The following is a 57671-nucleotide window of genomic DNA, read 5'->3' as shown; positions in this document are numbered from 1 at the left end:
GAGCGCCTCAATAGGATCAAACACTCAAACAAGCTCCCGAGCGGTGCGATTCAATACTGTCTTGCAGCTGCGGGTGTGGAGCTTCGCGACGTCGATCGTATTGCGTTCTACGCCACCGAACCCTATTGCAACGCGATGCTCGAACGGCTGTTCATCTCACAACCGGAGATCTCAATTCCGCTAAATGCCAATTTGCTATTACGGCACCTTCTGGCGGCGGAGTTCGGAACCGAAATTGATCCGTCGCGGGTGTCATTCGTAGGCCACCATCAGGCCCATGCCGTGAGCGCTCTGGCGATGTCGGGTTTTGAAGAAAGCCTGGTTCTCGCGATCGACGGTTGCGGCGACTTCCTCTCGGGTCTCTTGGCGGTCGGGTCGGGTACCGAAATGACCGAGCTTATGACGTTTCCAGAGAATAACTCTCTCGGACTGTTCTATCTGGAGACGATCCGATATCTCGGTTACGGCTTGTTCGACGAGTATAAGGTGATGGGACTGGCTCCTTACGGAGATCCCGCACGCTATCGCGAGCTCTTTGCCCAATTCTATGAGCTCTCCGCAAACGGTGGCTACCGCATTCACCTCGACCGGATCGGTCCGTCATTGCTGCGCAATATCGAAGTCCGGCGAAAGGGAATGCCGTTCACGCAACAGCATCAAGATGTGAGCGCATCGTTGCAGGAGGCGCTGGAACGGATCGTGTTTCACATTCTTCGGCACTACCGTGAGTCGACGGGAATGAAACGGTTGTGCCTGGCCGGCGGGGTCGCCCACAACTGCACTCTGAACGGAAAACTCCTGTATTCAGGCCTCTTCGATGACATCTTCGTGCAGCCGGCTGCGCATGATGCCGGATGCGCATTGGGCGCGGCACTGATGGTGTCGAATGAGGCCGGACAGCCTGCGCCCCGCGAGCGACTCCAGGCGGTTTATTGGGGGCCAGATGTCGGCACCGACGACAGCATCGAACAGGAACTGAAGCGATGGGCCGGACACCTGGAGATGGAACGGACCGCTGACGTCGCAACCAGAGCAGCCGAGTGGATCGCTGATGGCGCCGTGATCGGGTGGGTACAGGGCCGATCCGAGTTCGGCCCTCGTGCGCTCGGCAATCGCAGTATTCTTGCGGACCCGAGGCCCGCCGCAAACAAGGAGCGGATTAACGCGATGGTCAAGAAGCGCGAGAGTTATCGACCATTTGCGCCGTCGGTTCTGGAGGAGGATGCGGGCGCGTTCTTTGAGTTGCCGGATGGTCGCGCAGAATATCCCTTCATGAATTTCGTCGTTCGCGTACGCGAATCCAAGCGTGCTTTGCTGGGGGCGATCACGCATATCGATGGTACCGCTCGGCTGCAAACGGTTTCCCGCACGAACAATGCCGCCTATTGGGATCTCATCAATGCGTTCAAGTGCCGGACAGGCGTCCCGATTCTGCTTAATACGTCATTCAACAACAATGCCGAACCTATCGTCGATTCCGTTGCCGATGCGATTACGGCGTTTTTGTCGACCGAGCTGGATGGTCTTGTGGTCGGGTCATTCCTCGTCAAGAAACGGGCAACAACGCTCGAAAGCTGGACTGAACTCGCTGTATCACTGCCGCCCCATGCATCTCTTTACCGGGTTCGCGCTCATGCGGGCCGAGAACGCCAGGAGACAGTCTGCGAGATCCGCATGGGGCACTCCAGCCATGACAGCGTGCGCGTCTCGCATGACCTGTTCGACATGCTGATGCAAATTGAGAAGGAAGCTGTTCTTGCCGATCTTCTCGCAAGAGTCACCTCTGATAGGACCAGGCGCGAAGGTCTCCTGAACGAACTGCGCGGGCTCTGGGATCAGCGCCGTATTCGGCTGCATCCTGCGCGGTCGTAAAAGGTGAGCAATGCGGAAGAGGGCCCGTGGACGCCTCTTGCATGACCTGCCAATCGCGGTGCCGTGGAGGATAGGCTTGCGGGTTGATCGCCTTGCGTCCAGGTGACCAGCCGTCCATTGGCGGGGATCGGAATCGCAGAAGAGTAGCCACACAAAACTGATCTTGCGCAACGAGAAGGGTTTGATAATTTGACGAAGGAACGCTTTGTTATTTCTCGGAGGCGTACCGGCTTTGGTGATTGCCTCTGGTCGCTGGCGTCAGCCTGGTCGTACGCGCAGCGGACCGGGCGGACGCTCGTCATCGACTGGCGCGGTTCCTGTTACGTCGACCAACCGTTCAGCAACGCCTTTTCGGTGTTCTTCGAGCCGGTTGAGGACTTCGCTGGAGTGCCGGTGATTTGCGATGATCGGGTCAACCAGCTCTCGTTTCCCGGACCGTTCTTCCCGCGGTGGTGGAATAGGCCATCGATCGATTGCATCAATCGCCCGGATGAGCAGATCTTCCGAGAACGTGACGAACTGACCGAGCTGTTCCAGTCAAGAGAAGATAACGAAGCCAACACCATTGTCTGTGACGCTTGCCTGATGTGGCGTTGTGGCGAGGAAGCCGAACGACTGATCTTTCGGAACATCAAACTCAGGCCTGAGATTCGAGCGCGCATCGACGCGTTCTGTGAGGAACACTTTAGCGGCCATAGCATCATCGGCGTTCATGTTCGGCACGGCAATGGCGAAGATATCATGGAGCATGGGCCATACTGGGCCGATTCGGAGCTCGCCCTTCGTCAGGTCTGCATGGCAATCCGTAAAGCCAAGGCTTTGCCATATCCAAAGCCTGTAAAGGTCTTCCTGTGCACGGACAGTGCACAGGTGCTCGATCACGTATCGGGTATGTTTCCCGATGTCTTCGCCGTACCAAAACGTTTCCAGGCCGATCGGGCAGGGCCGTTGCATAGTGCGGAAATGGGAATTGAAGGTGGAGCTTCCGCTCTCGTCGACATGTATCTTCTTGCGCGATGCGCTACCGTGATCCGCTTTCCCCCAACCAGCGCCTTCACGCGCTACGCTCGTCTGCTCGTGCCCCGCATTATTGAATTCGATCTGAGCAATCCGGAACATTTGACCATGATCGATAATCCATACGAGCATTTTGCGGCTTCATGAACCGCCGCGTTGATCGGCTTGCAGTGGTCTCAGTCGGCATTCAAAAGGTGACGCCGTTTCGGCGTTAGCAGCTTCCCCTTTTTGGTGCCCATTGAGACCAACCGCGACGCCGATTGACATTGGTGCCATCTGGTGGGTGCCTCTCAACAAGAGGCCTGCCCCTTTGCGGCACGTGATCGAGTGCGGCGTTCGGTCAGAGCTTATATTTGACATTTCCAGAAGCCGCTGTTTGGAGCGTAGATCAGGTCCAAATCTCGACAGCGGGCGCATGGGCTTTTGCTCTCGGCGCTCGCTATTCTGGTCTCGCTGGTCACACTGCCTTTACCCAAGTCGGGCTGTTTACAGCAGGTCGGCCGCGCAGTCCCACCCGATCTTGCGGGTTCGTGGCGACGTTTAGGTTTGGTACGCAGGGGCATGAAGCAATGATTGGCCGAGCCTAGTGAAGCCCGTCGACCGGGAGCCGACGCTGCAGTAGCAGGCCCCGTCGCCTCGAGCCAGCAACAGCCCTTCCGTTTTTTGATCCGGCGGACGTAGCAGAACCGATGCGCGAGCTTCGTCAAGCCGAGTTGCAACCTAATTTCGTCGACTTGAGCCAATTCTGATTGGTTTGTGCGTCGGGGAGAACAGCTAGTCGTCAGCTAAGCAATTTATGGGTATCTCCCGCGCCTTGCTGGCCTGAACCGAATGCAAAAAATAGGAGAGCGAACAGTTATGTATGGTCGAATTGGTGGATCGTCCGATAGCGCCTACACGCATGACGCCAGCTGGCAAACCGATGCGGGAACCGAAAGCTTCGCTGACACGTTTGCACAGATGCGCTTAGACGAATCGACTTCTGGCGGAAGCTCATCTTCTGCGGGAGCACCAGCGTACTTCCTGAATGACAGACCTCCAAGCTGATGGAGGCATGGTACTCGATCCTGCGCAGCATCCCGACAAGTGGACGAAGAACAGTGCCGGTGAATGGCAGCGTGCGGACAAACCTCGACTCTATCTCTCCAAAGCTGAGGAGAACAGGAGCAGTGATACCGAGAGCGCACCAGGTTCCCCCAGATACGCGTACGAGGATGATTTCATGTGACCAGCACTGTTGTTGGATGTAGCCGCAATGATGGCGGCCGCATCCGACTGCAGGAGTCCCATGCTCACGGCCGCGTGAAGCGGAGAGCGTGGTTTAGTTGACCACGAAAGCCAGGGCACGAAGCTTGCGGCGCGGCATTGAGTGCTGGCCGCCAGCTACGTGTTGGCGGGCCAAGGCGATCGCGCAGGCCGGCCTGGCTGAGCCTGACGTCGACCGGGGAATGGCCGACCGTGCTCGCCGATTCCAAAATCCGGCGCCCATCACCGCGACATCGTCGAGACCCAAAACGACCGCGAGTGAGGCCGCGACGATGCTCAAACAACCCGCGCTTCTCTGCCTCCGCAATCCCGACCAGTTCCGAGGACGCGAGCGCTACCAGTTCAGCGCGCGGACCAAAGGGGTGCCTTATTCCACGCCGAACCACTTACCACGAGGCTGCTCGGGCTAATTAATGGCCTGCCGAGATCATCGGCCTGATAGTGCTGGCGTCGACCCATCTGCTGGGCGAGGTATATCGCAGAAACGAAACGGTGGTGATTTTCGCCCCGGGTGCGACGCCTGGTCGGCCGACCGCTAATACGGCTGCTTGTGCGACGGATGCTATGCCGGCACGATCAGGCGTACGGGTGCGAAGCCTCGGCCAATACCACGAGCGCTAGCGGCTTGGCTTCGTAGTGCTTCGTGCCACCATGCGTAAGCTGTGTCGTCCGGAAGGGCTTTGGCCGTATCATCATCGCAGCCAAAAACTGCCATCCCCGGGCAGACGGCGAAGAGCACAGTGATTGTTGTCCGGCCTTCAACGCAGCAGGCCAATCACGTGTGAATGTTCCAGCAGCAAGAAGGGCGCGCCCGGTGGATAGATCGCCTTTGCTGGGCCATCTGTTTGCCACTAGCTAGTCTTCTTATTCATTCATGCGCCCATCGCGTCCCTTTTGTAGGACCTTGCGAACAGCAAGACCCCAGGCCCATCGTATCGGATTGATCAACAGCCGCATGTGCGCGCGCGCACAGCGGTCGAGAAGGAATTGCACGAACTAGCATCGGTCCTGATCTCCGCCAAAGGGAGCTGATCTATCTTCCCTGGCGAATGAGCCTCAGGCCACCTGGGGAGAGCGATGTAGTCAGCTCGCGGTGTAAACGCCGGCTTCTCGACTCGAAGATCGAGCCCGCACGCATTTGTAACGCGCCCGGAAACACGGCGATGGTCCTGCCATTGCCGGGGCGTTGCCATTGTCGAAAAGCGAACAGGCGAGATGTTCGGAACCTGCCATTTGGGTCGCAAAGGTTTGCCCCATGTGCCCTGCATCGCTTTGGCCCGGATCCTGCACCAAGTCCTCAGCCGAGGGAAGCGGACGGGAGCGGCATGTGAATCTGGGTCTACTAAATGACAAAGCGGTCCCAGCTCAATCGTCGGAAACGGACTTTGGCGGTCCAATTCACGCCGATCGAGCGCGCCGCCTGCTGCGTGAGCGGAAGACGCTGGTATTGACCGGAGCATCGCGCGGCATCGGTCGTGCCACCGGAAAATTGTTTTCGCAAGCCGGTTGGCGTGTCATTTCTTGCGCGCGCCAACCCTTCGACGCGGTGCGCTGCCCATGGAATTCAGAGGGCGACAGCTATATCAAAGTCGACCTGAGCGACCATCGGACGCTGCCGCGCGTGATTGCCGAGATCAAGGAGTGCCTTGCCGGCGCACCATTGCATGGACTGGTAAACAATGCCGGAACGTCACCAAAAATGCCGAACGGTGCCCGGCTGACGTCGCTGGCGACCTCAGTCGATACCTGGATGAGCGTGTTCCACCTCAATCTGGTGGCGCCGATCCTGCTCGCCCAAGGTCTGTTCGATGAGCTAAAAGCGGCTTCAGGCTCGATCGTCAATGTGACTTCGATCGCCGGCTCGCGCGTGCATCCATTTGCAGGCACGGCATATGCGACTTCGAAAGCTGCGCTCGCTTGTCTCACGCGCGAAATGGCGCACGATTACGCCTCACATGGCATTCGCGTCAATGCGGTCGCGCCCGGAGAAATCAAGACGGACATTTTGTCGCCTGCCACGGAAGCGCATCTTGTGCCAAAGATCCCACTTCGCCGAGTGGGTACACCCGAGGAAGTCGCCAAGGTCATTTTCTTCCTATGTTCAGATGCGGCAAGTTATGTCACTGGCGCCGAAGTCCCGATCAATGGCGGACAACACTTGTGATGAACTCGCCCCTGGCGAAGCCCGGTTCATCTGGGCCATCCCGGATGGAAGTCATTTTGGCCAGGGCGAATCCGCCAGGGAGTTGAAAGATTAACGCAGCAAACCTAGTCACTGTAGGTGCTGCCGACGTGCCATGAAGAGGCGTCATCTCTCGCCCCGCCCTGAGAACCGGATGTCAGATCGAGGGGCATGCAACACGCGTCCAACAAGTCCGATCAAGATCACGGGAGGATCAAGAAAGGAACGGAGAAGTCGTTATGCTGGACAACGTTTCCCTGCGCGAAAAACTAAACTCAACCTCCGACGCGGACCCCTCCGGTTATATTGTGCCGTCGCAAGAGAAATCGCTAAGCACGATCTTTGAAATGGCGCACACGCTGACCGGCCGAGCCGAGCTCGAAGCCAAGCTGGAGAGCGTCATCGAGCGTCTGCAATCGCTCGTGCAGATGCGCCGCGGAATCGTGTGTCTCTTCGGTCATGACGACGTGCCCCAGATGATCGTAGGCGACGGTCGGGACGAAGACCGCGATTCGCGCCGCGGGGTGCGCTTGCCGCAAGGAGCAATTGATCAAATCGTGGCGTCGGGGCAGCCGCTCATCGTTGAGAACGTAGCGCTGCATTCGGCCTTCAGTTCTTCGGACGTCGAGATGCTAGATGCCGCCGGTAATACGCGTGTTGCATTCATCGGCGTTCCCATAGACATTGACGAGAAAGTTGCGGGTACGCTGAGCATTGACCGTATCGCGGACAACGGGATGCGCGCGCAGCTCGATGACGACCTCCACCTGCTGACCATGGTCGCTAGCCTTGTGGGCCAGACCGCGAAGCTGCATTCCATTGTTGAGCGCGATCGCAGGCGCCTTATGGACGAGGAGTTCCGGCTGCAGAAGCAGCTGGCCGAACCAAAGCCTCATGGGCCGGAGCGTAAGAAGGTTCAAGTCGACGGAATTATTGGCGACAGCCCGGCGCTCCGCGCGTTACTTGAGAAGGTCCAGGTGATCGCAAAATCCAACAGCACGGTTCTGCTGCGTGGCGAATCGGGTACCGGAAAAGAGCTGGTCGCGAAGGCTATTCACGAGCATTCAGCGCGGGCCAAACGCCCCTTTATCAAGCTGAATTGCGCAGCCCTGACTGAGACGGTGCTAGAATCCGAATTGTTCGGTCACGAGAAGGGGGCGTTTACGGGTGCTTTCAATGCGCGCAAGGGTCGCTTCGAGCTCGCCGACAAGGGAACGTTGTTTCTAGATGAGATCGGTGAGATCTCGGCGTCGTTCCAGGCGAAGCTCCTGCGCGTGCTTCAGGAGCAGGAATTCGAGCGGGTCGGCGGCAATCAGACGATCAAAGTCGACGTCCGCGTGATTGCAGCTACGAACAGAAATCTTGAAGAGGCGGTGGCAAGGAGGGAGTTTCGTGCCGATCTCTACTACCGCATCAGCGTGGTTCCTCTGCTACTGCCCCCGCTGCGCGAAAGACGCACTGATATTCCGCTTCTCGCCGCTCGCTTCTTGAAGAACTTCAACAATGAAAACGGACGTGCTCTGGTGTTCGATTCAAGTGCGATTGAGGTCCTCACGATTTGCGAATTTCCCGGTAATGTCCGCGAGCTCGAGAACTGCGTGCAGCGGACCGCAACCCTCGCGCAAGGATCGTCGATCGTAAGACATGATTTTGCATGCTGCCACGGGCAGTGCCTGTCGGCCATGCTATGGAAGTGTGGAGCGGAGGAAATGGCACGACAGCCGAGCCCCCATTTCTCACTGCCCGCGAGGTTGAGCATGCCGCCTCCAGAAGCTATAACAGCCGTTCAGCCGGTCAGCAGCGAGCTGACACCGCTAGGGCCACCGGGGCGACCCGCGGTGGGTGCTGCGAAACTCACCGATCGCGAGCGCGTCATCGCAGCCATGGAAAGATCCGGGTGGGTACAGGCAAAAGCGGCGCGCCTGCTTGGACTAACCCCGCGCCAGATTGGCTATGCCTTGCGAAGACACGGTATCGAGATCAAGCGCTTCTAAAGCGTCGGGCCGCTCCTCTCTCGCGCTCGTCCGACTGGGATAGGAGAGCGTGGGAAGAGGCGGTTGCCAGTTAAAATGCATGATACGAATACTAGCCTCATGCCTTGGTTGGGATACGCTCGCCGGTGAAGTGTAGGGCGTCTTCGCGTCGGCGGGCTTTGTCATCGTCTGTTTGCAACGTATTCCCCCTGAAAACTGGCTTGGCGTGAAACCGGCGCGTGATTGCTGCGGCTCCGTTGCTGCCCGTAACTCAGATCAGCTCAAGACGCGCCCATGCTCAAGCCGTCGTAGTTGCGACAACCGAGTCGCCGTCAGTCTTTGCATGCCTTCCTCATCGGCGAAATGCCTGGGGTGGTATGACATTTGCTGCTCGTCGGGAGCCGGCTCAGCATCCTAGGAGAAGTAATGCACAGCATCGTCTGCATCAAACAGGTCCCCGACTCCGCGCAAATCCGCGTGCACCCTGTTACCAATACGATCATGCGCCAGGGCGTGCCGACAATCATCAACCCATATGATCTCTTCGCACTGGAAGCTGCGCTCGACCTACGAGCTAGGTTCGGCGGCGAAATTACCGTCCTCACAATGGGGCCACCGTCGGCCGAAGAATCTCTCCGAAAGGCACTGACATTTGGTGCCGATCGCGCTGTCCTGCTCACCGATCGTAGTTTCGCGGGCTCCGATACGCTGGCGACGAGTTACGCGCTGGCGTGCGCCGTTCGCAATATCGGGAGGGAATATGGCCCGCCGGACGTCATATTCACAGGCAAGCAGACGATCGACGGCGATACGGCGCAGGTGGGGCCTGGCATCGCAAAGAGGCTCGGGGTCCAGCAGCTTACGTACGTCTCCACAATCAAAGCGTTGGACTTCAAAGCACGCACAATCGAGGCGGAACGGCGCTGCGAAGGCGGCGTCCAGGTGTTGCGTTCCAAGCTGCCGTGTCTGGTCAGCATGTTGGAGGCAACCAATCAAATTCGCCGCGGTGCAATGATAGATGCGCTGCGCGCCGCCCGTGCCACAATCGTAAAGTGGAGCGCCCAAAATGCTGGCGTGGATGACATGGCCAAATGCGGTCTGAGGGGGTCTCCGACGGTGGTCAAACGTGTTTTCGCGCCCGCCGCGCGCGCGGAGAAGGCGACGTGGGTGGAGGCGGCCGAGCAGCCGGCGCAAGCATTGATCGAGGCCATGTTCAAGCGCAACCCTATGCTTGAGGAGGAGCTCGCACAGCTCGCGCGCGGTACCTCGTCCGCACAAGCGACCGGCGCGTGAAGTCGCGGCCGATCGAGCAGAGCCAGCGATGGCCTGGGTCGTGGTCATGCATTGGCCCGTCGCTCGATTTCGCGAGGCAGCATCGACCTTTCGGCCGCTCCTCTCGAAATACATAAAAAGGGTGAACATCCGACTTGTGGATCTGAGCGCCGAGCGGCCGGTATCTGATCCACATACCAGACCTCTCGTGGTGCGAGACACCGGTTCGCTCGGGAAATTCATGCAGCCTGACGAGGTGGCCGTTCAGTTTGTGTGGCAGCCGTACAGAGTACCCCGCCGAATTCGCTGCGCGGAGCTCGCGCGAGGGATATGTCCCCTCGCGCGAGATCTGAGTGTTTCGCGTGACTGCAACGTGCGGGCATTATCATCGTGCCCTTCGACGACAGACGGAACCGGGGTTAGCTGATAATGCTCAGCCACTCCCGGTCAACATCAGCGCCAGCTCGTCCCGATACTGCCCGCGATCGCACAGGAAGAACCGTGACCGGCAGAGTCGGTCGCGCACCACCGTGAGATCACCGCAAGGGCAGTCACGCACCAAGTTCGGTGCGGTCTCGGGCCGTTAACGTCCCCGTGGGGGCGCGTGCTAATGCGTGGCAAATTGCGCGGTTACGGCCCTGTTAGACCGCTCGGGTCTCGACGGTTTCGCAACTCTTTTTGTGCTTCCTGGATAAATCGTCAGCGCGGCGATGATGCCGAGCAAAGCTGCAAACATCAGCCAAAAACCTGGCGAAGCCTTGTCGTCGGTCCGATGGATCAGCCAAGTCGATGCGAACGGCGTCAACGTGCCAAAGAGAGCTGCGGCGAGTGCGAAGGCCAAAGAAAAGCAGGTTGTGCGAACGTGCTTCGGCACGATTTCGACTAGAGCGCCCAACATGGCGCCGCTATAGGTCCCAAAGTAGAACGAGAATATCATCTCCACCACCAGCATCTTGCCAAAGCTTGGGTCGGTCACGAGCCAAGACAACGCCGGATATACGGTCACCAAGGCGAGGCCGGCAATCGTCAGCAAGATCGGCTTCCGGCCGATTTTGTCTGAAATCGCCCCGCCAATTGGGTTCCAGATGAAGTTCGTCACGGCGACCAAAAGCGTTACCAAGAGCGTGTTCCGCGACGACAGCTGCAATACGTGCTTGCCGAATGTAGGCGTGTACACCGTGACGAAATAGAAGGTCGTAGTCGTCAGCATCGCGATCATCATGCCGAGAATGACAATGCGCCAGTTCGCAACTGTGGAGGCGAAGACCTGGCGGGCCGTTGGGTGGTTCTTCATGACCAGAAACTCCGGAGTTTCCTCCAGTGTCCGGCGCAGGAAGAAAATAAGCGGAACGATCAAGCAGCCAAGGAAGAACGGGATCCGCCAGCCCCAGGAGGCAACCATTTCGGCCGGAAGTGCTTCGCTCAAAAAATATCCGATAAGAGCCGCGACAAAGATCGCAACCTGCTGGCTCGAGGACTGAAACGATGTGTAAAAACCGCGGTTGCCCGGAGTGGCAATCTCGGAGAGGTAGACGGAAACGCCGCCAACCTCAACCCCGGCAGAAAATCCCTGCAACAGCCGTCCGAACAGCACGATCACGGGTGCGGCAATGCCGATCGTCGCATAGCCGGGACAAAAGGCGATGATGATGGTGCCAATGGCCATGATCGAAAGCGTGATCATCAGGCCTTGCCGACGGCCAATCTGGTCAATATAGGCTCCAAGCACGATCGCGCCAACAGGTCGCATCAAGGCACCCAGCCAGAACACACCGAAAGTGTTAAGCAGTGAGGCCGTTTCGCTTCCTGATGGAAAGAATGCGTTTCCGATGGCACTGGCGTAGAACCCAAACAAGAAGAAGTCGAACTGCTCGAGGAAGTTGCCGCTCGTCGCACGTAAGATGGCGCCAATGCGCGATTTGGCATTTGACGCGTGCCCAATGGACGGTGGTGACATGGCGAGGTTCCTCTCGTTTGAAATGGCCGGTTCCGGAGAAAATCTCACGCCAGCCGAGTGCGTTTGATGGCCGCGAATCTGCCATCAGGGCACGATCGACCAACCTGTAAGCGCCTGACGTTTCCGGCATAATTTCGGCAATTGGCCTTGGCTCATTCGACGGTAACCGATTTCGCAAGATTTCGCGGTTGGTCGACGTCCGTGCCCATGAAGTTGGCCGTGTGATAGGCCAGGAGCTGCACCGGAATGGCATAGACAATGGGCGTAAATGTCGTCCCCATTTCCGGCAGCACGATCGTCGCGAGTGTATCCATGGACACCTCCGCGGCGCCGCAAGCGTCCGTTATCAAGATAATCTTGCCGCCGCGTGCGGCGACCTCCTGCATGTTCGAGGTGGTCTTTTCGAAGAGCCGGTCGCAAGGAGCGATGACGATGACGGGAACGCTCTCGTCGACCAAGGCGATGGGGCCGTGCTTGAGCTCTCCGGCCGCATAGCCAGCGGCGTGAATATAGGAGATTTCCTTCAGCTTCAGGGCCCCTTCCAGCGCCAGTGGAAACGAGGTGCCGCGACCAAGATATAGCACGTCACGTGATTTGGCGATGTCGCGTGCGAGCTTCTCAATCTGCGGCTCGCTGCCAAGCGCCGCTATCACTAGCCGGGGAATTTCGATCAGCGCTCGCACGAGATCGACCTCGTCGCTCTCCGACAATTCACCCCGCGCCTTGCCGGCAGCGACCGCAAGCGCCGCCAGGACGACAAGCTGGCATGTGAACGCCTTGGTCGAGGCAACGCCGATTTCAGGTCCGGCGAGTGTCTGCAACACGGTCCCGCTTTCGCGCGCAATGGTCGAACTCAGAACGTTCACGATCGAGAGCGTATGCAGGCCTTGCGATTTGGCATAGCGGAGCGCGGCCAGCGTATCGGCCGTCTCGCCGGACTGCGAGATGAAGATAGCAAGATCTCCCTTGCGCATCGGTGCCTCACGATAGCGAAATTCGGAGGCGACATCGAGCTCGACCGGAATACGAGCCAGCCGCTCGAACCAGTATTTGGCGATATGGCCGGCATAGCCTGCCGTACCGCAAGCCGTGATCGAGATATGTCCGATCTCGTTGAAATCAAACGGAAGCTCCTGCGGCAGCGCCACGCTCTCGGTGGCGATATCGACGTAATGCGCCAGCGTCTGCCCGATCACCTCTGGCTGTTCGTGGATTTCCTTGGCCATGAAGTGGCGGTAGTTTGCTTTGTCGACGAGAACCGACGACGCGCCAGATTTCACCACCTCGCGGCGGGCGACCGCGCCTTGTGCGTCGTAAACCACGCTGAAGTTGCGGTTGAGCACGGCCCAATCGCCGTCCTCAAGATAGGTGATCAAGTCGGTAAGGGGCGCAAGCGCGATAGCATCCGATCCGAGATACATTTCGCCTTCGCCATGGCCGATCGCAAGCGGTGAGCCCTTCCGGGCGCCGATCATGAGGTCGTGTTGACCCTTGAACAGGATTGCAAGCGCAAACGCGCCCACTAGCCTCGGCAGCGACGCTTTTACCGCGTCCTGCGGTGAGCAGCCTTTTTTCAGATGAGAGTCGATAAGATGCGCCACCACCTCGGTGTCTGTTTCAGAAGCGAAACAGGCGCCATACTGTTTCAGCTCCGCGCGCAGCTCGCGAAAATTCTCGATAATGCCGTTATGGACCACTGCAACATTGTCCGTTGCATGCGGATGAGCATTGTGCTCGGTCGGCTTGCCATGAGTAGCCCAGCGCGTATGCCCGATCCCGACATGGCCTGAGAGCGGATGGCAGCGAACGCGTGCCTCAAGGTTCCTCAGCTTGCCCTCGGCGCGCCGAAGCTCGATATGATCTCCCTTGAGCGTTCCAATGCCTGCTGAGTCGTAGCCGCGATATTCCAGTCGCTTAAGTGAATCGATGAGTCGATCCGCGACCGGACCGCGCCCCAAGATGCCGACAATTCCGCACATGCTAATCAGTTTACCTCGAGTTCAAAACAAAGCGTCCCGCAAGGCTCGCCTAACCAATTCGCTCGCCATAGCTATCGGCCAGTCTAGCCCGTGCCTGCCCTCCATCGGGCACGCGTCACCCGGCGGTACGCGAGTTCCAAGCAACACCGGAGCCCGGTCGAATTCGCCGGAAGATCCTAAAGCAACTTTCTGAAACCGAAAAATGAGCGCCATCAGCGGCTAGCAGCTGCATGTTTCTCTCCTTTTGTCCGATGTAGCCGGTGCCGCCAAGAAGGCCTGGTAGGCCTGCCGCATTCCATGTGTAAGCCATGTCCTCGCGCGCCAGCCGAGGCTCGCGAGACGGCTGACGTCGAGCAGCTTGCGCGGCGTGCCGTCGGGCCGGGAGGTATCGAAACTGATTTCCCCGATGTAGCCGACGACTTCGGCGACGATGCGGGCAAACTCCTCAATGGTGATGTCCTCGCCGGTGCCGATGTTGATCAGCTCCGCGCTCGAATAGGTCTTCATCAAATGCACGCATGCATCGGCCATGTCGTCGACATAGAGGAACTCGCGCCGCGGCGTGCCGGTGCCCCAAACTACGACGCTTTTTGCGCCCGAAACCTTGGCCTCATGGAAGCGCCGGATCAGGGCCGCGACCACGTGGCTCATTTCGGGGTGATAATTGTCGCCGGGCCCGTAAAGATTGGTCGGCATGACGCTGATGAAGTCGCACCCGTACTGTCTACGATAGGCCTCCGCCATCTTGATTCCGGCGATTTTTGCAATTGCATAAGGCTCGTTGGTCGGCTCCAGCGGGCCGGTCAGCACGAAGTCCTCGCTTAGCGGTTGGGCGGCCAGCTTCGGATAGATGCAGGACGAGCCGAGGAACATCAGCTTCTCGGCACCGTTTTGATGCGCGGCATGGATCACATTGGCCGCGATCGCGATGTTCTCGTAAATGAACTCGGCGCGCAGCGTCGCGTTGGCGACGATGCCGCCGACTTTTGCAGCGGCAAGGAACACGACTTGCGGCCGCGTCCTCGCAAACCAGTTGACCACGGCGGCCTGGTTGCAGAGATCGACCTCGCTCCGGTCAACCGTCAAGAGCTTCACATCCTCTCGCGCGAGCCGGCGTACTAGCGCGCTGCCGACCATGCCGCGATGGCCGGCGATGTAGACGCTCTTGCCGTTGAGCTCAAACGGTACGTTTGCCATTGGCCCCATTCCGTTTTGCCTCCGCCAGATCGCTCGCCACCATCTCGGCGACGAGTTCCGCAAAACTCCGCTTCGGTGTCCAGTCGAGCACCTCGCGCGCCTTGGTGGCATCGCCGACGAGGAGATCGACCTCGCTTGGGCGAAAGTAAGTGGGATCGATCTTCACCACCGTCTTGCCGCTCTTGGCATCGATTCCGGTCTCGTCGACGCCTTGGCCCCGCCATTCGATGCGGCGGCCGACTTGCGCGAACGACAGCTCGACCATCTCTCGCACCGAGTGCATCTCGCCGGTGGCGAGCACGAAATCATCGGGTTTGTCGGCCTGCAGGATCTTGTGCATGCCCTCGACATAGTCGCGCGCGTGGCCCCAGTCCCGCTTGGCGGAGAGATTGCCGAGATAGAGCGTCTGTTCGAGGCCGACCTCGATGCGGGCGACAGCGCGCGTGATCTTGCGGGTGACGAAGGTCTCGCCGCGGATCGGGCTCTCGTGGTTGAACAGGATGCCGTTGGAGGCAAACATGCCGTAGGCCTCGCGGTAGTTCACCGTAATCCAGTAGCCATAGAGCTTTGCCACGCCGTAAGGCGAGCGCGGATAGAACGGCGTGGTCTCCTTCTGCGGGATCTCCTGCACGAGGCCGTAAAGCTCGGAGGTCGAGGCCTGGTAGAACCGCGTCTCCTTCTCCATGCCGAGGACGCGAATCGCCTCCAGCAGGCGCAGCACGCCGATGCCGTCGGCGTTGGCGGTGTATTCGGGGCTTTCGAAGCTGACGGCGACGTGGCTTTGGGCCGCGAGATTGTAGATCTCGGTCGGCCGGATTTGCTGCACGAGGCGGATCAGATTGGTCGAATCCGTCATGTCGCCGTAGTGCATCAGGAACGGCACCTTGCCGACATGCGGGTCTTGGTAGAGATGATCGACCCGCGCGGTGTTGAACGAGGACGAGCGCCGCTTGATGCCGTGCACGACATAGCCGAGCGACAGCAGGTATTCAGCGAGATAGGCCCCGTCCTGGCCGGTCACGCCGGTGATAAGAGCGACCGGCCGTTTGCTCGCTTGGTTTGACAAATCGTTTCTCTGCGCATGTTAATGTCGTCCCGCGATCGACGACCTTTAATCGCGTCGGCCTCCGATGCGGAAGGGTCACGCTCAAGAAGCACCGAATTCTGGACGTGTATAGACATTGCATCGATCGCTCAACTGTACGGAGGTAAACGTTCCACATCGAAACGGTTTTGAAGGACTATACGAAAGTTTGTAATCCGGCGGATTTCGGTCGACTTCGTCGGGCGTCGCTCCACTGCTTGGGTGCGACCAGTGGAATAGCGACGCGGCCAGGTGGCAAGCGACCCGTCGGGACCGAGAAGCCGTTCCACTGTCTCTGCTTGCTCAACTCGCGCGGCGAGCCGGGCCATAGGATGGCCGCCTCGGACATGCGACCTGTTCGAAAGGGCCGATCGCTGGGCGCCGAATGAGGCAGGCATGCAGTCGGGCTGCTTGAGCGCTCGATGCGTATAATGAGGAGGGGTTGGTAATCCTAAGGCCTGAACCCTCCTGAGATTGCTCAGCAAGCTCTGAGCCAGCTCATAATCCGACCAGCATTCGTACGATGGCCCAATCATTGCAGCCAGGCATGACGAAGTTGTCGCGATAGGAGATGCGTACCAAACACTGTGCCAACGTGTATGCCTACAGCTGCTCCGTTTCGGGGCGAGCAAGCCATTTACAGGTTCGCGGGAGGCGGATCACAACCAGCTGCATGGCCTCCAACTTCCATTCCACTCTGAGCAGCGAAGCGCTGATCTCCGGAAGGCGACCTCCACCATGAGCAATATCTCAAATCGGCAATCACCACGAGGCGATGCTGCTCCGATCTTAGCATCCGGTTCTCCTGCACTCCCCGTTTCATCGCGAGATCTTGCAATGATTCGCCGAGACGACTTCACTGAGGCGTTTCAAGGCATCGCGGGCGTTTTGCAATCTGAGCTCAAAATGACACATTCTCAATTGGTCGCCCGGACGCTGTTGTACGGCCAGGCGCGGTCGCCAGCTGCATTGAAGACCTTACAATCTGACGCTACGTCCGATTCAACCCTTATGTCGAGACTCGCGCATTTGGCACGCGATCTGACGCGGACCACTAACGAGTCCAATCTGCACTGTCATTTTGTGTTGGCGTGGTGTTTCCAGGCGGGCGTTCTCGACCAAGAAGACCGCAGTCAAGCTTACTCGACGCGCTTGCGTCTACTACGAGTCGTTTGTCGCATCTCAGACATTGACAGAGCGGGCGGCAGATGACGGCAAATGAGGTGCTTTTGCGCAAGCCAACCTACGGGATCCTACGTAGGGCATGTGTCGCATTCTCTTGATCTAAAAATTGCATCGTCTTTTGCATGAAGCAGAAGAAGCCATTCTCCGACGCCAAACATTGGCGAGGCCGTGCGGAAGCGACGCGAGTAAAAGCGGAGTCGCTCAAGGACGACACATCCAGACGCAGGCTCCTCAGGATCGCCAAGGAATATGATAAGCTGGCTCGCCGCGCGGAGAAGCGGCAAAGAAGTGCGGTTGACGGGCAGTTCTGATCCCCGCCGGAGCGAACGGTTGCATCGAAGGTCAAGGCGTTGTGATCGCAGCGCAAGCCTCGGCCGTCGCACGACTCTAGGGCAAACGCCCTGATCTGTAACGCCAATGAGCGAGGCTGCTCAAAAGTGCGGTCAGCGCGTCCGAGCCTCTGGCCGCGAATCGCTTGTGAGTCAGGGTGGCCGGCCACTTAGATGACGCGTTGACGGTGGCTCAGGCGTCAAGCTGGCTAACCGCTGGACATGGGAAGGCATGAGATGAAAGCCCACCGTCTGATCGTCGCAAGAGCGAAATTACAAGCCTCTCGCTCGACGAACTGGCGAAGCATTTGGCGTCGCTTTGCATCATTTGCTGAAACTGGCGACGTGTCTTTGGGTGACAAAGTAACCGGTTCACCGGATCAGGCCACGCGAATTGGCTTCCGCCACCATTTTGGGCGTGAGGCGTTTCAGTCGAGCTCTGGGGTCTTGGACCAAACACACGGATAGCTCAACGCCATAACGTTGCGGCTTATTAAGGCGAAGCGGCGAGCAGAAACTCCTGCTGGCTGGCTTGCGTAGCCAAACCATCGGAGATGTCTGCGCGGATCGTCTGCATGAGGCAAGTTCGCAACGAAGTCACGCATGACGAGAAGATCCAAGCGAAAATCATATCGAAAGACCTACCACAAAGAGCTGTCCGGTGGACGATTCCTGAGGGAACCGATGTTCGTCATCCAGATAAGTTCGGTGCAGATGATCAGGAGTAATTGGGACTGCCCACGCCGGGGTAGCAACCGCTCGATATATCAATCAGAGGACACGAGCGGTGCCGGCGTCAACTCTATCGGCGGAAGCAAGGAGGAACGCGTGAGGAAGCAAATTGTAGAAAGACTCGAGGCAGGGCGCGTCGGCGGTGGCCGATTCGCTACCGAACCAGGATCTGGTCCTTCCGCTCACTTCTTCCTGCAGGGGCCTTGTGGCTGCCGCCTCAAGATCATCGGCTTCGTTCGTCCGGGATGGGAGCATGTCTCGGTGTCGGCGCGACGCCATCTCCAAGCTGGGACGAAATGTCCCTCGTCAAAGACCTGTTTGGGACGGCGCGGCGAAATCCGTTATGAGATCGCACTCATCTGCGCAAACAGATTTGCCGCTTGAGACGGCCGGAGCCCGACGGTGTTTAAGTCGAGCGGCGGCAAAGTACTTTGCTGCTCCTACAGGCGGGGAGCACACCGTCGATGGAGCCTAGGTGACCTAATGGTGCACAGGCCCGCCAACGGCGTGCGGGTCACCACTCTGCGCCCAGAGCCCAACCCGCTGCTCCAGGCGGCGGGAGGCAACGCTCACACAAGTGGCTCGTCCGAACACCGTTTATTGTGCGGAATGCGACGTGCGTAACCACACCAGCGAGGAATCGTCCGGGGACGAATAGAGCAGGTCCGTGAATCCGTTATATATGGCGCGCGGCCAAACACATTAATATTAGGAAAGGATCCTATGGAGCGCAACCACGGTACGCATCGGCTAGTTGCCTGAGTGAGAGGCGCTGAGCAGTGTTGTTGCGCGTTCCTCGATGGTGCGAGGGAATCCTGCGTGAGAGGCGGCTATGAGCCTGATATGAGCGCCATCCCGGCGAAACTCGGCGACAATTCTCGTTTGATACCGGGCAAGAGTGTTGCTTTGCAGAGCTACGCACGATGGTGTCGACTATATGATTGAGCGAAAGTCTTGGGGGGCTGAGGAAGTCGAAGGCAATCGCGGCCGCAACGGCGCGCCGGTCGGCCGCGACTGGGAACGTGCCGAGGCGGGGGAGCTCTACGCGCTGCCACTTGCCGACCTCCTATTTCACGGCCAGCACGTTCATCGCGACAATTTTGGTCCAAACCACGTCGAAACCGCAAGCTCGCTCAGGGTCAAGACCGACGGTTGTTCTGAAGACTGCGCCTACTGCGCACAGGGCGTGCATTACGACACTGGCCTGAAGGCGACTCGCTTGATGGATCGCGCGGATGTGGTCGCCGCCGCGCAGCACGCCAAGGCCGCCGGGCGACTCGCTTCTGCATGGCCGCGGCCTGGCGCAGTCCAAAGGACCGCGATCTCGATCAGGTCTGCGGCGCGATTGACGCCATTAAACGTGTTGTCATGAAGACGTGCGTAACGCTCGGCATGCTCACGCCAAACCAAGCCGCACGGCTCGCCGACGCCGGCCTCGACTTTTACAATCACAACGTGGACTTCGCTTGGCTTTGTCAAACCGATAGAGGTGCTGCGCGCAAGCGATCAGCGTAGGTGAAAAATGCAAATTGTCTTGATGAAGGGAACGATTCATTGCGCCTCGGTAACTGAAGCCGACCTGCACTATGAAGGCTCGATCTCGATTGATCGCGGGCTCCTGGACGCGGCCGGTATCCTGATCAACGAACGCGTCGAACTCTACAATCTTGAGACGGGGGCACGCTTTGCAACGTTTGTGACAGAAGCGCCACAAGGATCCGGCACCGTAGACGTGAACGGTGCGGCGGCCCGACTGGCGATGCCCGGAGATAAGATAAGTATCGTCGCATACGCGTCATTTGACGAGGAGGATGCAAAAATCTTCAGGCCGCGCATCGTGCTGGTTGATCGAGAAAATCGCATCCTGCCGGTTTGAATTCAAACGGTCCGATTTTTCGCCGCCAGTTGAAGTTTTGCGGCGTCCATCGTTGCTCAGCGAGTGAAGAATGAGTTCCGTCATTGCCGCTAAATCGGCCAGCTATGTGGCAGGCTTGGATGCGCTTAAAGAAGACGATCGCCTGCGCGGTGTCATGCCGCGCATCGGGACCGACTTTTCATCAAGCGATTATCTGGCCCTGGCAAGCGTGCCGCGCATGGAAAAGGCCATTCTGACCGCCCAGGAAGCCGGTGCTCCGATCGGAGCCAGCGGACCACGGCTTCTGCGCGGTAACTGCGAGGAGCAGGAATGCCTCCAGACAGAAGCCGCGCGGCTCTTCGGGGCGCAGACCGCGCTCTTCATCGGCGGTGGCTATTTCGCAAGTTTTCCAGTGCTGACAATGCTGCCGCAACGGCACGGTCTGCTTGTCCTTGAGTCTCTGGTTCACGCCAGTACTCATGAAGGGGCGCGAGCTGGCCGAGCCGCTTTCAGAATCTGCGCACATAACTATCCGCAGGCTATTGAGAGCGAAACGCGCGACTGGCGTGCCGCGGGCGGAGCGGGGCAGGTCTGGATCGTAGTCGCGAGCCTTTACAGCGTGGATAGCGATTTACCACCGCTTGAAGAGTTGCTCACGATCGCGGACCGACACGATGCGTTCTTGGTTGTGGGCGAGGTGCATGCCACCGGTGTTTGCGGCGAGAAGGGACGAGGGCTCACAGCGCCCAATGAAGGACGCGAGAATCTCCTCGTTGTTCATGCCTGCGGTAAGGCGCTGCGAGCTGCCGGCGCACTTGTCACCGCCTCCGGCGTGCTGCGCGACTTCATAATCAATTTCTGTTGCCCGTTTGTTTTCGCGACCGCCCCTTCGTTAATAGCGTTGGCCGTACGCGAGGCTCTGTTGATCCTGCAGGAGGAGGCGGAGCGCCAACAGCACCTGGCGAAGCTTGTCGCGTTCACGCATCTGGAGATGGTGGCGCGAGGCGAGAAGAGACCTGCGAACTCGCAGATCCCGCCCTATATGGTAATTTTGCTGACGCTCAACGTCGAAGAGCATGAGGTTACGTGCGATGCTCGATGCGCTCACTGAGGAGACGAGGGGCGGGTCCCGATGAGTCAGCGGATCGTGGTGACCGGCACAGATACTGGGATCGGAAAAACTGTCTTTTCGGCAGGCCTTGCCCATCTGCTCGGCGCGAATTATTGGAAACCAATTCAGGCCGGTCTTAAAGAAGAGACCGACAGCCAGCTGGTCGCCCGACTGGGCGGTCTGTCGACCGATCGGATCATTCCGGAGCGTTACCGTCTTAGAACGCCCGCTTCCCCGCATCATTCCGCCGAAATAGACGCAATTCGCATCGATCCCGATTCGCTCGTGGTGCCGGATGCCGGGGAGCGACCTCTCATCATCGAAGGCGTCGGCGGGCTGATGGTGCCGCTGCATTCCAGCGCACTTTACATCGACGTCTTCGAGCGGTGGCGGCTTCCCGTCGTGCTTTGCGCCCGCACGCAACTCAGGACCATCAATCACTCTCTGCTGTCGATAGAGGCCTTGCGAAAGCGCCAGATCGAACTTCTTGGGATCGCATTCATCGGGGAAAGAAATTCTGAAACTGAGAGCGCAATTTGTGAAATCACGCGGGTGCGTTGGTTAGGACGGCTTCCCTGGATTTCTCCTCTGACAGCAGACAACCTGCAGGCTGTCTTCAAGGGCTCGTTTATCCCCGGCGATTTCGGGCCTTGATGCCAAACAAGAGGTGACCAACTTGGCATCCATTCACGCAGCATGCTCTTGACAACGAAATGACCAAAGTTGTGCGTGCCTACGGTGCTTATCTCTACACTGCGCCGGTCGGATCAAAAATGACACCGCATCCTGGTGGGTCGCCACTCACGGCCATTACTATCCGCAAATCGTGAGCGCGATTTAGAAGAACAGGCCGGCAAGCTGAACCAACTGATTTTCGCCGGCTACACGCACGATCCGGCTGAAGAGGTCGCTCGGCTCCTTCTGAACATCGCACCCCGAGGCGTCGAACCTGTTTTCTACTCGGATAGTAGCTCAGGAGGCGACGCACGCGGAGATGGTGGACAGGTCATCCGCATTCTGGAGTGTGCGGCAGCCGTGCGAGCGCCGGCGCATCTTTCCTGTTTCGCTCGCCTGGATCACGGTCGCTTCGGAATTGCCTGCAGTCCGCCGAAGCCGCGGCTTTGAGCGCCAATCAACGGCCATACGAAATCGACATGCCGCCTTAGCGTGGGCTTTGACACGTAAATCGGAGCCTCATAAGGACATTCACCGACCCGCGCGCGTGCATCGTCTACAGGCCGCCGTTTTGAGTCGCAGAATGTTTGGATGCTGGAGTCCCAGAATCACATCGCAGAGGAACATCTTGAAAGAGTTTGTTTGCTGATCGCGCAATCATTGGAAACTTTGTGCTCTCCAACTTCTCAGTGACGCGCCTTTTCAGGCTCCCTATTGACAGAGACCATTTGCTCTTCCAAGGGAAAGGCCATTTCCAGAAACATGCGGGCCGGGTCCGATCGAACATGAGTCACATTTCGCAGCTGTCAGGTGAGCGCGTCACGATTCCAGTTCTGCAACGATTCAAAGAGGAGAGGCGCGCCATCGTCATGACCACGGCTTATGATGCGGTAACGGCACGTATCGCCGATCCTGTGGTCGACGTCATTCTTGTTGGCGATAGCGTCGGCAACGTATGCCTTGGGTTTGATGACACGTTACCGGTCAGCATGGCGATGATGAACCACCACCTGGAGGCGGTCGCGCGGACAAGGCCTCGGGCCATGCTTGTAGCTGACATGCCGTTTCTTAGCTTTCATCTCAGTCCCGACGACACGATACGCAACGCTGGAGGATTCCTTCAGCGTGGCGCCGACGCCGTCAAGCTTGAGGGAGGGGGTAAGCGTGTCGAGATGATCCGAGCCTTGGTGAATTGCGAAATTCCCGTGATGGGCCATCTAGGTCTCACGCCACAAAGCGTCAACGCAATGGGTGGCTTCAAGGTGCAAGGTCGGAACGCGGACGATGCCCTACGTCTGCTTGACGATGCGCACCAGCTACAGCAGGCGGGATGCTTTGCTCTTGTCCTTGAAGGCATCCCGGCTGAGCTCGCTGCCCGAGCGACTGAATCTCTGACCATACCAACGATTGGGATCGGAGCGGGTCCAAGTTGCTCAGGCCAAGTTCTAGTGTTCCACGACGTGTTGGGGCTCGCGGGAAGCCATTATCCAAAATTCGTGCGTGTCTATGTAGAGGGCCATCAGCTGCTGCAGGAGGGCCTCTCGCGCTGGGCAGCTGATGTCCGTAGCGGAGCATTCCCTGAGGCGCAGGAGTCATATCGGCTTCCGGACGGCTTGCGCGGAGCGATCGTAAACTGGACGCCTTCCAAGTCAAGCTAGTGCAAGGTCCAACATGCAAACGAGCAAGTACGGTCGGGGAACTGCGCGGCGCCATTGCAGAGGAGCGCCAGTCCGATAACGAGGCGGGGCTTGCTGCGACGATACGTTGGCCGCACGATCGTCATCTAGCCCTGGCCGAAAGCTCGACGACCTGCGTTATCACCGTTAGTGAGTGCCTTCCTCGCACCCGCCCGAGTTGAGACCAAAAGAGGATCTCGGCAGATCGTCTCGTGACTTCCCAAACGGTGGCCGTGCCGCGAAGCGGGTCGGGTTCGTCTCTGCGCCAGATCCCGGGAGACTTGTCCGGCTTTATTTGAGACCTCGTCGAACCGGCGAACCCGCCAAGCCTCGGCACGCTTGCATTTTCGCGGGCATGCAAAGTACGTGTGCAAGCTGTTTCATCGTGCAGCCATTGTCGCATGCATTGGACGCGGGAGTTCAACAACGCGCGGTCGTGCGCCGCATGATCGTTAATCTCAATTAAATCTTCCGATCGAGATCGTCACCGTCTCGAGACGGTGAGAAGCAGACAGGCTCGCGATGAGCAATCGAATCGCCTCAACGAACAAGAACGGCTTGTTGGTTTCCAAGGGCCTTTTACTTCGGGCAGCTGCGGGTCTAGACGGAGATTCGAACGACTGGGAGATCTCGGGTTCAGGTAGTCGAAGAACCATCTTGTTGAGTGTGAATGGATTGGCTTCGATCTGGGAAAACTGACGGCTAGACGATTGGTACAGCCGAAGCTAATCTCACGGCACTCGACCGTATTTGGATGGACGGCAATGGGCTGAGTTCGCCGGTGCCATACAACTGAGAGCAATACACGCTCGATGGGGTTGCTCTTATGCCGATCATCGCCTCGACGGCGGCTCGCCGTCGCCGCCGGATCTGGGTTCGAAAGCTATTCCAGCGGCTTCACAAGTCGTTGCTATCGGCACCTGCCGTACTCAAACGATCAAATGGATACAGCTAATTCATTGCAGGTTTGGCTTGCGGGAGACCTGAGCGTGGCGGCATTCCAAGGACGAGCTGAGACAGATATGGAACGCCTCGAACGATCGAGCGGATCGTTAGGGCGATCGCAATGATCGCGGCCCCGAGCACACCCGCGATGATCAACCGGGTCGTGAGATCCCAAAGCTCTCCGAATTGTATGAAATCCATGAGACGGAACACGGTACCCTGGACCAGGTAGAGCAGCAGCGTGGTCTGGCCCAACTCCACCGCGATAAAGCGGGCCATTCGATTTGAATGGCCAAAGCGCCAGCATTTCAACAGGAGTACGATAGCGATTGCTGACGCAGCTGCAGAGCCAACAAACATCACAAGCACGTCTTGAGTTGACCGAAAGTCGTGAATTACCCCAAGATTGTTATAGACATAGGTGCTCTTACCCCAAGCTAGAAAGCATACGCAGGTCACAATTGAGAGAAATAAAATCAGGAGCGGCTTGTGATGTCGCAATGCACTGGTCGATCGTTCTCCCGATTGAGCAAGCAAGAAGCCGAAGCAGAAGAACGGGTAAGTAAATCTGATCAGCGGTGATATGGAGAATGTCAGAGGCGCGAGCGCGACCAGTATGGCTGAGCCAGCTATGACCCACGATCGGCGGGTAAGCATGGTAGAAATCTTGATGAGAAGGTAGGAAATAAACGTGGCCCAGATGAACCAATATGTGCCAGCGAGATCGTCTAAAAATTCCGAAAGTCCGCTCGTTAGGCTGGTCGCGCGCCACAACGCCGCTAACTTAGCTGTCTCCATTATTGCCCACCAAAACAGCATCGGCAGCAACAGCTGCTTCGCACGGTCGGTGGCGGCTCGAGTGAACGGCTTTTGCAGCAGCGATCGAGCAGAAAGATATCCGCTTATCGCCATAAAAAGTGGCATGTGGAACATATAGATCGATTTGTAGTACGGCGAAAGCCAAAACCCGTCGTCTCGGTAGATGACATACTGGATCAGGTGCCCAACAATCACCAAAACAATGAGTGCACCTTTCGCGAAATCTAAACTGAGATCTCGATCGTATGCCTCTGCCGTGCGCGACCTGGGGACGTTCGTTCGAGTCACGGGTAGCAATGTATCAAACATCTAGATATCTGTTGTTGAGGAGCCGGCGGCCCGTTGTCCGCTTCTTCTGCCTCATTTTTGATCCAAACGAAAGGCGATGGCGGGAGTTTTTGGAAGGGGAATAGGCTCAGCTTGTTAGGCCTCCCACGAACTAGCTGTGGGCCGCGCATCTCTGAATGCCTCGCGGAACTTTGTGGCAAAGACAAGATACCCTAATTTCGCACACGGCCGTAGCGGCATAGGCGCGGCATACGACTTGCAGACGCGTTTGCGGGAGGGAGACTGTCACGCTCAGTCTCCCACTCGGCCCGACGCATCTCAGACCCGGCAGATGCGTCGGGCTTCCTTGGTTGGCCCAGCATAGTTGGCATGCGGTCCATCACTTTCGCTTGACGCCGAGGTGCTCACGCCAAGAGGGGCTTCTGATAGCGGAACGGCAAGCACGCCAACATTGGGATTACGGCACGTGCTACGGGCGTGCGCCGATAGCGGTGCTCTGCAGTTCTGGAGCAAAAGCCGAGGACCAACCGTTTTGATTGGCTTGTTCGGCTTCGTGTGACTGATGCCGTCAACCCGCGTGCCATGACGACTTTCGTCGCGCTATCTCTTGGTGCAGCTCGTGGCTTGGTGTGCATCCGCGACGGCCTTTAGTTGGATCGTACTCGCAGGATGATTGATAGAGAGCCAGCTCCACTAGTGTCGTTCGCGATTGCGAGGTTCTATGCTCAAAGGTGCTGCTCGCACTCACTGTTGTGGATCGAGGGCAGCAGGCGTTCTTCGCGCATCAGCCGACTCAGCGGATCACAGACAGAATCGGCGTTCAGGCGGCACCTCCATAATCGCGGCTTCAAAACTCCTGAACGTTTCGGCAAGGAGGAGCTCGCGCCAGTGACTTGTGCGGCGATGCTGTTGCGCAACGAGTTTGTCTCGTGTGCCTACAAATTAGCTTCCTTGGGCTGAATTCAACGTTTCGGTCAACGACTCCTCGAATATGTCTAGGCCTTGTCCCAACGTGTCTTGGTCGATCGTAAGTGCGGGCAAGAACTTCACAACCTGATCCGTCGCTCCGCATCGCTCGATGATTAAGCCCTTCTTAAACGCTTTATGTGACGTCGCCTCTGCGATCTGTGTCGTTTTGCAATCGAAGCCGCATACCATGCCTCGTCCACGAACAGCAAACTTGTTTCCGTACTGATGCGCGATAGCATCGAGCCGACGCCGCATAAATGCGCCCAAGCGTTGGACCTGCTGCGAGAACATCTGGTTACGCCAATACAGGGTCAAGGCCGCTTTGCCAGAAACGAGTGCAAGATTGTTTCCTCGAAACGTTCCCGTGTGCTCGCCTGGTTCCCATGCGTCGATCGCCTCTTTGATCAAGAGCATCGACAACGGCAAGCCGTACCCGCTCAGCGATTTCGACATCACAACGATGTCTGGCGACAAAGCAGCGAACTCAAAGCTGAAGAACTCGCCTGTACGACCACAGCCCATTTGGATGTCGTCAACTATGAAAATAGCTCCGACCTCTTTTGCCAAAGCCTGAATTGACTGCAACCATTCCTTACCCGCGACGTTAATGCCTCCCTCTCCTTGCACGGTTTCGACGAGAATGGCGGCGGGAAGGTCAATACCACTGCTCTCGTCCACTAATACCTTTCGCGCGTAATCCGCCGGACTGTCAGCGGAGCCAAGATACCCATCATACGGCATGAAAGTTGTGCCGGATAAGGGAATGCTGCTGGCGTTGCGGTAAAAGCGGTTACCGCTGGCAGCTAGGGCTCCCAAGCTGTGGCCGTGATATCCATTCGTGAAACAAATGACGTTGTGACGCCCTGTGATCTTACGCGAGAGCTTTAGGGCTGCTTCAACGGCGTTAGCTCCCGTAGGACCCGTAAATTGAAAGCGATAGGAAAGATTCCGTTCACGAAGGATGACAGAGCTAAAAGTCTCCATGAATTCGACCTTTGCTGGAGTGGCCATGTCCAAGCCGTGGACGACGCCGTCCGACTCCAGGTACTTGGTGATTGCTGCTTTGATTTCCTGATTGTTGTGGCCATAGTTTAGCGCTCCAGCGCCGGACAGAAAGTCAATGACCTTTCGGTCACCCTCAGTGAACATGATCGAGCCGCGCGCCCGACTGAAGACAGCAGGAAAGGAACGTGAGTACGAGCGGACATTCGACTCGAGCGTTTCGACTGTTTTCATTCTGCGCGGCCCGTGTACTCCGACCATGTGATCGTCTCCTCGACAAGAAAAGCTGCCCGACGAACATGCGCGCGGCCAACATCGTACAAGAGAGTCGAACAGTCGTCTTTCGACCTCCTTTGGGTTGCGCGTTAGCGCGTCTGAAAATCAGCTCCAGTGATTTAGCTGAGAACCGTGCGGAACGAAGCTACTATGTCTAGTAGCATCTCCACATCCAGCGAACGCCACTGGCTAAGGTCGTCTTTCGCGGACAGGCTTGCTTAGCCGGCGCGCGAGGAATTTTCGCATGCCGTGCGGTAGCTTGCGTTAGGATGAATCCTGAAAAGGAGAAAGAGTGGACCTAACTTTCATGGTGACCCAAAAGGGCGCACTCCCGTCGGTAGCGAAGGCAGGGCTTGAGATCGCATCGATCAGGGTCATCAGTGTTACGGCTGGAACGGATGCGTAAGTTTCGGGTGCTTCGGCCCGCCGGAAGGATACTGGGATGGAATGCTCCAATCTCGCGGTGCACACTGTGGATCGCTCGCAAGTTCAACATGGCGTGCAGCCTTTTGTGATTGCAGAGATCGTCTTGAAGGGCTGCGTGATTTCGCTGTGATTGGCGCGTCATCCTCCACAGACACCGGGGCCGGACTTTCTGTGGAGCACTCGCGAAAGCTCGGGTGAACCCGTTTCGGCGAGGTCCTGCCTGGCAAGCCGCTGCCGTGGTACTTTCGACCTAAGCTCAGCATCGCCGTTGGTGCGCACCTTTGTGCGGGCGAGGAGGGCCTCTGCTCGTCTGATTACGCGATCATACCGGTGGCGTTTTTGTCAGGAGCCCTTGCAAGTGCTTCGATAAGAGGCCGAAGGCACAACACAAGAGACAGGAATGCGGCAAGGTGGAAAGGCCATGGTGCCACGGGCGCGAGGTAAGCAGTGGCAGCGGCACATGGATCGATATCGTAAGCGCCGCGCGGGCGCGGTGTGGTCGAGACTGCTGCCTCCCCGTCTTTCACGCGTCCGTGCCGCCACGATGCTCGCGGAGCGCTTCATCGAGGCAGGTTATCAACTCCAGACCGGCAAAGGGTTTGGCGAAAAAGCCAGCTACACCGACGCTCAACGCACGGGCTCGCGTACGATCATCCGCGACGGCAGTAATCAAAATGAATGGCGCGGCGTGGCCCTGGCCCCGCATCTGTTCCAAAAGTTCAAAGCCGCTCATCCTGGGCATCTGCACGTCTGCAATGACACAGGACGTGTTCTTCAATTGAGACGACCGCAAGAACTCCTCAGCCGACGCAAACGTATGAACGACGTGGCCCTGCGATTTCAAAAGGTTGTTCAGTGCGGTACGAATCGAAGGATCGTCGTCGACAACGGAAACAGTTGAATACCTGGACAAGACACCCCGTTCTAGTTGGGCGAAGGCGGTGGCAGAAGCATGACAGCCAGCTGAAGGGTGCGCGTGTTCGATGAAATTGTAAAATCATACTTAGGTTTGTACCCTGGAACGGTCGGTGCCAATTCCAAGCCTCTCACTCATCCTGATCAAATCGGCTAGCGATCGAGCGCCCATCTTCTTCATCACGTGCCCGCGATAGATTTTTACTGTAATTTCGGCGAGCCCGAGTTCCGCGGCTACCTGTTTGTTCAACAGGCCGGCGGCGACCAGTTTCATGACATCCTGCTCTCGTGGACTTAGGGCCTCAAACAAGGACTGCAGCCTCCCGACCACCTTTTCTACACCCCGCCTCTTCCGATCCTGTTCGATAGCTGCGACTACGCCATCGAGCAGTTCCTGATCGCGAAATGGTTTGCTGAGAAAATCGATTGCTCCACTCTTCATGGCTTTGACGGTCATCGGAATATCGCCATGAGCGGTGATGAAAATGATGGGAATGTGAATCTTCAGTTTGGCTAACTCACTCTGGAGTTCAAGCCCGCTCGATCCTGGCAGCCTGATGTCAAGGACGAGGCAGCTAGGAACATCAGGAAGCTCGCTCTGCAGCAGTTCCTGGGCCGTTCCGTAAGCGACGACATCTAGACCGATCGAACGAAATAGGTTGACCAGGGATTCGCGCATCGAGAGGTCATCGTCGACGACGAGGACGCTCGGCCTCACCTCCGGCCCTACAACATTTGCGGCTTCCTTCCGCGATTCAGAGCGCTTGGTCACGATAAGAGCCTCATTTGTACGGTTTAAAGTAGAATTGTCTCGTAACAACGACCGCTGATTGAGGTGCGCAGCCTTTGGCGCAGACGAATCTTTGAGATTTTCGAGATACGTGACTGGTTCGCCGTTCGCACCCAACCCATTACAGGAAAGTCTAGCAAAAACCGCTTGAGTGGTCGAGAACGGCCTTTCGCGTCTATCCCGGCGCGTTGGACCGGCCCCGTGGCATCGATCAAATCGATCAACAGCCGGTCGAGAAGCACCTAATCCAGGACTTGAGGCGCTTGCTTTAGCACGGCGGCGCGTGTCGCCTGGCCTTCGCGAGTGGGGCTGCAGCGGACGACTCATTTTGCGGCTGAAGGATCAGAATGCCCGGCGCCTTGGTCGTTGAACGCCGGGGCGCGAGCTGAGCGAATTGGCGCGATTGTGCTTGTGCACGCGCAGATCCCGTCGGCGTTGCGATCGGCAAGAGGCGTAAACTATCGCACCTGTACTAAGGAAAATAGAAACCAGAACGACTAGCAGCGGCATCAGGACATGAACACTTCTTTTCCGTCGTCAGAGCGCCTGTGAGTTGCGTCTTGGCGAGCTCGGGGAAAGCACCTTGCATCGGCTTCGTACAACCTGACGCAAGGTGCGATTCAAGTCCTTTCCGTCATCATGTTTGTAGGAATGCGCTCGAACTCACGCTGTTGGAGGGGCGCTCACGTTCGTTCGTCTCGTTGCTTCCTTCACCAGCAAAAGCCAGCTGCATTTGCTCTCCTGCATCAGCCAGACAATCGCTGATCCAGCGAAAGAATCATTCTCCTACCAGAATTGGCGGACATCACCGTGCCCGGAGTTGAAGATTAGCTCTTTGACCTACATAGGAACGGCAAAACGCGCCCCGAGCGGTCAACCTGAAGCCCTTGTCAGACCTGCCAGTAGCTCATCGATCCGCCAAGGGCATAGAGCCGAGGTAGTGTCATTAAAGGCGGCCCGACGCACTCCGTCGAGAAGAAAGCGCGCCGGGTTCGCCCCACATCGCCAGTACATCCGTGGTGATGCTGCCTCCAATGAAGCAACCAGCGTGGCAAAACTGAGGCTCGCTCAGCAAGGCAGAGTAGTAGTGACTCCCTGCGTCTTCGTACCTAGCGTGCACGTTGTACGATCCTGGTGTAGATCTATCGAATTGGCAAAAGTCCGATCCGGCAAAGTTCTCGTCCGCACAGGTTGAATAAATGTTGTCACAGTGAGCGCGGCGACAAGAGGCGTTCCGCCGTCTTTCGTTTTGATTGCAATTATCTTCACCGCTTTTGGGATAGCTTACGCCTTGCTTGAAGCGGTTTAAGCAGCGAGATATCTCTCGGCTCTATCGTCTCTCCCGTGAAGAGACAGACTTCGTAAGCTCGCGAGCTGAGTGCTACAACCTGAGGTTAAGTGGGGTTCAAGGCCTTTTTTCGTGTTGCGTTTCGTTTTCGCTCCGAGGCAGCGCTCCTGACAATTCCGCATTCGGGAAAACGTAAGCTCTCGGGTAGCATAGCGATCAGCCCCGCGGCTATTCGTCCCAACAGATAAGAGCAGATTGCGAGTCCCGGCGGCTGATCACGTTCCTTACGATCCACCGCAAGCCGTAACCGAGCGAGTTTTCTCCATCCCGCTTCGGCTTCGGTGGCCTTAATTTCGGGTGCGCCTGAGAACCGCGATCGTCGCCGAGACGATCAGTGGCAGCATAGCTGACGCAGGACCTCATTGAGCAGTCCACATCGCACGATTCCCAAATACGCCCTAGGCGGGAACGCCGTTGCTGATGCTGTGCAGGCCTGCCTGCGCGCGGGATTGGGCTGGATCGACACGATCAGGCGGTGACGTATTGGGTGTGTAAGTCGCATCTTGGTTGCGGCGGTCCAGTCTTTGGCGGCCTTGATCGGTACTCGCCCCGTGCGAAGTCCCTTCACAAGCTCGCCCCATATGTGTCAGATTCTGGCTCAATCCTTATTGATATTGGGCGGGCAAATGCCGCGGGATTCCCTCAGCCGAACTCTGTTCGGCTCAAATGTCGACAGTGACATCCAGCCCCTGTGGGAGGACGGTGATCGCGCGTTTTGCCGTGCGTGGCGCCAGCAAAACCACGGCAGCAGGGCTGTCGTGCTTGTCGTGAGGCCCATAGCGGAACACCCAGCGACGCTCGACCGCCTCGCCCATGAATGTGAGCTGAGGGAGGAGCTAGACGAGGCATGGGCGGTGCGGCCGTTGGAACTCATCCGAGAAGCTGGTCGGACGATGCTGGTCCTGCAGGATCCATGCGGCGAGCCATTGTTAAATTTACTCGGGATCCGCATGGAGCCCGAGCGCTTCCTGCGCCTCGCTGTTGGTATCACAAGGGCCGTGGGCAAGCTTCACCAGCACGGCTTCGTCCACAAGGACCTGAAACCCGCTCACATTCTGGTCAATTGTCCTGACGAACAGGTCCGGCTCACCGGGTTTGGTTTGGCTTCCCGACTTTCCCGCGAGCGTGTGCCGCCTGAGCCTGCCGAGTTCATCGCCGGCTCGCTGCCCTACATGGCGCCCGAACAGACCGGACGAATGAATCGTTCAGTCGACTGTCGCAGTGATCTCTATTCACTTGGTGTGACGTTCTATCAGATGCTGACCGGCGCGCTGCCGTTCACGGGCTCAGATCCCTTGGAGTGGGTCCATTGTCATATTGCAAGAAAAGCAACACCGCCTGTCGAGAAATCGCAAAACCTCCCGGAGCCAATCTCTCAGATTGTGATGAAACTCCTCGCGAAAACCGCCGAGGACCGCTACCAGACTGCCGCTGGCCTCGAGCACGATCTGCAACACTGTCTGGCAGCATGGGCCAACCACGGTCGCATCGACACATTTGAGCTCGGCGCAGACGATACACCTGATCGGTTGCTCATCCCCGAGAAGCTCTATGGCAGAGCCCGCGACATCGAGACCTTGCTTGGCTCTTTCGATCGCGCGGTGAAGAGCGGCGCGCCGAGGTTGGTGCTGGTTGCCGGCTACTCCGGCATCGGTAAGTCCTCGCTTGTCCAGGAGCTACACAAAGTACTCGTGCCCTCGCGCGGACTGTTGGCATCAGGCAAATTCGACCAACTGAAGCGCGATGTTCCCTATGCGACGTTAGTGCAAATCTTTCAGGGTCTTGTGCGGCCTCTTCTTAGCAAAAGTGAGGGCGAACTCGCGACCTGGCGGCAAGCGCTCCGGGAGGCGCTCGGCGCGAATGGACGGCTGATGGTCGAATTGATCCCCGATCTGAGCCTGATCATTGGCGAGCAGCCCGCGCCTGCTGAGCTTCCAGCCCGGCAAGCGCAAAATCGTTTCCAGCTCGTGCTTCGCCGCTTTATTGGTGCATTCGCCCGGCGGACCCATCCATTGGTGCTCTTCCTCGACGATTTGCAGTGGCACGATGCCGCAACCCTCGACCTGATCGAGGATCTTCTGACCCAGTCGAACCTGCACCTGCTCGTCATTGGAGCTTACCGCAGCAACGAAGTTGATGCAGGCCATCCACTCAAACGCAAGCTCGAGTCCATCAGGAGAGCCGACGCAAATCTAGAGGAGATCACGCTGTCGCCGCTCACTGCAGACGATGTCGCGCAGTTGGTCGCGGACACTCTTCGCTGCGGACCAAAACGCGCTGCCCCGCTTGCAAAATTGGTGCATCAGAAGACGATGGGCAATCCGTTCTTCGCCATTCAATTCTTGTCTGAACTTGCCGAAGAGCAGCTGTTAACGTTCGCTCACGAGCCGGCGCGCTGGCGTTGGGATCTCGAGCGCATTCACGCAAAAGCGTACACCGAGAACGTCGTCGATCTGATGCTTGGTAAGCTCATCCGGCTGCCCGACGAAACGCAGGACGCGCTGCAACAGCTGGCCTGTTTCGGCAACATGGCCGAGACGGCAGAGCTTGCGATCGTGCTCGAAACGTCACAGGCACAGGTGCAGGCGAGGCTATGGCCAGCGATCCGGCAGGAACTGGTCTCGCGCCAGGGAACAGTCTACCGCTTTGTCCACGATCGCGTTCAAGAGGCGGCTTACTTGCTGGTGCCGGAATCCTCGCGCGCTCCTGCCCATTTGCGGATCGGTCGGATGCTTGCGGCACATGTCCCTGCGCACAAACGTGAGGAGGCTATCTTCGATGTTGTCAGTCAACTCAATCGAGGTGTCGCGCTCATCGCTTCCGGTCAGGAGCGAGAGCAGCTCGCGGAGTTTAATTTAATCGCAGGGCAGCGTGCCAGGGCGTCGGCGGCCTACGCCTCGGCACTGACATATTTCACCGTCGGTGCTGCGCTGCTCGCGCAGGATTCGTGGCAAAGGCGCCACGAACTCGCATTCGCACTGGAAACCAGTCGGGCCGAATGTGAATGCTTGGTAGGCCGGCTGGAGGTTGCGGAGTGCCTCCTGTCTGCGCTGTCGAAGCGCGCTTTGAGCGCGCCCGAACGAGCGACGGTCGCATGTTTGCGGGTCGATCTTTACTTGACGCTCGGTCAGCACGGCCGAGCGGTGTTCATAGGTCTCGAATATCTTCGCGATGTCGGGATCGAGTGGTCGCGGCATCCGACGGACCAAGAAACACTAACCGAATATCAGCGGATGTGGTCACGTCTGCCGGACGCGATCGAGGAGCTTGCTGGTTTGCCTGAAATGACAGATCAGACCACGCTTGCCACGCTTTCCGTCTTGACGCGGATTCTTCCGCCCGCAGGTTTCACGGACGCCAATATATCCGCTCTGGTCATCTGCAGAGCCGTCAGCATCAGCCTCGAATACGGCAACACTGATGCGTCTTGTACCCACTACGCATGGCTGGGCCGAATCTCGGCCGGCCGCTTCGGTGACTACCAAGCGGCTGATAAATTTGGTCGTCTTGCGTGCGATCTGGTTGATCGCGGTGAGTTCTCTCGTTTTCGGGCTCCGGTCTATTTGGCGATGGGAGGCAACGTGATCCCGTGGACGAAGCCCCTGAGGGACGGACGAGTGTTGATCCGGCGAGCGCTCGAAGCTGCGAACAGCATCGGCGATTTCATCTATGAGGCGTACAGCTTGGTTCATCTAACCTCAAATATGTTGATGGCAGGAGATCCCCTGAAAGAGGTGCAGAACGAGATAGAGAAGAGCCTTGCTACGATACGGAACAGAAAGGTCAAGTTTGCTGCTGATGCCATGACTGCACAGCTCGCAATTATTAGAACCATGCGCGGCCTCACGCGCTCATTCGGTTCCTTCGATGATCAGCAATTTGACGAGCAGGACATCGAGCGATCATTTGAACGCAGTCCGGAGCTGTCACCGAGCGAAACCGTCTACTGGATCCGCAAACTTCAGGCGCGGTTTCTGGCCGGCGATTATCCTGCAGCTATTGCTGCTCGCTCGAAGGCAGAGCCCCGATTGTGGACCATCCCGACAGAGTCCTTGATCGCGGAATTTCACTTCTATGGCGCGCTGTCTCTCTCCTGTTACTGCGAGAGGCTGTGTGAAAGCGAACAACAGCAACATCGCGAAATGATTGATGCCCATCACAGACAGCTGCAGATATGGGTCACGAATTGCCCCGAAAACTTTGACAATCGGGCTTCCTTGGTCAGGGCTGAAATTGCGAGGCTGGAATGCCGGGATGCGGACGCAATGCGGCTGTACGAACATTCAATCCAGACCGCAGGACGTAACGGTTTCGCCCATCACGAGGGGGTCGCTTGTGAACTTGCAGCGCGCTTTTATGCAGCGCGCGGCTTTGACAGGATCTCCCGGGTTTACCTGCAGGACGCCCGGCATGGCTATCTTCGTTGGGGAGCGGATGGTAAGGTGCGTCAACTCGAGGAGCTAAATCCCCATCTCAACCATGAGGAGACCACTCTTGCCGTGAATGGCATGAGGATCGGAGCTCCGGTTGAGCATCTTGATCTGGCGACGGTGACAAAAGTGTCGCAGGCGATTTCCGGCGAGATTGTGCTTCAAAAGCTCATCGACACGCTTATGCGGACTGCCATTGAGCAGGCTGGCGCCGAGCGAGGTTTGTTGATTCTGCTGGATGGGGACGAGCCACGGATCGAGGCGGAAGCTACAACGGTAGCGGATGCGCTGCTTGTAAAGGTGGGTGAACAGCCCGTGACTCCGATGGCTCTTCCCGAGTCCGTGCTGCATTTCGTCCTACGTGTCCGCGAAAACGTCATTCTCGAAGATGCTGCCGCCCAGCCTTCATTTGCGGAAGACCCGTATATCCGCGAGCGCAAATCGCGTTCTATTCTTTGCCTGCCGCTGATCACGCAAGGCAAGCTGATCGGCGTACTTTATCTGGAGAATAATCTCGCCCCGCGCATATTCTCAGCTGCGCGCAACTCGGTGTTGAAAATGCTTGCCTCTCAAGCTGCAACAGCGCTGGAAAACAGTCGGTTGTACAGCGAAGTGCAGCAACGGGAGGCGAAAATCCGGCGCTTACTCGACGCTAACGTCATCGGAATCTTTATCATCCGGAAAGGGGGCGAGATCATCGAGGCAAATCAACCCTTCCTCGCGATGGTTGGATACGACCAAAGCGATCTTCTCGCAGGGCGAGTGAACGGTCTCGACCTGACGCCTCCAGAATGGCACGAGCGCACAATGGATGCTCGGACAGAAGCAAAAAGAACCGGAGCTGTTCAGCAGTTCGAGAAAGAGTATATTCGGAAGGATGGCAGCCGCGTGCCGGTGCTAATTGGCCTCGCCGTATTCGATGAGCGACAGGACCACGGTGTTGGCTTCGTCCTCGATCTGACAGAGCGAAAGAAAGTGGAAGCCGAAGCCCGTGAAAGCGAACGACGTTATCGCGAAACTCTGATGGGCCTTGCACACGCCAATCGGATCACGACAATGGGACAGCTGGCCGCCTCGATCGCCCATGAGGTGAACCAGCCGATTGCGGCGATCAGCAGCAATGCGGGGGCAGGGCTAAATTGGCTCGGTGCTCAACCCCCAAATCTGGAAGAGGTTCGGCAGACCTTCGGTTTGATTGTCCGTGACAGTATGCGCGCGGGGGATGTGATCCGCCGGATCCGCGCTCTTATGAATAAGGCTCCGATACAAACGGAGCTTCTTGCAATTGACGAAGTGATCTTAGAGGTGCTGGCCCTAGTTGGCGCGGAACTCGCAAAACATGAAGTGTGGGTGCGAACCCGACGGCCTGAGGCGTTGCCGCTCGTTCGAGCAGATCGCGTTCAGGTGCGGCAGGTGATTCTCAATCTGATCACGAACGCCATCGAGGCCATGAGCGAGATCAACGAAGGCGAGCGCGAATTACTGATCGCTACGCGGACTGATGGCTCGAATAATGTAGTGGTCGCTTTTCGGGATACGGGTCCAGGACTCGATCCAAACAGCGCAGAGCGCGTGTTCGAGGCGTTTTACACCACCAAATCCGAAGGTATGGGCATGGGGCTGGCCATTTGCCATTCTATTATTGAGGCGCACGGGGGCCGAATGTGGGCGGGCGCCAATGATCCTCGCGGAGCCGTTTTTCAATTCAGCATGCCCGTTGCGCCCGAGGGCGTGGATCGGGCGGAACGGGTCTCTTGAGCGTCTGAGGTCGAGTGGGTCGTCGAGCAGGGGTGCTCCGGGAGCCCCATCATTATGACAGAAGCAAGCTGCGTGACCTTGATAACTTGAGACATTCGCGTTTCTTGCTGCCCGTTGGAAGTGTTGGCGCGACCGCTGATTGTCACGAACTGTCAGAAAATCTGCAACCCGACCGCAATGCGAGATTCCAGACGCTCGCTGGCCCTTTGCAAATCTCTAGAGAATTGCAAGCCATCAAGTGCAATCAAGCGAAACCTGCAGACGCAGTGTTCGAGATGCGACGGCAATCGTCATTCGAAGCATCGTTGTTTGAGCCGGAAGGGCGATATCAATCCGGAAAGTAGTTTTAGTTGCATGCAACCCTCGCCCAAAGCTTGAGCAGAGCTTCGGAGGCGGATCAGGTTAACCCGGTCGCAGGAGTCCGTGCTGAAGTGGTTGGGAAGGGGGTGCTTTGACAATGAAGAGCCGGCGCCGCGCTCGTAAATCCGATCTCAATGCAAAGCATTGCTGCGATGCCGTGCGAACCATCCCATGGGCCCCCACTGGTGCATCGTTTTTTTTGCGAAGTTGGCCTCGGAGCCTGGGCGCCACGGCTGCCGCTCGCGATAGACGGCGCCCGTTCAATGGCATCATACACGTTTTCTGTGATGCGTGGGGCACCTGACGCGAGCAGAAACCCACCGCCGCCAGCACGTCGTTAGGCTGATGGAGAGCAGTCGAGGAAGTCGAGAAAATCCACGTGGCACGGGGTCGTTTACGATAAGCCGTTCGGGTTCGTCATCCTTTCGGAATGAGGTGAGCGGCACGACGCTCTTCCTCACCGTCGCTGTTGGATAAGCCCTCGATGACGCCGGCGCGATCCGCCGTATTGCGGTTCCGGCTCATCTTCCGCGTGCCATAGAGCCGTGCAATTTGCAATCGCACACCGACAATCCCCTTGAGCCCCGCTTGACGAAATCGGCAGGAGCGTCGGTGATCGCCCAACTTTGCCCGAGCGCTCCTGCATATCGGTCAGCCGCGTGACGACCTCCCCTCAATCGATCGGCATCATCGAAGAACTCAACTCGACCGTAGGCATGCACCGCGACATAGTTCCACGTCGGTACGGCCTCGGCCTGTCGTGCTTGGTCACGTCCAGGAAGGGCTGACATAGGCCCGCGCCCCAGCGAAAATCGCCATGGCCTCGCCAGTCGGCGTCAGCTTCCAATGCGGACTCGAACGCGCCAGGCGCGCGTAAATGTTGCCCATGGAGCCTTCGCTCTCGTCGAATACTACGGGCAGCGCTCCAACAAGCCCTTCGTGAGTGGCGGTGATCAGTGTCGCTGACTGCCTCGCGCATTTTCCGATGAGGGCTCGGCGTTGTCGACGACTCGGAAGGCGGGCGGCGTGTACATGGGCGAAGCCACCGGCAGCCCAACGGACAGCCGGGCGGCTCTTGATTTGAACTGCGGTGCGCCTCATGCCGGATCACAGAAAGAGCCAACCTGGGTAGTTTCATTCCTCCGCGCACGCTGGAGCTGAGGCAGCTAACCTATGATGTGTGGAAGGGGGTAGATCGAAGAGCGTTTGCAAGCTGGTCCAGCCGTCGTCTTCGAGCCGTGCGCCTTAGGGCCAGCCGTGGGATAGCATCTTGCTTTCATTCTGACCGAGCTCTCGAAGCATCGACCGCTGCTTTCATCGGCCGTGAGTGGCTCAATGGCTACCCAGATCCGTCGCAGTTGGTACGGAGCCTGCGGCTGCACACTTCGGCTGTTGTTTAGCAGGGTTCCAATATTCCGTTCCTGCCTTATTGAGGCCGATGTGATGGCGTTAACGCCCCATGCTGATGGCCATTCCAGTTCAGCATTTCAGGTCGAAAGTCCAGTTTCTCGTGGGGATTTCCGGGTAGCAGAGAGAGCTAATGTTTAGAAAAGACACGATGGAGCACATCAAGCGTTCGTTGCGCGTGCTCGGCGGACTTGCTGTCGTTCTCGGCATCTCTTCCGTGCTCGGATCGAACAATGTGCGATCGGAAGCCCTCAACGGCTTTGGCTCTGCAGCGACGGGCGGCCTTGGAGGCGAGATAGTTCAGGTGAGATCAACCGAAGCTCTGGATCATGAGTTATGTCGTTCGTACAGCTTCGGGCAGTGCAATGACAATAGTCCGCGCGAGATCCAGGTAATCGGAACCATAGACTTTACCGGTACGGAAGGGCGAGGCGAGGGGCAGGGATGCCAATACGGCCGCGCTTGTTCGGCACCTTACAAGCGTGAGTCCCTTCTCCTCCTAGATGGCAACGACGCGCATTGCGATGGCAAGGAGAAGACGTTGGTCGGCTTCGACCGGGCCGGCAAGCGCCCGCTGGAAATTGGCTCAAACAAAACAGTGATCGGCGTTGGTCCGAGCGCTACAATCAAAGGGAAGGGGCTGCGCCTGAATGGGGTCAGCAACGTCGTTATTCGCAACCTGACCATCAGTGATGTCAATCAAGGCGTGATATTTGCCGGTGATGCTATTGCAATTGCACGAGCCGACCTGGTTTGGATCGATCACAACCGATTCCATAATATCGGGCGACAGATGATTGCCGGCGGCTTTGGCCCTACGACGAATATTACGATTTCTTGGAACGACTTCGATGGCGGCGATACCTATTCCTCCTATTGCAACGGGGAGCACTATTGGAATCTCCTATTTCTCGGTGTTCCGCAGACGATCACTATCGCAAATAATTATTTCCATGAGATCTCGGGGCGGGCGCCGCACATTGACGGTGCGCACGCCGTTATTCATCTCGTTAACAATTATTTCCACAATACGAATGCGCAACAAAGCGGCGGATTCTTCCATGCAGTGGATGCTGGATCATCTGTGCAAGCACTGATCGAGGGTAACTACTTTGACAACATTGAAACACCTATAAAGACCGGGACTGGACATATCTTTGGCTTGTTAGGCAAAGCCAGCGGGGCCATGCAGAACATCTGCCTCACCGTGCTCGGACGCCGGTGCATCGAGAACATCGCCATCCCAGTGCCGCGGTTCAATGGCTTTCGCCTGGATCAAACCGTAGTTCAATCGTTTGGAGATCTTCCAAGCTCGTCTATTCCTCTTCCATTTCGAGCGGATGATGTTCCGGCCGTGATTACGGCCAGGGCAGGTCCCGGACACCTTGGGAGCCGGTGATGGCTCGTTCGCAGATGCGGCTCGAGACTTGGCCGATTGCCGCAAACAGTTAAGTGGAAGGCGCATACTGGACGAGAACGGCACGCACGGCTGGCTGCCCGACGTTGCACGAGGACCGTACGGCCTTTCTCTTCGGGTGCCGAGCGGTACAATTCCTGTCGATTATGCGCCCTATGCCGTTCCCCGCCGACCCAGGCGCTCGCCTCAAATGCATCCGTCCGGTTTTTGACGGATTCGGGTTGGAAAGAGGAAGGGGGCAGCATCGAGTTCCTGGCAACTGTTCGAATTATCATCCGATCAGCTAGCTGACGGACCTTCACAGCTTCGTTTTCCGACTGGCATGGTGCTTGCTTGAGAGTACCCGTAGCGCGAGGTTCGCCTTCGAAACCGAGTGACCCTAACCCTTATTGTTGAGCAATCCGCAAAGCTTGGAAGAGATCGCAATGAAAGAAACGGCCTCGATTGATAGGGTCATTCCACCGACCGACGTCGTCAAGCGCGCAGCGCGCATCGGTGTTGAAATCGGAAATATCAGGCTCTCGGGTGATTTACCGAGCCGAACCATCACTGCGATCAACAGCTTGCTGCTCGAGCACAAGGTGATCTTCTTCCGCAATCAAGGGCATCTTGATGACGCGGAGCAGGAGCGCTTTGCTGCTTGTTTGGGAAAGCTTGTGCCGCATCCGACACTCGGTGCGATCAATGAAAAGACCTCGATCATCGAGCTTGATTCCGCGCGCGGAGGTAGCCGGGCTGATGTTTGGCACGCCGATGGAACGTTTCTCGCGGCCTATCCCAAACTTGCGGTGCTGCGAGCTGTTGTGGTCCCATCGTCCGGTGGCGATACGATTTGGTCGAACGCTGTGTCCGCCTATCTGGATCTGCCACGACCCATCCAACGGCTTGCCGACGAACTCTGGACCGTTCACAGCAACGCCTTCGATTACGCCGGGACCTGCCGTGTTCGCGAAATCGACCAGAAACATTTTGATGAGGTCTTTACTAAAACGATCTATGAGACCGAGCATCCTGTGGTCCGTGTACATCCCGAGACCGGCGAGCGCGCGCTGGTGCTCGGCGATCTGGTGCAAAGGTTTATCGATATCCAAAAGCGCGACGGTCAGAGGCTGTTCGATCTATTCCAGTCTCATATCGCGGCGCCCGAAAACACCGTGCGCTGGAGCTGGAAAGAGGGCGATGTCGCAATTTGGGATAACCGCGCAACGCAGCATTATGCGGTCAACGATTACGGTGACCAGCATCGCGTCGTCCATCGTGCCACAATCGATGGTGACGCGCCTGTCAGCGTCGACGGCCGATGCAGTGTAACGCGCCTCAAGACGACGAAGCATCCCTCCGCGAAGGTTGCCTAGCATGGCTCGGCGAACTTACCGGCAATGCACGGCTCTTATCGCATGTTAGCGCGAATAGACTGGTTGCGTACGCAGAGGCATGAAACAATCCTTGCGGCAAGCCCGTCGACTTGGAGCCGAAGCTGCCGTAGCAGGCCCCGCCGCCTCGATCCACAAAACGGCCCCTCTTTCTTTTCGTCCGGCGTACCCCGCAGAACAGATGCGCGGGGTGTCGTCAAGCAGGGCAGCAACCTAATTTCGTCGACTTGAGGCAATTCTGATTGATTTGTGCGTCCGGGAGAACGTCTTCGTAAGCTAGTCGTCAACTAAGCATTTTATGGGGATCTGCCGCGCCTCGCCGGCCTGAACTCAATGCAAAAAATAAGAGAGCGAACAGTTATGTATGGTCGAATTGGTGGATCCTCGATAGCGCCTACACCCGCGACGCCACGCGAGAATAGGATTGCCGCAGCCTGACGCCGTGCCTGCTTGCCAGGCGGTTCAGCCCTCGGATTGCTGCATGCAGCAATTTGACGTCAGTCCGAAAGCTGATGGCCTTCGGCTGCACCGTGGTGTCGACCGTGACCCGCTTGAGGTCTTGGCTGCGAACGCGCCGGCCTCGTGCGCCACCCGCAGGCTCTCGGCCAGCAGCAACTCCAGATTGTCGCCGACCCGCAGATCCGAGCGCTCGTGCGGGAACGCGTGCTGGAAGAACTCTTCGCCGGTGAAGTACTGGAAATACGGATCGTGGACCCTGCGCTCACAGACCCCCTCATCGGACCGCCGGTAAATGTGCTTGAGCAACAACAGCCCGGTCATGAAGCGGGTCTCAATCCCCGGCCGGCCGTTCTCGCTGTAGAACGGCGCGATCTCGCCGTCGATCCAGTCCCAATCGATCTTGCCGGCAAGCAGAACCAGCTCGTGCTTCAGATTGATGATCTGGTCGAGCCGAGCCCGGAACAGATCGTTCGATCACGTCGTCTTGTGCTTCTTCGGCCGCATCGTCCCGGCACAGAATTATGCTCCGCCCCGAAAATGAATCCATAAAACGAAATTGCAAGTTTGGGGTTCTCGACCCCCAAATCCATGCAATCTCAAATGCCACCGCATCTGAACAACAGACGATCCGTACTAAGGGCACTGCAGCGCGTGCTCGGCAAATAGGATGGAGACGATGCAGCCGACGTCCTGCTCACGGCGGTTAGCGATGCCAGCGCATGTCTGAGGCGCTGGTTATTTCCAGTCTATCAACGGATGAGCCTCGTCGGACGGCGCACGCAAACTGGCGTTTCCGCTGTCGGCTTTGCCATTGAGTGCGAGCGAAGGGTTCAGATTGTTGCGCAACATCTCGTTGTCTGGCTCCGTTGCAAGTGCGCGTTGATACAGCGCTTGGGCCTCAGAGTGGCGTCCCTCGGTGTCGAGGACCACGGCTTTCGCGTTCAGTGCACGCAGATCACCGGGTGTGGCAATCAAAACGCTGTCCAGTATCTGAAACGCCTCATCCGCGTGCTTTCGCGCCAGTAAGGCCCGCGCAAGAGGGATCGCAACATCAACGTTGCCGGGCCGTTGGCTCAAAGCAGCGCGCAGAGTGTCCTCACCAGCATCCTGGCGAAATGCGTGCACAACGCGCTCGCGCACGGCAGGATCGACATCCTTGGTAGCTGATAACTCTGGTCCTGGCGCCTCCGCTACTCCAATAGCTGATTTATTCAAGCTAGTGCAATCGCCGACCAGCAGAACAGCGAGCACTGCGAGGAGCCTAGAGCACGAGCCCGCGCCAATGGAGCGCAGCTGCTGCCCTGCTTGTGGTTGTCTCATCAGGTCCATCCCACGATCAACTGCTGCTCCATCAACCGGCCGCGGCGACCGGGCCGCGACGCTCCGCTGACGGAACCGTCTCCTTGGTTTCCGTGAGTGTGACGGATCCAACCGGCTGGATCGTGAAATCGGAGGCGAGATCCTGGTAGGACAGAACAGGTAGATCAATACTGTTGCGGGTGAGAAAACCGCGGACGAAACGCCGGATATCCATTGAACCCAGAATGACCGGCCGGCTTTGACCCGATGCGATGCTTGCATGGATCCGACGGAATTGGGAAAGCAGCTTCTCGGTTTGCGAATCCTCTAAGACGAGGTAGGGGCCGACAGCGGTATCACGCAGCCCACCACGCACGATCTCCTCAGTTTCCCGCTCGATGATAAAGGCGGCCACGACACGGTGGGCATTGGCGTAGCGATGGCAGATCTGCCGACTCAGACCGGAGCGAACATATTCGGTGAGCAGCACGACACTTTTCTCGCGTTCGCTCCATTCGGCCAGCGTCTCCAGCACCAGGCGGGTGTTGCGAATGGGGATGCCCTCGTCCAGTAAGCGGCGCAGGACGTCGGCGATCCGGGGAACCGGCGTCGTGCGCAGCACCTCCTTCACCAGATCGGCGTACTCCTGCTCCATCCGGTTGAGCAATTGACGCGTCTCCTGAATGCCCAGCAAGCGCTGTGCGTACCGTGTCAATGTCGAATGGACGCGTAAGCCGACGAGTTCGCTAGGACTATGATACCCTATTCCGGCGGCTTTGAGAGCCGGCGCATGCTCTTGTTCGATCCAGATCCGGTTTGTGTCCGTCTCCTGCCGAAACGGGATACCGCTCAATTCAATGTTCGCCACGTCATCGTTAAGCATGAGCTGCGCCGGATCAACGAAATCCGCTTCAACGGGGACTCCCTCAACATCCACCCTAAATTGCGACTCAGCTAAGCGCTGATCGAGTTGGGCGGGGATGCGTGGAATGGTGATGCCAAGATCGGCTGAGACCAACGCCGAAACGCGTCCGATGCATTGCTCGAGCTCCCCTTTGCCGATTGCATGTGTCAGATTGGGTGCGAGGAATAGCGCGATCGGAAGTGCCTCCGTAGGGACGGTTTGCTTCTCGGCTTGTGTTGGGCCCGGGCTCGAACCGGTGACACCGGCGTCCGTTTTGGCGGCTATCGTCCCACTTTGCGTACCAACCTTGAAATAGCTCGCGCCGGCAAAGAATGCGGCCAGGATAACAAATGGAGGCAGGGGGAAACCGGGCACGAGTCCCATCACAAGCAACACGCAGGCTGCCAGCCGTAGTGCTTGTGTGCTCGCTGTAAGTTGGTTGACGATATCGGCACCGAGTTTGAGCCTGGTGGGCCCGTTGACGCGGGTGACGATAGTTGCGGCTGTGATCGACAGCAGCAGCGCCGGAATTTGCGAGATTAGCGCATCACCTATGGTCAGCAGCGTATATTGATGCAGCGCCTCATCGAGCGACATTCCCCTGGAAAGCAGGCCGATGCTGATCCCACCTAGCATATTGATGCAGATGACTATCAGCCCGGCGATGGCGTCGCCTTTGACGAATTTCATAGCGCCGTCCATGGCGCCGTGAAGCTGGCTTTCTTGCTCAAGCACGGCGCGCCGGCTGCGGGCTTCGTGCTGATCGATGTAGCCGTTGCGCAGCTCCGCGTCGATCGCCATTTGCTTGCCGGGCAGCGCATCGAGTGTGAAGCGCGCCGACACCTCTGCGACCCGTTCGGCGCCCTTGGCGAGAACCATGAACTGCACCATCGTCACGATTAGGAATATGACAATTCCGACGGCGATGTTGCCCGATATAACGAAGTCGCCGAAAGTGTGAATGATGCTACCGGCTTCACCCTCAGCGAGAATCAGCCGCGTCGTTGCGACAGTAAGCGCCAGACGAAAGACGGTAGAGATGAGGATCACGCCCGGCAAGGACGAAAAGTCGACTGCCGTGTTGAGATGCAGGGCGACCATCAGCAGCAATATGGCCAAGCCAAGGTTGAAGCCGATCAGCGTGTCGATCGCTACGATCGGGATCGGTATGATCATCAGGGCGATCGCCAGAAGCAGAACCAACGCGACCATCAAGTCCGGATGGGCCGGCACGCGCGCAATAAGGTTGCGTAGGACGTTGGCCATGAGCAGCCCCTATTGTTGTTCGAACCGAGTTGCGCTGCCCCGCAACGAAACATAGCGTGCAAAGGTGGCTCGCGCCTCAGCCATGCGGCCACTCTTGCGTAGGGCGTGACTGCGCAAGAGCATCAGAGGCAGGCGCGAAGACGGCCGGCCGTCAAAAGTGTCCAGCCTATCCAATACCGCCAGTGCTTCATGGCCGCTGCCCTCTGAGACCAGAGCGTAGGCCAGAATGCGCAGCAGGTCGACGTTCTGAGAGCGTTCGTGAGCCACGAATCGCAGCAGAGCCAAGCTTTCGGCGCTGTTCCCGCAAGCAAGGTGGACATAGGAAAGCGCGCAGAGCAACTCAAGCTCCTGTTCAGAGATCAGCGGCACCTCACGGTCTTTGGACACGTTTGGCGGTGGAATACGCGTGAGGTGTTGCCCTCGGTCAACCTCGGCCATTGCTAGCCTTTGATTAAGCCGTTCTGATTCTGCCGGAGCAGAACTAGCCGCCGCAGCTCCTGCTGCAGCACACCGATCCCTTCACGTGACACCGAATCCTCTGGCGCCGCCGACAGCGCAACAGCCAGAGTTTCGAGAAGAAGGCCATGGTTGTCTGCACGCAGAACGTCCCAATGACGTAAGTGCGGCGTGACGAACGAGAGCAGGTTGCCTGCGAGATTGGGGCCATTCAACCGAGCCAGTTCTGAACATGGCGCGATCTCACCTACTTGGCTGCGCGTCTTGTCCAAATTGACGCGCGAGACTGGATCGACAGAGTCGATCTCCACCGCCGCCTCGATTGTGGCCCCAACCGGCAGTTCCTGCGACGGCCTATCCCGAAAAGTTGGCGCGTGCCTCTTGCCATCATCTACTTGCGCCGCCTCGATCTCGATGCCATCGGCTTGAGAGATGGTCGGCTGAACGGTAGGTGTATGATCGCCGAGGTCGATCCTCTGAAAGGAGGTGCGAGGCTCTACAGAATGCCGGGGCAGCCTAGTCATGATAAATTCCTTCTGACCTGCGAGGGTGAAACTCTAGTAGGGGAGGGCAGCAAGCCGGCCATTCCGGCTCAGCAGCACGCGTCCCTCCTCGATCCGATCGACGGTCCATCCATTATTCAACAGCGCGCCCAAGAAGTACTTTTGATCGCCAATGACGAGATAAGGATCCGTTCCGCGCCATACAGCCTGAACGGTAATTGAGGAGGGCATCTTCTCTTCCTTGACCGCTACTGTGTTGAGGAGCGTATAAGCGCCACTACTATGGTGATCGAACCGTTGCTGGACGTCCTGCCATTTTGCAACAGAGGCGGGCGTAATGGTGCCGTGAGCGGTGACAACATCCGGCCCAGAACCGACTTTGATGTTGAGAAGACCCGCTCTATCAACCTCCTCTTGCAGCCGTTCGGCAGCTGCATCGGTCGTTACAGCATCAGGAGCGCTGAGCGCCGGTTTGGGCGCAACTTCTACGGCCGGTGGCGAATCGGTGCTGAGGACCGCAGCGGTGTCGGTGTGGACGAAAAGAGTTGAGACTGTGCCGATCGCCACAGAGCTTATGAGGACAATCGCAAGTGCGGCAATCGATACACGCCAGCCGTCGAGAGAGCCAGCTTGTTTGGAGCCCTCTATCGACCAGCGAATGGACATTGCGCCCGCATGAATAACGGCTGGGAGGGCAACAACAACGCGCTCGTTTGAGGAAATTGTCTCGTGACCTTCGACGCGGATTTGACTGGCTAGGGCCTCGATCTGAATCGAATCGCAATGTGGGGTGATGCGTAGGTGTTGCCGTTCGAGACCTTGTTCGATGAAGACGAAATCGGCATCGAAGCCACTGCCAATAAGGCTCGATCCAGGCCCTGCCTTGCCAGTCAGCCCGGAATAAAGTCCCGATAGCACTTCGAAATGCAGGCAGTCCGGTTCATGCACAATCGGTCTCCTTAACAGCGAGAGCAGCCGTACGGCAATGCCGTACGGCTGATTTCGAGTTCGCTGACAAGTCACACCCGAAAAGTGGGGCGACGATGTCGTCCAACTTGTCCGTTACTGCACCCGCTCATCAGCCGCCTTCTTGATCGTCGAAAGCGACGTTGTAAGCGTGCGAAGCTGAACATCCCTCTCGGCCGCCTGGGTGCTAACGGCAGTCAGAGCGGCGAGTTGCTTGTCGAACGCTGCCTGTGCCGCGACCTGAGTCATCGCGTCAGCTCCTCCAGCGAGAGCCGCACTAGCCGCGCCGCCTGCGGTCGAGGTGTTAGTCGCACTTGTCTTGCCAGTCATACTATTTCTCCTATTTTTCGAATACTGCCGCTTTAGCGGCTCCTATATCCTGACGCCGTAAGTCCAACATCAGGAATCCTGCTCTGTCTCCGCGATGGCTTCGTCGAAGCTCGCTGACGCACTATTTACAAGTTGGAGACCGACGGACCCGAGAGCAGCTGTGAACGCTTGCTGCAAACGCGCATCTTGCGAGTTATCGTCCGGACTGGACGCGCCATTTGCAGGGCTGGTTGTACCAGACGATCGACCATCATCATGCGCACGTGGCGCACCATCATTCTCATGCGTGCCGGGCATGTGCGAGTTGCTTTTGTCGCCGCGGGCCGCACGGAGATTGGTATCAACGTGTACAGCGGCGCTTGACGGAATGCGCATCGCGTTCTCCTACCTCAATTTCGATCATGCCGATGAAGCCAATCTCCACATCGTCATTGTGCCAGCAATAGCTTTCGATAACCTGACGAGACTTGGAGAATGCAATAAGTCGATGGGAATTCGTCTCCTTAGGTGCTCCGTATCAGCAATTGTATCTGAGCAGTGCCCTGGCGGACACTCGGGCCAGATGACTTGTGAAGGAAAGCCATGCTTTCCGGGTCGCGATCGATCCCGCGCTCTGTTTCTTCATAAGGTAGAGCTTCAACGCGCGGACTCGCAGCACCGGGACCGAAGAAGCCAACGTGCTGAGACCGAGGCGCTGGAATAGCTCGCCTGCGACACGTCACTTCTTTGGCGATTGCTTCTCCTCGGGCGGCGGTGATGCCTCGATCCCATCAGATACGACCCTAAGGTATTCAGTGCTCAGACGAGCCGGCCGCGAACAGCGATCCCTCAGCCCTGCTACGCCTTAGGGCGATGCGGTCAATCCCACTTCGGGGCGCGGGCGGACGCCTACGCCTCGCGCGGCGACGCTCGGCGCCTCCCAGCTCTGCACTAGCGGCCTAATGTGCCCTCGGCTCACATTTGTAAGCCTGCCATTCTCGTCGATGTCGATCCGGCTTTCTCGTGGGAGATAAAGCGTCGATAACTTCGGCCTGTCCGATTGGAGCCAGATGCCGGCCTATGCAACTTTCGCAGCCGCGAAATGAAACTGAGGCTGATCGTGTATCGGACCTTCTGCCCACATCGTGGGCCGAAGTTCGACACGACAAAGTGTCTGCGTGCGGGCGGCGGGCTCGAGCGTGCAGGCAAAGCTTGCGGGACCTACCGGTAGGTGGTGGCCGGCCAATCGGAGGGCCCACAAGTGCGCATAGCTTACAGCACGGTCTGAGGCGGCGCGTCGTTCCAACTAGCTGTTGGCGCCCACAGCTTGCATGCGCTCGGACTCAATCCGTTCCTCTAGCTGGTTCAAGTAATTGTCCGCGTGGGACTGTGCGATCGAAACCGGCAGATTGATGCCAGCCGTCGCGGCTTCTTGAATTGCCTGCTTCATTAAGCCTTCGCGCATGGCTAGCTTGACCTCGGGGCCGCCGAGGCAGCCCACCGCCTGCGACGCAAGACTGATGCCCGCTTCTTCCAACGCTAGCTTGATGTTGCCACCGGTAATGGCAGTGTGAAGAAGAGTTGCTGCTTGCGCCTCGCTCTCGAGCACCATTGACGCCAGATCGGCCAATTCGCCAAGGCCCGGAATAAAGCCGAGTAAACCAACTCCGGTTGCAGCCCAGTCGAGCGCCTTCGGGACGACCTTGAGCACGTCGTCAACAACATGCATGAAAGCGCCGCCATTTTTCTTGGGAGACTTGATCTCGGGCTGATCAGCGACGCCCATCATCATGTCCGCGGCAGCAGACTGCTCGCCGGCCGTTTGGGCGACATGCGTCTTCAATTGACGCGCGGTGCGGTTCGCAGTCGACATGTTGTCGAAGAAGTGAGTGAAGTCGTTATTGCTGATATTGCCGGAATCGACCGTATGGCCTCCGCCGAAGTCGAAGAACTGATGGTGGGCCTTGTAGCCTGTGATCGAATTATTCATCAACCCGAACAACAGGGGATCCGAGAGGAGCTGGGAGGCAGCCCTTCGCATGTCGGGGGTTAGACTGTTGTCATCGGCCATGCTCGCTAGCTTGTCCTGAGTCAGGTCGCCCTTCCCGAAAAAAGCGCCCTGATTCGTATTGATCGTGTCCAGCGTATCCAGCTCGGTTTGCGCGAGATTCATCGATGATGACGCAACCTGCAGGAAGTCCTCTTTGTGGACCTTATCTATCGAGCCACCGTACAACTGTTTCCATTCATCAGGGTAGCTGAGAAAGTATCTCGCGGCCGCGAGAACCTGCGGCGGGCTTTTTCCGGCTTTTGCCTCGCCATCGACAATCTGCTTAAAATCGGCGAGGCTGAGGTTCTTGGGCAGACTGTCGGAATACCGATAGAGCTCGCGCAATGCATCACTCTCGGTCATAATCGACGGCTGGCCGTCTCCGGTGCCGTCGGATGGAATGTAGTTTTGCTGGTAGCTGTGCGCCTGCTGCTCTTGGAATGTGGCAACCTGTGCGTGATGGTAGGAAAAGCCCGAGAGATCACCTGCCTTGATCTTCCCGCCGCAGTGGCCGTCGCCTTGCGAGCCTATTGCATAGAAGAGCTCAGGATCCTGCTGCAATGCCCCGATCGCCGTCTTCAGATCCGGCGGCGTGGAGGGATCGTTGGCCAAATCTGAAAGGGACTCCCAATCGAGCGGGCATTTGTCTTTGTGACGGTTCAGCACCGACACAATCTGCAACTCGGCGTTGGTCAAGGTGCCGCCGTTCCATGTGATCCTTGAGCTGGGTACAGGCGCCGTTGCAACACTGGCGCTCGCACCAGAGGACGACTCCGTGGTCTGCGCAGGTGCGTCCAATGCATCGGTGAGAGTCGGAGGCAGGATATGCAGTGCCTCCTGCACGAGCTCCTCCGTCAGTTGCTTGTCGGAATCTGGCGGCTCCGAATGATCGCCTATCGCGTCCTTCAAGGAGTAGCTGGCCAGCACCGCCTCGAAGCTTGAATGCTCCGGTAGCGACGAGAGCCCCGGAGCAAGCCCGGACAAAGCCGCGGTTGGATTGGCATTTAGCAATAGGTTGTTCACTGATATACATCCTTTGGTGTGAGATTGCGCCACAAGTTGATCATGTGGCGCAGCCGAGCGCGTGACACAACGAGCAAGAAGCAATGCTACGCGGAGCTCAACGGCTCCTGTCAGGTGCGTCCGGTTGCTCAGTGCGTCCCAGCGCTCAGTTCCGCAACAAATCTATCGGCGCATCGCCGGCTAGATTTCACGCTCCTATGCTACAAGGGATTAGCTGTCGAGAAGCTGACGGTCCGCAAGAACTCGGGATGAGTCATGAAAGACGCCCTTCCGAAAGCTCTAGTGCATTCTCAAGACATGTGTGGCGCTAGCTTCTTGCGTTCGACCGCGTTCCAATTAACTACTCGGGTCCGCCTCGGCTTCGTGCGTCCGTGGCCTGACCTGTACGTCGATTGCGACGCTCCGCGGCATTCGGGTCCAGCCAGTCGCATTCAAGCTGGTAGCACTGCCTCTCGAAAACCGATAGAGCACACACAGACTCCGCGTTGCGTTGCTGTAAGCCACTCGCTGCATCAACTCATCTCCGGGCTGGACCATGAACCGCGCTGTGTTAATGCGATGCCTCGGGCAAAAGAGGGCTCTCCAGTCGTCCATCACGAATGACCATGCTCGACGACCCCCGAAACAACATCAAAACTGATTGCTGCGGCGGCTTTTCGACAATCGTAGGGTTTCGCTGCGCCTGTGCTTCCGCCAGCAGGCTTTTGAGCGTTTGGTCCACAAGCGCGATAAACCGAGGCGGACCAGAAACGAAGACTGGGCCATCTCCTGCTGCAGGTCTCACAAAATAGCGCTCATCGGAGATGTTGAGAGCATCGAGTGCGGCCTTGAATGCTTCGAAGGTGATTGGAGTCAGGACGAGCAAGCGGCTTTGCGCCTCGTGCGCATCAGACACATAAAGCACCAGTCCGTCGTAGTACCATTGAAGATTGTAGAGCTTGCTTAAGCGTTCGAGGAATTCTCGCGGCGCGAGATCCGGCATTCGCCCGCGAATCCGCCCCTTCACCTCGGTGCTCACATTGATTCGGATATTTAAATTGTTGCCAAAGTCCTGCAGCGCGGCAGCAAGGTCCTGGTCCAGAACCGTGTAGCTATAAGGCGTCGATGGCAGCGGCAGGGGAGCGCCGAGCGCTCTAACGAGCCCCAGGAGAATAAAAGCTCCGACATATAAGAGGTTCTTCAAGATGTGCAGCCTCCTGGCTCTGATGAGCACTCCTAGTATTCTTCCGCTAGCGAACAAGCACCGAAATTCGTCACAAAGGTGGAGGCCGAGAATTCGTCCCAAATGCGAGGCCAGGCGTGATCTTTAGATGACGGTGCTCCTGATACTCGTCAGCTTCTGGTCAGCTCGCTTCGCTAGGGGTGCTGGGCCGTTCACGGTGTCGAACGGCTAATCTCATGACGTGAGAGCAACGATGTCGTCCATGATGCTTGGCGTTACGCCGATCTCCGCCAGTCCGCTCAAATGTCTATCCGAGGCGTGTTCATCGACGCAGGCTCAGTTTCACGAGAGTCTCGCGCAGGTGGGTTCAAATCGAGATGCCGCCTCTTCGATGATCGATAGCGCGTTGGCTCCGCCAGTGTCGGAGGTTCAGCGTGAAGCCCCGCAGGTAAGCCCCCTTGGCGATCGCATCCTTCGAAATCTTGCTGCAATGCATCGAGGCATAGCATTTCCTTCGGTTCCTTCGACGGTCGGCGGCGAGCCGACTCCTGCGAATAGCCTCCAGCTTGGACCGGCAGCGCAGCCCATCTTGCGCTCGCACGAATTCGAGGTGCACCCGGTCGGAAACCTGGAAGGTGCAGACCATTTCGAATCGACATTGACGAATCTGCGGGATGTTTACAATAGCGTCACCCTGCTTTCGCTCATCTCCAAGTGCACTGGCGCTGCCAGCTCGTCTCTGAACAAGCTGCTCTCGGCAGGCTGACAGACGTGATGAGCGGTTTCCCGCATAGAAAGATCGGTCGCCGCGCGAGCGCGGGAAGGCGGTTTCGCATTCTTATGGCGTTGCCGATTTTGCTCTCGCTGGCCGGTTGCAAGGTAGATGTCTATACCAAGGTGCAAGAGCGTGAAGCCAACGAAATGCTTGCGCTTCTCCTCAGAAAGGGTGTCGATGCCGTCCGCATTGTCGCCAAGGATGGGACCAGCGTGATTCAGGTGGAAGAAAAGCAGCTAGCCTTCTCGATCGACCTGCTGAATGGCGAGGGCTTGCCGCGCCAGACTTTCAAGAACCTCGGGGAGGTGTTCAAGGGATCTGGTCTTGTTGCCTCTCCGGTTGAAGAACGCGCCCGGTACGTTTACGCTCTAAGTGAAGAGTTGTCGCGCACGATCAACGATATCGATGGGGTACTCTCCGCCCGTGTCCATGTTGTTCTGCCGAAGAATGACCTTTTGCGACAGGATGCAACCCCGTCCTCGGCGTCGGTTTTCATCCGACATGGCTCCAATGTGAGGCTCTCAGCCTTGCTACCGCAGATCAAGATGCTCGTCGCCAACAGCATCGAAGGGCTATCATATGACAAGGTAGCGGTCGTGTTCGTGCCGGTTGAGCGGGCTCAGCATGAGCCGTCGTCAGCGTCAGCAACTGCTTCGGCTCAACCGGCCAAGTTCATGTCGCCCTCCTTGTTTGCGATCGGGGTCGGAGGTGCGGGTGCCGCGCTGGGTGTTCTATCTTACATGTTGCTGAGCACACGGATGCGCCAGTTCGGTCGATCATCGCGGAAAGTTGGAAATCTCGGCGGATCTTCGACCATGTACCCGCGGCCCAAGCCGTCGGCAAAGAATTGAGCTCTGATGCAAAATAGACGGAAGGCAGTATGGGTATCGATGCCATCCAACGAGCCAGATCATTCACCTCATCCGCATTCCGATCGCCTGCGCGAACTTGCTGCGGTGATGCATCCGAGCCGTTTTGCCGCCCGTCTTGATGCGCTGCTGTCAACGCCCACGGTGCTGCGGTTGCAGAGGAGTGTCAGGCTTCAGGAGAGACTGGCCGAATTGGCGGTAGGCAATGAAGGGGCCTGGAACGGAAGCAACTGGGGCAGGGACGTTCTGCTCGGCCATGATCCGCATCGCGCCGCCCTGCTCGCTGGCAGTATTTGGCATGCCCGTTCATTGCTGAAGCTGGTGTCAAGGCGTGATCTGGAAACTCTGATCGGAAACGTCGGTGCGGAAGCACATGCTTTCGGTATACGAAACTTATCCAGCGCAGTCGCAACTACAACGATTCTCGATCCGGAACGACTTTCGCAAGGAATAGAACACGACGGATATGCCTGTCTTGGTGCTTGGCTCGATGAAGCTTCAGAGCTTGACCGTAAGCGCGTTCTTCTCCGCTTACCTGTGGGGACGGCCGCGGAAGCTCCAGCCACCGAACACCGCAGGGCGGCAGGCCAATTGCTGCCTTTGGTGATGACCCATCTGGCCACGGAGGCACCAACGGCATGACCGACAACGATCAAGCATTGCCAGCAGACCCGCAGATTCGTCCGGTCGGCCCACTTATACCAGCCGCGGAACTTGGGATTTGGTCCGATGCGCTAAAGACCCGGGCGCTAGCGGAGCGGTATCTGCTCCAGGTTCGCAGCTGGGCAAGAAAAGCCTATGAGCGCGAGCAGGCGCGCGGCCACTCCGAGGGTCTGAAGACAGGTTCGGACGAAATGGCGCAGCTGGTTTCCCGGGCTACTTGCGAGCTGGCACGCCGAAAAGCTGTTCTGGAACATGAGTTGCCGCAGCTCGTCCTCGATATCTTGGACGACGTCCTGGGCTCCTTCGATCCCGGCGAGATCTTGGTGAGGACGGTTCGTCATGCGATCGATCGAACATATGGCAGTGCGGAAGTGCGTCTTCATGTGTCGCCTGTGAAAGCCGTTGCACTGATCCGCGAGTTCGCAGCGTTCGACGGAAGGAATGGTCGGCCGAAACTTACAATTGACCCGGACCCGGCTCTGACGCCGGATCAGTGCGTTTTGTGGAGCGAGTTTGGCAATGTCGATCTAGGGCTTGCCGCGCAGCTGCGTATCTTACGTGTTGGCCTTGCCCCGTCTTCTCAGGAACGCGAGCCGTGACCACGCTACGACGATCCTATGACGATGGGCTGGTCGAAGCGGCTGTGCGCGCCGAGTTGTCATCTGTGAAATCTACAGCAAAGCAGATCGATACGCGCGCGGTGCGCGGACGGATCACACGGGCGGTCGGCACATTGCTTCATGCCGTATTGCCAGGGGCACGTGTTGGGGAACTTTGTGTGTTGCAGGATCATGGCACTGGATGGTCACTTGAGGCCGAGGTCATCGGTCTGCTGCCGAACGGGGTGTTGCTGACGCCCATCGGCGAAACGATAGGCCTGTCTAACCGCGCGGAAGTGGTTTCGACCGGGCGAATGCGTGAAGTTTCAGTTGGACCCGATTTGCTTGGCCGCGTGATTGACAGTGCCGGCCGTCCGCTCGACGGCAAGGGGCCAATAAAGCCGGCCCACACTCGCCCGCTCCGCGGCAGGGCGCCCAATCCAATGAGGCGGCGTGGCATCGAGCGGCCGTTTCCGCTCGGCGTTCGCGTGCTGGATGGACTGCTGACGTGCGGCGAAGGCCAGCGGATCGGAATCTATGGAGATGCAGGTTGCGGCAAGTCGACCTTGATGTCGCAAATTGTAAGGGGCGCGGCCGCCGACGTGACCGTCGTTGCGCTTGTGGGAGAGCGTGGACGTGAGGTACGTGAATTCATCGAGCGTCATATCGGAGAGGCTCTCGATCGTACGATTGTGGTCGTTGAGACCTCCGACCGCTCGGCAATGGAGCGGGTGCAATGCGCTCATATGGCGACTGCACTCGCGGAGTACTTTCGTGATCAAGGGCTGCGCGTCGTACTGATCATGGATTCATTGACGCGCTTTAGCCGCGCAATGCGCGAAATAGGCCTTGCCGCAGGAGAACCTCCCACGCGGCGCGGATTTCCTCCCTCCGTGTTTGCGCTTCTGCCGAGTCTATTGGAGCGTGCCGGTATGGGCGAGCACGGCTCGATCACGGCGTTCTATACCGTGCTTGTCGAAGGTGATGGCACGGGCGATCCAATCGCCGAAGAATCGCGCGGTATTCTCGATGGTCATATCATTCTTTCACGCGCGCTCGCGTCGCGTGAACATTTTCCCGCCATCGACGTGCTGTCGAGCCGAAGTCGCGTTATGGATGCGGTCGTCTCTAGGTCACATCGAAAGGCGGCATCCTTCTTCCGCGAACTGCTCTCGCGCTACAATGAGGCGGAGTTCTTGATCAAAGTCGGTGAATACAAGCCGGGCAGCGATCCGCTAACTGACCGGGCAATCGCCTCAATTGAGCAGTTGCGGAAATTCGTGTGCCAGGGCCAGGACGAGCCTTCCAATTTTGAGGAGACCGTGACATGGATGTCGCGTCTGACGGCCTGAAACCGGTCGAAGCGTCGAAATTACGGCTCGTAAAGGACATAAGAGAGCGAAGCGTGCTTCGTGAGCTGTCCAATATCGAAGCCAAGCGCCGCATTGCGTTTGAAGCGGTGGAGCGAGCTTCCAGCGATCTTGCAACCGTCGAGAAACACCGCGCAAGCGTCGAAGATCAACTCTACCAGGAAATGGCATCTCTCAGTGCGATGTCCGGCACGGAACTCGACCGTCGCTGCCATCTGGTCATTGGACGGCTCACCGCCGAGATCGCATCGAGGCGGGAGGCGCTTGAGCAGGCGCGCATCGCTCAAGAGCAAGTACAGACGGCGGTTGTTGAGGCCCGGGCTCTCTGGGCCAAGCGTGCGGCGGCGAGCCACAAATGGCGACAGATCGAGCGCGATGTTGAGCGCACGACCGATTCTCGTCTGGAGTTCGCAGCCGAAATCGAGACGGACGATGATCAGTTGCTCCCGTATCAGGGTGCTTCGCATAGCCAAGGGGTAGGCGGTTCAATTTGATGGCTGGCTCTCTGGCACGACCGTGTGGTCGTGTAGAAATCAATTCGCTAGATACTCCGGGTGGACTCGCAGAGTTCGAGCCCTCTCTACTCCTGTCCCACGGTGTGGTCTTGTGGCTCAATGAGATCGCCGCGCCGCGCATCGTTCTGCGGAGCCGCCTTGGCGAAAAGCCGCTATCCATCCGTATGAACCGGCTTGTGTGGCAGGCGGAGCCGTCTGCCCTGGCCATGCTTGATTGCGTATTTCGCGTCGGAGGTGAAACGGCTGTATTGTCCTTGCCCCGCCCGCTTGTGGAGACACTGATTTCGACGGTGCAGCCTGGCCTCACTTTACCTTCCGAGCCTACCCGTTCGCTCCTTCTCGAACTTGCGCTCCAATCCTTGCTCTGTCCACTGGAAGTGCTGCTAGCGGGGGATCTGCAACTTGCCCGCATCGACGAAGCAAGCGCGCACGGCCCTTATCTGGAACTCGAGATCGCCCACGGGCCGCTCGCGGCCAAGGCTCGCCTATTCCTATTCCCGTCCCTGGACGGTCCGGTTCCGTCCGCGTTCCGAATCTTAGGCGAGCTGGTCCGCCAATTGCCGCGCGAGACGCGCGTGCTTTCTCCGGAATTGCCTGT

General features: G+C 57.9%; 38 protein-coding genes and 4 pseudogenes (2 of these 42 running past the window's edge). 23 read left to right on the top strand and 19 right to left on the bottom strand.

Features of this window, described 5'->3' with window-relative positions; all coding sequences use genetic code 11:
- From ABIB91_RS21800 to ABIB91_RS21780, 6 genes are all read left to right on the top strand, one after another.
- Window positions 1-1872, top strand: partial view of a carbamoyltransferase family protein gene (locus ABIB91_RS21800; RefSeq protein WP_354165339.1) — the 3' portion only. 132 nt of this gene lie to the left of the window's left edge; 1872 of the gene's 2004 nt are visible here — the last part of the coding sequence; its start codon lies off the left edge, out of view; it ends in the stop codon at window positions 1870-1872.
- A gap of 189 nt (window positions 1873-2061) precedes the next feature.
- A complete protein-coding gene (locus tag ABIB91_RS21795; protein WP_354165343.1) occupies window positions 2062-3036 on the top strand; it encodes a nodulation protein NodZ in 975 nt (324 codons plus the stop codon).
- An 880-nt stretch (window positions 3037-3916) separates the two neighbouring features.
- Window positions 3917-4117 carry a hypothetical protein gene (locus ABIB91_RS41745; protein WP_502917007.1) on the top strand — a complete coding sequence of 67 codons (201 nt, stop codon included), beginning with the start codon at window positions 3917-3919 and terminating at the stop codon, window positions 4115-4117.
- A 1365-nt stretch (window positions 4118-5482) separates the two neighbouring features.
- Complete coding sequence (locus ABIB91_RS21790; protein WP_354165349.1) at window positions 5483-6319, top strand: SDR family NAD(P)-dependent oxidoreductase; 837 nt, start codon at window positions 5483-5485, stop codon at window positions 6317-6319.
- A gap of 257 nt (window positions 6320-6576) precedes the next feature.
- The gene (nifA, locus tag ABIB91_RS21785) at window positions 6577-8331 is read left to right on the top strand and encodes a nif-specific transcriptional activator NifA (protein ID WP_354165352.1); all 1755 of its coding nucleotides are present in this window, start codon (window positions 6577-6579) and stop codon (window positions 8329-8331) included.
- Window positions 8332-8736: 405 nt separating this feature from the next.
- On the top strand, window positions 8737-9603 hold the full coding sequence (locus ABIB91_RS21780) for an electron transfer flavoprotein subunit beta/FixA family protein (RefSeq protein ID WP_354165357.1): 867 nt from the start codon (window positions 8737-8739) through the stop codon (window positions 9601-9603).
- Window positions 9604-10189: 586 nt separating this feature from the next.
- Here ABIB91_RS21780 and ABIB91_RS21775 read toward each other — a convergent pair.
- From ABIB91_RS21775 to gmd, 4 genes are all read right to left on the bottom strand, one after another.
- Window positions 10190-11539 (bottom strand): MFS transporter, encoded by a 1350-nt coding sequence (locus ABIB91_RS21775; protein ID WP_354165360.1) that lies wholly within the window; start codon window positions 11537-11539, stop codon window positions 10190-10192.
- A 152-nt stretch (window positions 11540-11691) separates the two neighbouring features.
- Window positions 11692-13518, bottom strand: a complete 1827-nt coding sequence (glmS, locus tag ABIB91_RS21770; RefSeq protein ID WP_354165363.1) for a glutamine--fructose-6-phosphate transaminase (isomerizing) — start codon at window positions 13516-13518, stop codon at window positions 11692-11694.
- A 219-nt stretch (window positions 13519-13737) separates the two neighbouring features.
- Complete coding sequence (gene fcl / locus ABIB91_RS21765; RefSeq protein WP_354165370.1) at window positions 13738-14715, bottom strand: GDP-L-fucose synthase; 978 nt, start codon at window positions 14713-14715, stop codon at window positions 13738-13740.
- A complete protein-coding gene (gene gmd, locus ABIB91_RS21760) occupies window positions 14696-15781 on the bottom strand; it encodes a GDP-mannose 4,6-dehydratase (RefSeq protein ID WP_354165377.1) in 1086 nt (361 codons plus the stop codon). Before gmd ends, fcl begins: the two co-directional genes overlap by 20 nt.
- A 1325-nt stretch (window positions 15782-17106) precedes the next feature.
- On the opposite strand from gmd, the gene ABIB91_RS21755 reads away from it, so the two are divergent.
- The 7 genes and pseudogenes from ABIB91_RS21755 to panB all read left to right on the top strand — a co-directional run bounded on the left by ABIB91_RS21755 (window position 17107) and on the right by panB (window position 23344).
- Window positions 17107-17295, top strand: a complete 189-nt coding sequence (locus tag ABIB91_RS21755; RefSeq protein WP_354165384.1) for a hypothetical protein — start codon at window positions 17107-17109, stop codon at window positions 17293-17295.
- Between the two features lie 1687 nt (window positions 17296-18982).
- Window positions 18983-19506, top strand: a pseudogene (locus tag ABIB91_RS21750) (radical SAM protein); the annotation flags it as partial.
- A 61-nt stretch (window positions 19507-19567) separates the two neighbouring features.
- Window positions 19568-19921 carry an aspartate 1-decarboxylase gene (panD, locus tag ABIB91_RS21745; protein ID WP_354165391.1) on the top strand — a complete coding sequence of 118 codons (354 nt, stop codon included), beginning with the start codon at window positions 19568-19570 and terminating at the stop codon, window positions 19919-19921.
- Between the two features lie 70 nt (window positions 19922-19991).
- A pseudogene (locus ABIB91_RS21740) lies at window positions 19992-21036 on the top strand (aminotransferase class I/II-fold pyridoxal phosphate-dependent enzyme).
- Window positions 21033-21665: a dethiobiotin synthase gene (bioD, locus tag ABIB91_RS21735; RefSeq protein WP_354165398.1), complete on the top strand. Its 633-nt coding sequence runs from the start codon at window positions 21033-21035 to the stop codon at window positions 21663-21665. Before ABIB91_RS21740 ends, bioD begins: the two are co-directional and overlap by 4 nt.
- Before the next feature lie 59 nt (window positions 21666-21724).
- Window positions 21725-21986, top strand: a pseudogene (locus ABIB91_RS41740) (aminotransferase class III-fold pyridoxal phosphate-dependent enzyme); the annotation flags it as partial.
- Between the two features lie 485 nt (window positions 21987-22471).
- Window positions 22472-23344 carry a 3-methyl-2-oxobutanoate hydroxymethyltransferase gene (panB, locus tag ABIB91_RS21730; RefSeq protein ID WP_354165822.1) on the top strand — a complete coding sequence of 291 codons (873 nt, stop codon included), beginning with the start codon at window positions 22472-22474 and terminating at the stop codon, window positions 23342-23344.
- A gap of 969 nt (window positions 23345-24313) precedes the next feature.
- Here panB and nolL read toward each other — a convergent pair.
- From nolL to ABIB91_RS21710, 4 genes are all read right to left on the bottom strand, one after another.
- Window positions 24314-25435 carry a nodulation factor fucose acetyltransferase NolL gene (nolL, locus tag ABIB91_RS21725; protein ID WP_354165404.1) on the bottom strand — a complete coding sequence of 374 codons (1122 nt, stop codon included), beginning with the start codon at window positions 25433-25435 and terminating at the stop codon, window positions 24314-24316.
- 921 nt (window positions 25436-26356) lie between these two features.
- Window positions 26357-27619, bottom strand: a complete 1263-nt coding sequence (ectB, locus tag ABIB91_RS21720; RefSeq protein ID WP_354165411.1) for a diaminobutyrate--2-oxoglutarate transaminase — start codon at window positions 27617-27619, stop codon at window positions 26357-26359.
- Window positions 27620-28610: 991 nt separating this feature from the next.
- A complete protein-coding gene (locus ABIB91_RS21715) occupies window positions 28611-28931 on the bottom strand; it encodes a response regulator transcription factor (protein WP_502917011.1) in 321 nt (106 codons plus the stop codon).
- 159 nt (window positions 28932-29090) lie between these two features.
- Window positions 29091-29774 carry a response regulator transcription factor gene (locus ABIB91_RS21710; RefSeq protein ID WP_354165417.1) on the bottom strand — a complete coding sequence of 228 codons (684 nt, stop codon included), beginning with the start codon at window positions 29772-29774 and terminating at the stop codon, window positions 29091-29093.
- Between the two features lie 1992 nt (window positions 29775-31766).
- Between ABIB91_RS21710 and ABIB91_RS21705 the strand changes: the two genes are divergently transcribed.
- On the top strand, window positions 31767-37328 hold the full coding sequence (locus tag ABIB91_RS21705) for a trifunctional serine/threonine-protein kinase/ATP-binding protein/sensor histidine kinase (RefSeq protein WP_354165424.1): 5562 nt from the start codon (window positions 31767-31769) through the stop codon (window positions 37326-37328).
- 881 nt (window positions 37329-38209) lie between these two features.
- On the opposite strand, the gene ABIB91_RS21700 is transcribed toward ABIB91_RS21705, so the two are convergent.
- Both ABIB91_RS21700 and ABIB91_RS21695 read right to left on the bottom strand, forming a co-directional pair.
- A complete protein-coding gene (locus ABIB91_RS21700) occupies window positions 38210-38479 on the bottom strand; it encodes an FMN-binding negative transcriptional regulator (protein WP_354165430.1) in 270 nt (89 codons plus the stop codon).
- Window positions 38457-38789, bottom strand: coding sequence for an FMN-binding negative transcriptional regulator (locus ABIB91_RS21695; protein WP_354165437.1), 333 nt, complete (start codon window positions 38787-38789; stop codon window positions 38457-38459). The genes ABIB91_RS21700 and ABIB91_RS21695 overlap by 23 nt, the downstream gene beginning before the upstream one ends.
- Window positions 38790-39246: 457 nt before the next feature.
- Here ABIB91_RS21695 and ABIB91_RS21690 point away from each other — a divergent pair, with 457 nt between their 5' ends.
- Both ABIB91_RS21690 and ABIB91_RS21685 read left to right on the top strand, forming a co-directional pair.
- A complete protein-coding gene (locus ABIB91_RS21690) occupies window positions 39247-40494 on the top strand; it encodes a pectate lyase family protein (RefSeq protein ID WP_354165444.1) in 1248 nt (415 codons plus the stop codon).
- A 443-nt stretch (window positions 40495-40937) separates the two neighbouring features.
- Window positions 40938-41867 carry a TauD/TfdA dioxygenase family protein gene (locus ABIB91_RS21685; RefSeq protein ID WP_354165449.1) on the top strand — a complete coding sequence of 310 codons (930 nt, stop codon included), beginning with the start codon at window positions 40938-40940 and terminating at the stop codon, window positions 41865-41867.
- A gap of 424 nt (window positions 41868-42291) precedes the next feature.
- On the opposite strand, the pseudogene ABIB91_RS21680 reads toward ABIB91_RS21685, so the two are convergent.
- The 9 genes and pseudogenes from ABIB91_RS21680 to ABIB91_RS21640 all read right to left on the bottom strand — a co-directional run.
- Window positions 42292-42809: pseudogene (locus ABIB91_RS21680) on the bottom strand (transposase); the annotation flags it as partial.
- A 270-nt stretch (window positions 42810-43079) separates the two neighbouring features.
- On the bottom strand, window positions 43080-43595 hold the full coding sequence (locus ABIB91_RS21675) for a tetratricopeptide repeat protein (protein WP_354165456.1): 516 nt from the start codon (window positions 43593-43595) through the stop codon (window positions 43080-43082).
- 100 nt (window positions 43596-43695) lie between these two features.
- Entirely contained in the window at window positions 43696-45813 is a 2118-nt protein-coding gene (sctV, locus tag ABIB91_RS21670; RefSeq protein ID WP_354165461.1) for a type III secretion system export apparatus subunit SctV, read from the bottom strand.
- Window positions 45814-45822: 9 nt separating this feature from the next.
- Window positions 45823-46251 carry a histidine kinase gene (locus tag ABIB91_RS21665; protein WP_354165464.1) on the bottom strand — a complete coding sequence of 143 codons (429 nt, stop codon included), beginning with the start codon at window positions 46249-46251 and terminating at the stop codon, window positions 45823-45825.
- Between the two features lie 2 nt (window positions 46252-46253).
- Window positions 46254-46793: a hypothetical protein gene (locus ABIB91_RS21660; RefSeq protein ID WP_354165471.1), complete on the bottom strand. Its 540-nt coding sequence runs from the start codon at window positions 46791-46793 to the stop codon at window positions 46254-46256.
- A 33-nt stretch (window positions 46794-46826) separates the two neighbouring features.
- Window positions 46827-47720 carry a SctD/MshK family protein gene (locus ABIB91_RS21655; RefSeq protein WP_354165478.1) on the bottom strand — a complete coding sequence of 298 codons (894 nt, stop codon included), beginning with the start codon at window positions 47718-47720 and terminating at the stop codon, window positions 46827-46829.
- Between the two features lie 114 nt (window positions 47721-47834).
- Window positions 47835-47987 carry a hypothetical protein gene (locus ABIB91_RS21650; protein WP_279689903.1) on the bottom strand — a complete coding sequence of 51 codons (153 nt, stop codon included), beginning with the start codon at window positions 47985-47987 and terminating at the stop codon, window positions 47835-47837.
- 1366 nt (window positions 47988-49353) lie between these two features.
- On the bottom strand, window positions 49354-51126 hold the full coding sequence (locus ABIB91_RS21645) for an HrpF/NolX family T3SS translocon protein (protein WP_354165836.1): 1773 nt from the start codon (window positions 51124-51126) through the stop codon (window positions 49354-49356).
- A 544-nt stretch (window positions 51127-51670) separates the two neighbouring features.
- The gene (locus ABIB91_RS21640) at window positions 51671-52303 is read right to left on the bottom strand and encodes a nodulation protein NolW (protein WP_354165488.1); all 633 of its coding nucleotides are present in this window, start codon (window positions 52301-52303) and stop codon (window positions 51671-51673) included.
- Window positions 52304-52535: 232 nt separating this feature from the next.
- Between ABIB91_RS21640 and ABIB91_RS21635 the strand changes: the two genes are divergently transcribed.
- The 7 genes from ABIB91_RS21635 to sctQ form a co-directional block, all read left to right on the top strand.
- A complete protein-coding gene (locus ABIB91_RS21635) occupies window positions 52536-53048 on the top strand; it encodes a nodulation protein NolB (protein ID WP_354165496.1) in 513 nt (170 codons plus the stop codon).
- A gap of 8 nt (window positions 53049-53056) precedes the next feature.
- Window positions 53057-53908: a type III secretion system inner membrane ring lipoprotein SctJ gene (gene sctJ / locus ABIB91_RS21630; protein ID WP_354165502.1), complete on the top strand. Its 852-nt coding sequence runs from the start codon at window positions 53057-53059 to the stop codon at window positions 53906-53908.
- 39 nt (window positions 53909-53947) lie between these two features.
- Entirely contained in the window at window positions 53948-54568 is a 621-nt protein-coding gene (locus ABIB91_RS21625; RefSeq protein WP_354165509.1) for a nodulation protein NolU, read from the top strand.
- A complete protein-coding gene (sctL, locus tag ABIB91_RS21620) occupies window positions 54565-55188 on the top strand; it encodes a type III secretion system stator protein SctL (protein WP_354165517.1) in 624 nt (207 codons plus the stop codon). Before ABIB91_RS21625 ends, sctL begins: the two co-directional genes overlap by 4 nt.
- A complete protein-coding gene (gene sctN, locus ABIB91_RS21615; RefSeq protein ID WP_354165526.1) occupies window positions 55185-56540 on the top strand; it encodes a type III secretion system ATPase SctN in 1356 nt (451 codons plus the stop codon). The genes sctL and sctN overlap by 4 nt, the downstream gene beginning before the upstream one ends.
- On the top strand, window positions 56516-57052 hold the full coding sequence (locus ABIB91_RS21610) for a hypothetical protein (RefSeq protein ID WP_354129248.1): 537 nt from the start codon (window positions 56516-56518) through the stop codon (window positions 57050-57052). Before sctN ends, ABIB91_RS21610 begins: the two co-directional genes overlap by 25 nt.
- A gap of 104 nt (window positions 57053-57156) precedes the next feature.
- Window positions 57157-57671: the 5' portion of a type III secretion system cytoplasmic ring protein SctQ gene (gene sctQ, locus ABIB91_RS21605; RefSeq protein WP_354165843.1), read on the top strand. 493 nt of this gene lie beyond the right edge of the window; only the first 515 of its 1008 coding nucleotides appear in the window; the start codon lies at window positions 57157-57159; the stop codon falls past the right edge of the window.

The sequence above is a fragment of the Bradyrhizobium sp. JR4.3 genome, assembly GCF_040547695.1.
GTDB lineage: Bacteria > Pseudomonadota > Alphaproteobacteria > Rhizobiales > Xanthobacteraceae > Bradyrhizobium > Bradyrhizobium canariense.
The sequence above is the reverse complement of the archived record's forward strand: the minus strand, read 5'-3'. Positions and strand labels throughout refer to the sequence as shown.

Bases quoted from the DNA above. Each gene is read 5' to 3' on its own strand.
- ABIB91_RS41745 (WP_502917007.1), top strand. From the start codon at position 3,917: ATGACAGACCTCCAAGCTGATGGAGGCATGGTACTCGATCCTGCGCAG.
- nifA (WP_354165352.1), top strand. From the start codon at position 6,577: ATGCTGGACAACGTTTCCCTGCGCGAAAAACTAAACTCAACCTCCGAC.
- ABIB91_RS21780 (WP_354165357.1), top strand. From the start codon at position 8,737: ATGCACAGCATCGTCTGCATCAAACAGGTCCCCGACTCCGCGCAAATC.
- ABIB91_RS21775 (WP_354165360.1), bottom strand. From the start codon at position 11,539: ATGTCACCACCGTCCATTGGGCACGCGTCAAATGCCAAATCGCGCATT.
- glmS (WP_354165363.1), bottom strand. From the start codon at position 13,518: ATGTGCGGAATTGTCGGCATCTTGGGGCGCGGTCCGGTCGCGGATCGA.
- fcl (WP_354165370.1), bottom strand. From the start codon at position 14,715: ATGGCAAACGTACCGTTTGAGCTCAACGGCAAGAGCGTCTACATCGCC.
- ABIB91_RS21755 (WP_354165384.1), top strand. From the start codon at position 17,107: ATGAAGCAGAAGAAGCCATTCTCCGACGCCAAACATTGGCGAGGCCGT.
- panD (WP_354165391.1), top strand. From the start codon at position 19,568: ATGCAAATTGTCTTGATGAAGGGAACGATTCATTGCGCCTCGGTAACT.
- bioD (WP_354165398.1), top strand. From the start codon at position 21,033: ATGAGTCAGCGGATCGTGGTGACCGGCACAGATACTGGGATCGGAAAA.
- panB (WP_354165822.1), top strand. From the start codon at position 22,472: ATGAGTCACATTTCGCAGCTGTCAGGTGAGCGCGTCACGATTCCAGTT.
- nolL (WP_354165404.1), bottom strand. From the start codon at position 25,435: ATGTTTGATACATTGCTACCCGTGACTCGAACGAACGTCCCCAGGTCG.
- ectB (WP_354165411.1), bottom strand. From the start codon at position 27,619: ATGAAAACAGTCGAAACGCTCGAGTCGAATGTCCGCTCGTACTCACGT.
- ABIB91_RS21705 (WP_354165424.1), top strand. From the start codon at position 31,767: ATGCCGCGGGATTCCCTCAGCCGAACTCTGTTCGGCTCAAATGTCGAC.
- ABIB91_RS21700 (WP_354165430.1), bottom strand. From the start codon at position 38,479: ATGTCAGCCCTTCCTGGACGTGACCAAGCACGACAGGCCGAGGCCGTA.
- ABIB91_RS21695 (WP_354165437.1), bottom strand. From the start codon at position 38,789: ATGAGGCGCACCGCAGTTCAAATCAAGAGCCGCCCGGCTGTCCGTTGG.
- ABIB91_RS21690 (WP_354165444.1), top strand. From the start codon at position 39,247: ATGGAGCACATCAAGCGTTCGTTGCGCGTGCTCGGCGGACTTGCTGTC.
- ABIB91_RS21685 (WP_354165449.1), top strand. From the start codon at position 40,938: ATGAAAGAAACGGCCTCGATTGATAGGGTCATTCCACCGACCGACGTC.
- sctV (WP_354165461.1), bottom strand. From the start codon at position 45,813: ATGGCCAACGTCCTACGCAACCTTATTGCGCGCGTGCCGGCCCATCCG.
- ABIB91_RS21665 (WP_354165464.1), bottom strand. From the start codon at position 46,251: ATGGCCGAGGTTGACCGAGGGCAACACCTCACGCGTATTCCACCGCCA.
- ABIB91_RS21660 (WP_354165471.1), bottom strand. From the start codon at position 46,793: ATGACTAGGCTGCCCCGGCATTCTGTAGAGCCTCGCACCTCCTTTCAG.
- ABIB91_RS21650 (WP_279689903.1), bottom strand. From the start codon at position 47,987: ATGACTCAGGTCGCGGCACAGGCAGCGTTCGACAAGCAACTCGCCGCT.
- ABIB91_RS21635 (WP_354165496.1), top strand. From the start codon at position 52,536: ATGTCGTCCATGATGCTTGGCGTTACGCCGATCTCCGCCAGTCCGCTC.
- sctJ (WP_354165502.1), top strand. From the start codon at position 53,057: ATGAGCGGTTTCCCGCATAGAAAGATCGGTCGCCGCGCGAGCGCGGGA.
- ABIB91_RS21625 (WP_354165509.1), top strand. From the start codon at position 53,948: ATGCCATCCAACGAGCCAGATCATTCACCTCATCCGCATTCCGATCGC.
- sctL (WP_354165517.1), top strand. From the start codon at position 54,565: ATGACCGACAACGATCAAGCATTGCCAGCAGACCCGCAGATTCGTCCG.
- ABIB91_RS21610 (WP_354129248.1), top strand. From the start codon at position 56,516: ATGGATGTCGCGTCTGACGGCCTGAAACCGGTCGAAGCGTCGAAATTA.